This window comes from Arthrobacter glacialis, assembly GCF_002909415.1.
Lineage (GTDB): Bacteria > Actinomycetota > Actinomycetes > Actinomycetales > Micrococcaceae > Specibacter > Specibacter glacialis.
In genome coordinates this window covers 57672-114248 of sequence record NZ_PPXB01000014.1, presented here as the reverse complement: position 1 = coordinate 114248, position 56577 = coordinate 57672, and the positions used below count along the sequence as shown (strand labels likewise).

At 61.7% G+C, this 56577-nt stretch carries 56 protein-coding genes, 8 tRNA genes and 2 riboswitches (2 of these 66 running past the window's edge); of the genes, 23 read left to right on the top strand and 41 right to left on the bottom strand.

Going from position 1 to position 56577, the window contains the following annotated elements:
• The 3 genes in view from CVS28_RS15820 to CVS28_RS15810 are tightly spaced (at most 40 nt apart) and all read left to right on the top strand, a layout consistent with a single transcriptional unit that may run on beyond the window.
• Window positions 1-859, top strand: partial view of a sensor histidine kinase gene (locus CVS28_RS15820; protein WP_103482104.1) — the 3' portion only. 374 nt of this gene lie to the left of the window's left edge; 859 of the gene's 1233 nt are visible here — the last part of the coding sequence; its start codon lies off the left edge, out of view; the stop codon is at window positions 857-859.
• Entirely contained in the window at window positions 856-1506 is a 651-nt protein-coding gene (locus CVS28_RS15815) for a response regulator (protein ID WP_103482103.1), read from the top strand. Before CVS28_RS15820 ends, CVS28_RS15815 begins: the two co-directional genes overlap by 4 nt.
• A 40-nt stretch (window positions 1507-1546) precedes the next feature.
• Window positions 1547-2425: a hypothetical protein gene (locus tag CVS28_RS15810; RefSeq protein ID WP_103482102.1), complete on the top strand. Its 879-nt coding sequence runs from the start codon at window positions 1547-1549 to the stop codon at window positions 2423-2425.
• 476 nt (window positions 2426-2901) lie between these two features.
• Here CVS28_RS15810 and CVS28_RS20215 read toward each other — a convergent pair whose 3' ends face one another.
• The 5 genes from CVS28_RS20215 to CVS28_RS15785 form a co-directional block, all read right to left on the bottom strand.
• Complete coding sequence (locus tag CVS28_RS20215; RefSeq protein ID WP_243399927.1) at window positions 2902-4002, bottom strand: C40 family peptidase; 1101 nt, start codon at window positions 4000-4002, stop codon at window positions 2902-2904.
• A 236-nt stretch (window positions 4003-4238) separates the two neighbouring features.
• Entirely contained in the window at window positions 4239-4517 is a 279-nt protein-coding gene (locus tag CVS28_RS19810; RefSeq protein ID WP_103482101.1) for a hypothetical protein, read from the bottom strand.
• Window positions 4518-4755: 238 nt separating this feature from the next.
• Window positions 4756-5796, bottom strand: coding sequence for a hypothetical protein (locus CVS28_RS15795; RefSeq protein WP_103482100.1), 1041 nt, complete (start codon window positions 5794-5796; stop codon window positions 4756-4758).
• A gap of 409 nt (window positions 5797-6205) precedes the next feature.
• Window positions 6206-6706, bottom strand: a complete 501-nt coding sequence (locus CVS28_RS15790; RefSeq protein WP_103465934.1) for a hypothetical protein — start codon at window positions 6704-6706, stop codon at window positions 6206-6208.
• 64 nt (window positions 6707-6770) lie between these two features.
• Window positions 6771-7085, bottom strand: a complete 315-nt coding sequence (locus CVS28_RS15785; RefSeq protein ID WP_103465935.1) for a hypothetical protein — start codon at window positions 7083-7085, stop codon at window positions 6771-6773.
• Between the two features lie 165 nt (window positions 7086-7250).
• Here CVS28_RS15785 and CVS28_RS20480 point away from each other — a divergent pair, with 165 nt between their 5' ends.
• Window positions 7251-7520, top strand: coding sequence for a helix-turn-helix domain-containing protein (locus CVS28_RS20480; protein ID WP_103482099.1), 270 nt, complete (start codon window positions 7251-7253; stop codon window positions 7518-7520).
• 80 nt (window positions 7521-7600) lie between these two features.
• Window positions 7601-7855 carry a helix-turn-helix domain-containing protein gene (locus tag CVS28_RS20475; protein WP_423716416.1) on the top strand — a complete coding sequence of 85 codons (255 nt, stop codon included), beginning with the start codon at window positions 7601-7603 and terminating at the stop codon, window positions 7853-7855.
• Window positions 7856-8356: 501 nt separating this feature from the next.
• On the opposite strand, the gene CVS28_RS15770 is transcribed toward CVS28_RS20475, so the two are convergent.
• A complete protein-coding gene (locus CVS28_RS15770) occupies window positions 8357-9487 on the bottom strand; it encodes a tyrosine-type recombinase/integrase (protein ID WP_103482098.1) in 1131 nt (376 codons plus the stop codon).
• An 87-nt stretch (window positions 9488-9574) separates the two neighbouring features.
• Window positions 9575-9655 (bottom strand) — tRNA-Leu (locus tag CVS28_RS15765).
• A gap of 179 nt (window positions 9656-9834) precedes the next feature.
• Here CVS28_RS15765 and CVS28_RS15760 point away from each other — a divergent pair.
• Window positions 9835-10437: an ANTAR domain-containing response regulator gene (locus tag CVS28_RS15760; RefSeq protein ID WP_103465939.1), complete on the top strand. Its 603-nt coding sequence runs from the start codon at window positions 9835-9837 to the stop codon at window positions 10435-10437.
• 219 nt (window positions 10438-10656) lie between these two features.
• On the opposite strand, the gene pyk is transcribed toward CVS28_RS15760, so the two are convergent.
• The 11 genes from pyk to hisI all read right to left on the bottom strand — a co-directional run bounded on the left by pyk (window position 10657) and on the right by hisI (window position 26203).
• Complete coding sequence (pyk, locus tag CVS28_RS15755) at window positions 10657-12147, bottom strand: pyruvate kinase (protein WP_103465940.1); 1491 nt, start codon at window positions 12145-12147, stop codon at window positions 10657-10659.
• A gap of 68 nt (window positions 12148-12215) precedes the next feature.
• The gene (locus tag CVS28_RS15750) at window positions 12216-13670 is read right to left on the bottom strand and encodes a glutamate synthase subunit beta (protein WP_103482097.1); all 1455 of its coding nucleotides are present in this window, start codon (window positions 13668-13670) and stop codon (window positions 12216-12218) included.
• Entirely contained in the window at window positions 13663-18210 is a 4548-nt protein-coding gene (gene gltB, locus CVS28_RS15745) for a glutamate synthase large subunit (RefSeq protein WP_103482122.1), read from the bottom strand. Before gltB ends, CVS28_RS15750 begins: the two co-directional genes overlap by 8 nt.
• A gap of 679 nt (window positions 18211-18889) precedes the next feature.
• Window positions 18890-19954, bottom strand: coding sequence for a prolipoprotein diacylglyceryl transferase (gene lgt / locus CVS28_RS15740; RefSeq protein ID WP_103482121.1), 1065 nt, complete (start codon window positions 19952-19954; stop codon window positions 18890-18892).
• Complete coding sequence (gene trpA, locus CVS28_RS15735) at window positions 19954-20799, bottom strand: tryptophan synthase subunit alpha (RefSeq protein ID WP_103482096.1); 846 nt, start codon at window positions 20797-20799, stop codon at window positions 19954-19956. Before trpA ends, lgt begins: the two co-directional genes overlap by 1 nt.
• On the bottom strand, window positions 20792-22204 hold the full coding sequence (gene trpB / locus CVS28_RS15730) for a tryptophan synthase subunit beta (RefSeq protein WP_103466024.1): 1413 nt from the start codon (window positions 22202-22204) through the stop codon (window positions 20792-20794). The genes trpA and trpB overlap by 8 nt, the downstream gene beginning before the upstream one ends.
• 127 nt (window positions 22205-22331) lie before the next feature.
• Window positions 22332-23147, bottom strand: a complete 816-nt coding sequence (gene trpC / locus CVS28_RS15725) for an indole-3-glycerol phosphate synthase TrpC (RefSeq protein WP_207767516.1) — start codon at window positions 23145-23147, stop codon at window positions 22332-22334.
• A gap of 2 nt (window positions 23148-23149) precedes the next feature.
• Complete coding sequence (locus tag CVS28_RS15720) at window positions 23150-23425, bottom strand: HGxxPAAW family protein (protein WP_103465943.1); 276 nt, start codon at window positions 23423-23425, stop codon at window positions 23150-23152.
• A gap of 97 nt (window positions 23426-23522) precedes the next feature.
• Window positions 23523-24179 carry a Trp biosynthesis-associated membrane protein gene (locus CVS28_RS15715; RefSeq protein ID WP_341476418.1) on the bottom strand — a complete coding sequence of 219 codons (657 nt, stop codon included), beginning with the start codon at window positions 24177-24179 and terminating at the stop codon, window positions 23523-23525.
• Window positions 24176-25729 (bottom strand): anthranilate synthase component I, encoded by a 1554-nt coding sequence (locus CVS28_RS15710; protein WP_103482095.1) that lies wholly within the window; start codon window positions 25727-25729, stop codon window positions 24176-24178. Before CVS28_RS15710 ends, CVS28_RS15715 begins: the two co-directional genes overlap by 4 nt.
• Window positions 25730-25789: 60 nt before the next feature.
• Complete coding sequence (hisI, locus tag CVS28_RS15705; protein WP_103482119.1) at window positions 25790-26203, bottom strand: phosphoribosyl-AMP cyclohydrolase; 414 nt, start codon at window positions 26201-26203, stop codon at window positions 25790-25792.
• A 175-nt stretch (window positions 26204-26378) separates the two neighbouring features.
• Between hisI and CVS28_RS15700 the strand changes: the two genes are divergently transcribed.
• Together CVS28_RS15700 and CVS28_RS15695 are read left to right on the top strand one after the other, a co-directional pair.
• Window positions 26379-27023, top strand: coding sequence for a TIGR03085 family metal-binding protein (locus tag CVS28_RS15700; protein WP_103482118.1), 645 nt, complete (start codon window positions 26379-26381; stop codon window positions 27021-27023).
• Window positions 27024-27069: 46 nt separating this feature from the next.
• Entirely contained in the window at window positions 27070-27489 is a 420-nt protein-coding gene (locus tag CVS28_RS15695) for a DUF6855 family protein (RefSeq protein ID WP_103465946.1), read from the top strand.
• A gap of 99 nt (window positions 27490-27588) precedes the next feature.
• On the opposite strand, the gene hisF is transcribed toward CVS28_RS15695, so the two are convergent.
• From hisF to CVS28_RS15595, 20 genes are all read right to left on the bottom strand, one after another.
• Window positions 27589-28359 (bottom strand): imidazole glycerol phosphate synthase subunit HisF, encoded by a 771-nt coding sequence (gene hisF / locus CVS28_RS15690; protein ID WP_103465947.1) that lies wholly within the window; start codon window positions 28357-28359, stop codon window positions 27589-27591.
• Window positions 28360-28370: 11 nt separating this feature from the next.
• Window positions 28371-29216, bottom strand: a complete 846-nt coding sequence (gene hisG / locus CVS28_RS15685; RefSeq protein WP_103465948.1) for an ATP phosphoribosyltransferase — start codon at window positions 29214-29216, stop codon at window positions 28371-28373.
• 90 nt (window positions 29217-29306) lie between these two features.
• On the bottom strand, window positions 29307-29570 hold the full coding sequence (locus CVS28_RS15680) for a phosphoribosyl-ATP diphosphatase (RefSeq protein WP_103465949.1): 264 nt from the start codon (window positions 29568-29570) through the stop codon (window positions 29307-29309).
• 247 nt (window positions 29571-29817) lie between these two features.
• Entirely contained in the window at window positions 29818-30306 is a 489-nt protein-coding gene (gene ribH / locus CVS28_RS15675; protein ID WP_103482094.1) for a 6,7-dimethyl-8-ribityllumazine synthase, read from the bottom strand.
• A complete protein-coding gene (ribA, locus tag CVS28_RS15670; RefSeq protein ID WP_103482093.1) occupies window positions 30303-30959 on the bottom strand; it encodes a GTP cyclohydrolase II in 657 nt (218 codons plus the stop codon). Before ribA ends, ribH begins: the two co-directional genes overlap by 4 nt.
• The gene (ribB, locus tag CVS28_RS15665; protein ID WP_103465952.1) at window positions 30952-31596 is read right to left on the bottom strand and encodes a 3,4-dihydroxy-2-butanone-4-phosphate synthase; all 645 of its coding nucleotides are present in this window, start codon (window positions 31594-31596) and stop codon (window positions 30952-30954) included. The genes ribA and ribB overlap by 8 nt, the downstream gene beginning before the upstream one ends.
• Complete coding sequence (locus CVS28_RS15660; RefSeq protein ID WP_103482092.1) at window positions 31593-32225, bottom strand: riboflavin synthase; 633 nt, start codon at window positions 32223-32225, stop codon at window positions 31593-31595. The genes ribB and CVS28_RS15660 overlap by 4 nt, the downstream gene beginning before the upstream one ends.
• A 3-nt stretch (window positions 32226-32228) precedes the next feature.
• Window positions 32229-33344 (bottom strand): bifunctional diaminohydroxyphosphoribosylaminopyrimidine deaminase/5-amino-6-(5-phosphoribosylamino)uracil reductase RibD, encoded by a 1116-nt coding sequence (gene ribD / locus CVS28_RS15655; protein ID WP_243399926.1) that lies wholly within the window; start codon window positions 33342-33344, stop codon window positions 32229-32231.
• Entirely contained in the window at window positions 33341-34081 is a 741-nt protein-coding gene (pnuC, locus tag CVS28_RS15650) for a nicotinamide riboside transporter PnuC (RefSeq protein WP_103482091.1), read from the bottom strand. The genes ribD and pnuC overlap by 4 nt, the downstream gene beginning before the upstream one ends.
• Before the next feature lie 120 nt (window positions 34082-34201).
• Window positions 34202-34346: riboswitch (FMN riboswitch) on the bottom strand.
• A 146-nt stretch (window positions 34347-34492) separates the two neighbouring features.
• Window positions 34493-35170: a ribulose-phosphate 3-epimerase gene (gene rpe / locus CVS28_RS15645; protein ID WP_103465955.1), complete on the bottom strand. Its 678-nt coding sequence runs from the start codon at window positions 35168-35170 to the stop codon at window positions 34493-34495.
• A gap of 62 nt (window positions 35171-35232) precedes the next feature.
• Window positions 35233-36798, bottom strand: a complete 1566-nt coding sequence (locus CVS28_RS15640) for an RsmB/NOP family class I SAM-dependent RNA methyltransferase (RefSeq protein WP_103465956.1) — start codon at window positions 36796-36798, stop codon at window positions 35233-35235.
• Window positions 36795-37715, bottom strand: a complete 921-nt coding sequence (fmt, locus tag CVS28_RS15635) for a methionyl-tRNA formyltransferase (RefSeq protein ID WP_103465957.1) — start codon at window positions 37713-37715, stop codon at window positions 36795-36797. The genes CVS28_RS15640 and fmt overlap by 4 nt, the downstream gene beginning before the upstream one ends.
• On the bottom strand, window positions 37712-38278 hold the full coding sequence (def, locus tag CVS28_RS15630; protein WP_103482090.1) for a peptide deformylase: 567 nt from the start codon (window positions 38276-38278) through the stop codon (window positions 37712-37714). Before def ends, fmt begins: the two co-directional genes overlap by 4 nt.
• A gap of 74 nt (window positions 38279-38352) precedes the next feature.
• Complete coding sequence (locus CVS28_RS15625; protein ID WP_103482089.1) at window positions 38353-39195, bottom strand: cytochrome; 843 nt, start codon at window positions 39193-39195, stop codon at window positions 38353-38355.
• Between the two features lie 127 nt (window positions 39196-39322).
• A tRNA-Gly gene (locus CVS28_RS15620) sits at window positions 39323-39398 on the bottom strand.
• 50 nt (window positions 39399-39448) lie between these two features.
• A tRNA-Val gene (locus tag CVS28_RS15615) sits at window positions 39449-39520 on the bottom strand.
• A 79-nt stretch (window positions 39521-39599) separates the two neighbouring features.
• Window positions 39600-39672 (bottom strand) — tRNA-Gly (locus tag CVS28_RS15610).
• 50 nt (window positions 39673-39722) lie between these two features.
• Window positions 39723-39794: transfer RNA gene (locus CVS28_RS15605), tRNA-Val, on the bottom strand.
• A gap of 48 nt (window positions 39795-39842) precedes the next feature.
• Window positions 39843-39916 (bottom strand) — tRNA-Cys (locus CVS28_RS15600).
• A 24-nt stretch (window positions 39917-39940) separates the two neighbouring features.
• A tRNA-Gly gene (locus CVS28_RS15595) sits at window positions 39941-40013 on the bottom strand.
• A gap of 474 nt (window positions 40014-40487) precedes the next feature.
• On the opposite strand from CVS28_RS15595, the gene CVS28_RS15590 reads away from it, so the two are divergent.
• A tRNA-Val gene (locus CVS28_RS15590) sits at window positions 40488-40559 on the top strand.
• 123 nt (window positions 40560-40682) lie between these two features.
• The gene (locus CVS28_RS15585) at window positions 40683-41159 is read left to right on the top strand and encodes a DUF4234 domain-containing protein (protein WP_103482088.1); all 477 of its coding nucleotides are present in this window, start codon (window positions 40683-40685) and stop codon (window positions 41157-41159) included.
• A 312-nt stretch (window positions 41160-41471) separates the two neighbouring features.
• On the opposite strand, the gene CVS28_RS15580 is transcribed toward CVS28_RS15585, so the two are convergent.
• Window positions 41472-41786: a DMT family transporter gene (locus tag CVS28_RS15580; RefSeq protein ID WP_103482087.1), complete on the bottom strand. Its 315-nt coding sequence runs from the start codon at window positions 41784-41786 to the stop codon at window positions 41472-41474.
• 12 nt (window positions 41787-41798) lie between these two features.
• Window positions 41799-41860: riboswitch (guanidine-III (ykkC-III) riboswitch) on the bottom strand.
• 114 nt (window positions 41861-41974) lie between these two features.
• Here CVS28_RS15580 and CVS28_RS15575 point away from each other — a divergent pair.
• A complete protein-coding gene (locus CVS28_RS15575) occupies window positions 41975-42160 on the top strand; it encodes an antitoxin (RefSeq protein ID WP_103465961.1) in 186 nt (61 codons plus the stop codon).
• Window positions 42161-42243: 83 nt separating this feature from the next.
• On the opposite strand, the gene zapE is transcribed toward CVS28_RS15575, so the two are convergent.
• The gene (gene zapE / locus CVS28_RS15570) at window positions 42244-43299 is read right to left on the bottom strand and encodes a cell division protein ZapE (protein WP_103465962.1); all 1056 of its coding nucleotides are present in this window, start codon (window positions 43297-43299) and stop codon (window positions 42244-42246) included.
• A gap of 189 nt (window positions 43300-43488) precedes the next feature.
• Here zapE and CVS28_RS15565 point away from each other — a divergent pair, with 189 nt between their 5' ends.
• The 3 genes from CVS28_RS15565 to ybaK all read left to right on the top strand — a co-directional run bounded on the left by CVS28_RS15565 (window position 43489) and on the right by ybaK (window position 45550).
• Entirely contained in the window at window positions 43489-44409 is a 921-nt protein-coding gene (locus CVS28_RS15565; protein WP_103465963.1) for a sulfurtransferase, read from the top strand.
• A gap of 37 nt (window positions 44410-44446) precedes the next feature.
• Window positions 44447-44905 carry a SufE family protein gene (locus CVS28_RS15560; RefSeq protein WP_103482086.1) on the top strand — a complete coding sequence of 153 codons (459 nt, stop codon included), beginning with the start codon at window positions 44447-44449 and terminating at the stop codon, window positions 44903-44905.
• 144 nt (window positions 44906-45049) lie between these two features.
• Window positions 45050-45550 (top strand): Cys-tRNA(Pro) deacylase, encoded by a 501-nt coding sequence (ybaK, locus tag CVS28_RS15555; RefSeq protein ID WP_103482085.1) that lies wholly within the window; start codon window positions 45050-45052, stop codon window positions 45548-45550.
• Window positions 45551-46389: 839 nt separating this feature from the next.
• Here the strand turns inward: ybaK and CVS28_RS15550 are convergent.
• On the bottom strand, window positions 46390-47607 hold the full coding sequence (locus CVS28_RS15550) for an alpha/beta hydrolase family protein (RefSeq protein WP_103482084.1): 1218 nt from the start codon (window positions 47605-47607) through the stop codon (window positions 46390-46392).
• 122 nt (window positions 47608-47729) lie between these two features.
• Here CVS28_RS15550 and CVS28_RS15545 point away from each other — a divergent pair, with 122 nt between their 5' ends.
• The 9 genes from CVS28_RS15545 to CVS28_RS15505 form a co-directional block, all read left to right on the top strand.
• Window positions 47730-48221, top strand: coding sequence for a hypothetical protein (locus CVS28_RS15545; RefSeq protein WP_103465967.1), 492 nt, complete (start codon window positions 47730-47732; stop codon window positions 48219-48221).
• A gap of 14 nt (window positions 48222-48235) precedes the next feature.
• Window positions 48236-48667, top strand: coding sequence for a peptide-methionine (R)-S-oxide reductase MsrB (gene msrB, locus CVS28_RS15540; RefSeq protein WP_103482083.1), 432 nt, complete (start codon window positions 48236-48238; stop codon window positions 48665-48667).
• Between the two features lie 146 nt (window positions 48668-48813).
• The gene (locus CVS28_RS15535; RefSeq protein WP_243399925.1) at window positions 48814-50211 is read left to right on the top strand and encodes a DUF6421 family protein; all 1398 of its coding nucleotides are present in this window, start codon (window positions 48814-48816) and stop codon (window positions 50209-50211) included.
• Between the two features lie 18 nt (window positions 50212-50229).
• The gene (locus tag CVS28_RS15530) at window positions 50230-50940 is read left to right on the top strand and encodes an SDR family NAD(P)-dependent oxidoreductase (protein ID WP_243399924.1); all 711 of its coding nucleotides are present in this window, start codon (window positions 50230-50232) and stop codon (window positions 50938-50940) included.
• Window positions 50941-50951: 11 nt separating this feature from the next.
• Window positions 50952-52013 (top strand): threonine aldolase family protein, encoded by a 1062-nt coding sequence (locus CVS28_RS15525; RefSeq protein ID WP_103482081.1) that lies wholly within the window; start codon window positions 50952-50954, stop codon window positions 52011-52013.
• 63 nt (window positions 52014-52076) lie between these two features.
• Entirely contained in the window at window positions 52077-52655 is a 579-nt protein-coding gene (locus tag CVS28_RS15520) for a DUF3000 domain-containing protein (RefSeq protein ID WP_103465971.1), read from the top strand.
• Window positions 52656-52736: 81 nt separating this feature from the next.
• The gene (locus CVS28_RS15515) at window positions 52737-54179 is read left to right on the top strand and encodes an HRDC domain-containing protein (protein ID WP_103482080.1); all 1443 of its coding nucleotides are present in this window, start codon (window positions 52737-52739) and stop codon (window positions 54177-54179) included.
• Between the two features lie 251 nt (window positions 54180-54430).
• The gene (locus CVS28_RS15510; protein ID WP_103482079.1) at window positions 54431-55675 is read left to right on the top strand and encodes a thiolase family protein; all 1245 of its coding nucleotides are present in this window, start codon (window positions 54431-54433) and stop codon (window positions 55673-55675) included.
• Window positions 55672-56577 carry the 5' end (the start) of a 3-hydroxyacyl-CoA dehydrogenase NAD-binding domain-containing protein gene (locus CVS28_RS15505; RefSeq protein WP_103482078.1) on the top strand. The gene runs 1236 nt beyond the window's last position, so the window shows 906 of its 2142 coding nt (coding positions 1-906); the start codon lies at window positions 55672-55674; its stop codon lies off the right edge, out of view. The genes CVS28_RS15510 and CVS28_RS15505 overlap by 4 nt, the downstream gene beginning before the upstream one ends.

Sequence of the window (56577 nt, the reverse complement as noted above, 5' to 3'; positions counted from 1 at the left end):
GGACGGGCCGTGGATCAACTTCATTTTCGGCACTCACCTTTACGGCCGAGGCATGGTCCGCAGCCTCACGGTGTGCCTGTTGATCATGGGAGCCTTTGCCGCCGTCAACCTGGGGGCATGGGCCTTAGGCGTCGCTGTCAGTGCCACGTCGGCCAGCCGCAGAGCCCAATTGCGAGCTGAAGCCCGACTTCGCGAGACGGCCACGGCCCTTGCAGTGGAACAGGAACGGAACCGAATAGCTGCTGAACTCCATGATGTTTTGGCTCATTCCCTGGCTGTAGTGATCGCCCAAGCCGAAGGAATCCGCTACATCCACCGCACCGAACCAGAATCAGTCGAAGCCGCCGCTACCGTCATCGCCGAGGCCGCACGGAGCGCCTTGGTGGAAACCCGGAGAATGATTGAAGGTACCACCCCTGATCTGTCCGTCGCTGCAGTAACCGACGGCATCGAACTGATGGCACAACGGCTAACCAGCTCCGGCATGACCGTCCGCCTTTCAGAAGAGGGCAACCCCGACAAACTGGTCCAACCGCATGGGCCCGCTGTCCACCGGGTCGTGCAGGAAAGCCTGACCAATGCCTTCAAGCACGGAGACCACAGTGCAGGGGCCGACGTTGGTTTGAACTGGCATCCCGGCGGCGTCATCGTGCGTATCGAATCAACACTGCCAGCCGATACAGCGCAGCCTTCGGGCGAAGGAGCAAGCGCATCGGGCACAGGCTCCGGCCGGGGAATACCCGGAATGACTGCCCGAGCCAACGCCACCGGCGGCTGGCTCAACGCTTTCCCCACCGACACCCACTTTATTGTCAGCGCCGCCATTGGTGCACCACCCCTTGAACGGAATCACTCATGAGCGCACCAACCATTCGTGTCGCCCTGGTCGATGACCAACCGCTGTTCAGCGCCGGCCTGAAGATGATCCTGCGCAGCCAAGCAGACATTGATTTCATTGGAGAAGCCACAGATGGACAAGCCGCGGTCCAGCTCGCGGAGGACTCAGCACCGGATGTCATGTTGATGGATATCCGGATGCCAGTGATGGACGGAATCACAGCAACAGCTCGCATCTCCAAGTCATCTTCAAGAACCAAAGTCATAGTCCTCACCACCATCCAACATGACGAAGCAGTAGTACGTGCCATCCAGGCCGGAGCTGCAGGTTTCCTGACCAAGGACGCAACACCGGAGTTCCTGTTGGCGGCCATTCGAACAGTCCATTCGGGTCATTCAGTGATCGCACCATCAATCACCAACGAACTCCTGCGCGACTACACCAGCGCCGATCAGGGAAACCCTGCGGCAATTGATGTTCTCTCGGAACGCGAGAAAGACGTCTTCGCACTAGCCTCCACAGGCCTGTCCAATGCTGAAATCGCCGCGAACCTAGTCCTCAGCGAAGCCACTGTGAAGTCCCATGTGGGCGCCATCCTGTCAAAACTCCAACTCAAGAACCGCATTCAGATGGTGGCCTTCGCCCACCAAAACGGTCTACTGACCTAACAACCATTCCGCCGAGCATCACCGAGCACTAGGAGTCACCATGAATAAGCACATCATCTCCCTCGCGATCTTGGCCGTTGGAACCGCAGCCGTCATCGGCGCCTCCGCCATCCCCGGACCTGGCATCACCGCATCTCCCGCACCGATCGACGGCATCACCAACAGTACAGAGGCATTGCTAAATTCCGGCACCATCGCCCAGACAGGGTATAGCCAAGCCACGCATGAGTGCCTTGCATCTGCCGGATTCGACTACACACCCGCGCCCGAAGGAACCGCTGTTAATCTCAACAGGGCCATGGGCATCGGCCGGCTGGATCTGGCCACGGCCCAGAACAGCGGCTACTCATCAGTGCAGGCTCAAGGCCCTGGCGAACCGGTACCTGGCACAACCGAAGGTGACCTGTTCGCCAACCCGTCCTTCCTCCAAGCGCTCAACGGCACCGAAGCCATCCGCGAATCTATCAAAATCGGCACCATGGGAACATTCCTGGGCGGGTGCAAACTCCAAGCCGCCAAGACAATCTACGGAAACACGGAAAACTACGGACTGGCAACCGCAGCCGCCATGAACATTCTGCTCCCCGCCAGCCACGCAGCATCTGATGATCCTGGTGTGGCTGATGCCATCAAGGCGTGGAAGGACTGCATGGCGGAAACCCCATTTTCCGCTCTCGAAGGTCCCTGGCAGGCAGTCAATGCAGGAACTGCCGCGGGCGGCCAAAAGGAACGGGAAATCGCCGTGACCGATGCTATCTGCCGCGACCAGACAGGCCTGCACGCCACTTTGGATACGATCCTGGATAAGTACGTGACAACCCTAGTCCAACAGCAGGACTCCCATTTCCAACGCATCGCTGACCTCCTAAAAGCTGCTGCAGCGAACTCGGCAAAACTAACCGCCTCCAAAACAAGCTAAGTCCAAGGCAGCCAAAAGACACCGCCCCGGCGAGTATGGCTTCTGAACGGCACCGCGGACAATTGATCGGGCCCGGAACATGCGAGCATTCGTGCTCCGCCATTCCGGGACCGGTCAATTGTCGTTAAAACCCGCAGAGGATTAATTAACAATGAGATCCTGAAACCACCCCACACAGACCGTGAAGTTCAACTCTGCGCCAGAATCTCACCAGCAACTTGAAAGCCCGCCGACTGTACCGCAGAGCGTTCGCCCTACGGGCGCACCAAGGTCGTGCAGAAGGCGTCTGAAAATGACTTGCGGGGCGCGATACGTCTCAGAAAGTCATCCAGTCACAAAGCGTCTCATCTAATCACGACAACAACAGTATTATGCAGGCAGATTCCCCCGGCTGAATGACGATTTATGGTTTGGGCTGCCGCCGTAGTCCCTGGTGGTCACGGCAGCTTCGTCATTTCCATCGTTGCAAGTCATTTCTAGGGGACCATCCTAAAATATGCCGATCCGCTGTTCCACGCCACAGGGTGTAACAACGTGCCAACGGCCGGATTGAGAGCGCTGTACATCATGCCGTTGCCGGCGTAGATGCCTACGTGGCCCCAGTGGTTTGGTCCGTCGGGATTCTGAACCACGACGTCACCTGGCTGCGGATTCGAAGTAGGCGTTACCGCCGTCCACTGCTCTGTTCGAGGCAGCTGGATTCCCGCTTTGTCGTAAACCCACTGCACGTAGCCGGAACAGTCCCATGCTTTGAAGGCAGTTCCACCCCAGACATAGGCGCCGCCGACTCCCTCCTGCGCGTACGCGGTGATCGCACGTCGAAGTTGGCTCAAGTCGGCTGGAATTGTTGGTTGTGACGTCCCTGAACTGTTCGCAGTGCAGTCCGCCGGAACGGTTGACGATCCCAAGGCTTTCAGGATTGATTCTGCCTCGGTCTGCCATTGGGCGTACCTTTCTGGGAAAGCAGATCCTTGAACCGCTTGAGCTGCCGCGCCCCTGTCCATTTGATCCCAGCCCTGAATATCAAGAAGTCCTCGAGGCGACCCATGGTTGGGCCCCTGTGGCCCGCCATAGAATGCTTCAGCATCGTAGGCGGGTTGCATAAGTTCGGCAATGCTCCCCCATCCCGCCGAAGGGCGTTGTTGGGCACTGCCGACTGAATCATGGTCACTACCCACGCCATCATGCGGATATTGCAAGGACTCGGACACGGAGGAGTTGGCCAGCATTTGCATATTGGACTCTTGCAACGCCATCATCAACGCAATCACGATGCCTTTGTCTGGGACTGACCGTGCACGGCCCACTGCTATGTAAGCCTGGGCCACGGTCACCTGCGACTGGCTCAATGTGGTGGGCGCCCGGTCAGGCACTGTGATCGTCAGGGCCTGACCCGAGCCGCCAGCATCGACCGTTATGCAAGCCGCCGTCGAGCTTTGAGCTCCAAAAGCTACCAGAGCAATTGCCCCGCAAAGCGCCATAACGCAACACAGCACCATGGCTGAGAATGCCGCCCCAGCTAATTTGAGGGCCGCACGTCTCTTGATCATGCCCAGAACGAGCGCCGGGGCTGGCATCAGTAAACGATTCGTTCAGGAGCAGCGTAGAAAGCCACCATCTCACAGCGGTCAGCCGGGGCAGATACAGCAGGCGGACAGTTGACGACGATGCTGACGGGCGCGGTGTATTTGTTGTCCCCCGACGTTGTGTGCTCCTCGACACTCAAGGTCACGGTACACACGTGCATGCCCACCCACGGTGGAGGTTGTTGGACATATTGTGCCAGCTGCTCGTCGCACGATGAGTTCGCAGGCTATGCAGTTCGATATCCTTTCGCTCCAGTCAAGGACGCATAGGCCGCCGCATTGGTTCCTGTGGCTTCGAACTGCTGCGCGAAGATGGTCAGGGGGTTTGAATCATCCGGCAACACATGCCACCAGCTGCGAAGCCTCCCGTACGTCTCCGAATACGTGGCCGTTCGCGTATCCCATGTGTAGATGGTGCGGGCAGCTATGTTGGCAAGCTGCCGAAAGTCCAGGGTTGAAGGTTCGCCAGCTGGCGCAGCCGATTGATCCGCAGGTGAGCTTGTCATGGTCGGCGGTTCCACCGCCGTCGCTTTAGCCGTGGGGCTTGCGACCGCAGCCGTAACCGCAGACTCCGGGGTACTTGCAACAGGGCCGACCTCCGGGGGCCGGATTGAGAGCACCGCGGCAATCCCAGCGACGACTACGGCAGCGACCAGTAGCAGGATCCACGGCCGGCGTCGGCCTGTCCCGTCCCTATGCGCCAGCCATGTCGATTTCATGGTCACACCTCATTTGCTTGAGGAGCTAGGCCTTGGACACGGCGTGGACCGCCGAGCTGCCTGCCGTTTTGATGACAGCACCCTCAATCCCTGTCCCTGCCCGCAAAATTTCCTCGGCTGCCTGGACGAGGCTGCGCACTAGGCCCACCTGCACCTTGACGTAGCGCACACTGACTCCGACCTCCTGTGCGACCTCGGCGACCGCCGCAGCGCGTGCCTTGCCCAGTACTGCCGGCAGGACGATGCGCTCTGCGATGAGTCGAAGCATCGGATTTGAAAGCGATGCAACTGTAGCCCTACGCAGTGATGCCAGGTCAACAACCCGATGCGGATCGACATCCAGGACCCGGCTCGCCGTCAGAGCCATCTGGCGAACCACGAAAACGGACTGCCAGCGCATACCTGCGGACACATCAGCGTTGGTTGCCGTGAATTGCGCCTTCCCGTCAGAAAGACTGGCAACGGCCAGATCCCATGTGCGCTCGGGCACGTGTGCCTTGACGAACTGCAAAACCTCCGTGGCCCAGACATGATTGGTGACTTGGTCATCGAGGCGCGTCAGCTGGACATCAATCTGGCTCTGAAAGCCGGACTCGCCTTGGTCCAGCAATGGCAGAGTCGATCTGGCAAAGGTGCGCCGAATGTGATCAGCGCACAGATTACAAGCGATCCCCTGAACCCAGGCATCAAACTTCACTCCGGGAAATGCCTGATAGCTGCCGTTCACCGTTCCCTCCCACGCAGCAACACGGATGTCCTGCAGGACGTCATTCACGTCTTGGAAAAACCCAAACCGGGCCAGGTGAATCTTCACATAGGGACGAACTCCCTCAACAGCCCTCATCAGCTGATCGATAGGGATATCGGGTTCCGGCGGGCGGGCAAGGGACTGATCGACCGCCCCGTCGATAGGTACTTCACATGCTTCGCTGGTCCAAGGACCCATGATGATCACCGCTTCATGCGTTGACTGAATATCAAGCGCGACGTCGTCAGACGTTGTGCAGAAGATCTTGGGGACACCGTTGGTGGCGGCAGGATCGTTCCGGCATATGCCGGGCCCCATGGGTCGGTGCGAAATCAACGATTGCGGGTGACCCACTTCAAAAGGTAATAAGGCTAGTGTCCAAGCATCAAAGAGATATTGTCAAGGGGCGTCACTCTTACCCTGTGGACAACTTTGAGGCAGAATGAAGCTATGCCCCGAATTACGCATCCGATAGGCCCGGATTGGCCACACGAAGTCGAGCTGGCGGTCGCCACCTTTGGCAATCGAGCGCGCACCGAGATCATCCGCTATCTATTGGAAAACGGGCCGAACCCGCGCGGCGAAATCGTGGCCAACGTTGGAGCCAGCGAGGCAAGCGTCGCCAAGCACCTGATACTCCTTGAAGAAGCCGGGGCTGTCAGTGCAGACGTCGAACCAGGGCGCAGGCACGGTCGCGCGCCGAGGTATTCAGTTAACCCTGACCGCGTCAAGGCCCTTCTGGAGGCCCACCTTCGGTATTTGACTGAGCCGACTCGCTAGCACCATCAGCTGTTGCGGTCATGCCGTGCTTCAGAAAATCAGTAATGGCATCGAGCGTTTCCGGTGCAACGTCGGCAAGTGTGCGCGCGGCAAAGGCCTGCACTCGCGACACCCTCAGGGCCTTAACAAATTCAAGCCTTGCTTCAATGCTTCTGGGAAGCACGTCGGAGCCCAAGTCCAGCAAATACGACGAATCAACATCGAACAACTCACAGATTGCAGTCAAAACCTTCCTATCGGTGACCAGCGCCCTTGTCCCGTCCTTCATATAGAACCAACGGGCACGGGACATGCTCACGCCCCGTTCAGCCAATCGATCTTGGACCTCACGGAAAGTCACGTCATAGCCACGTTTTTCTGCAGCAGCATCTAGAAGTAGGTTCAGGCGCCTAGAAAGGGCTAGCTGAGGCGATGGCTGGTCTTGCAGATTGCCGCTTCCAGCGCTCATGCCAGGCTCCTCACGATAATGGCGTCGGCTCGCCGACTATCCCATGCCGAATCGTCGCGTCCACTCAAGTATTGTCCGCGCCTTCCAACCCCGCAAGACAACGCTGAATCGCATTATCCAACTCTGGCAGGAGGACGGTCTCTGCGCTGGGCTCTAGCCACGGCAACCCGTGAGGAGCACCCGAACTGGCAGCAAAAGCGCGAAGCCCCTCCTGGTTGAGCAATTGGTTCCGATCAAGATGGAAGCAAACTTCCGCGAGTACATTACGAAGCGCAGTGAGAAATTCGATTTGTTCCTGCGGATCCCTTGCCCAATAGCGGTTTCCTCGCATCGATTCCGCAGCGCTGACAAAAGCTTCGACCTGAGGATGCTGGGTCATGTGATCAACCTTCCACCTGAATTTGTCGGAAACGCCGCGCCACGGCGGCGACTTACACGAAGTCATAGGGATTTGGGGCATTTACACCATGACCGAGTGAGAGTAAGTTTTGCAGAGTAGACGGGTATATTCCGTCCTGCAGGTAGCCTTCTGGGAGTGTTTTCCATGGAACCCTCAATCTTGATGAACCTGACCCGAAGCCGCATCTTACATATGCTGGTTACTCATGGTCCTGCCCCGGCCCCTGACATATCTGACGCACTGTCCCTTTCAGCCGCCACGGTGAATCGGGAACTTGAACAGCTAACGAGAGCTGGGTTCGTCAGCGCCAGTGAGGCAATTCCTGGTAGTTTCGACTCAATATATGCCTCCGATGCACCCCAAATATTCCAGGAAATGACGCGGGTGTGCCAGTTTTTAGGATTGGAGCTCTGAACAGAACCGGCTCCATCACCCCTCGGTCATGGACTAAGTCGCTTTCCCGACTATGAGTAGTTACCTAGTCACACTTGCCGATGCTTGAATGTTGGCAATACCGAAGGGAAGGCACCGCGATGACCGACTACACGGAGCACGACAGTCAAACCGATTCGACTGTCACACAGTTGCTCTCCCCCAGTGAAATCTGCCACGAACTGCAGATTCCGCTGCAGACCTTCTACCAGTGGAGAGCCAAGGGCATTGGGCCACACGCCTACCGGATTGGAAGGCACCTGCGCGTAAGCCGGACAGATTTCCAGGCATGGCTCCTACTTCGATCGGATCCGTAAATTCCGTAACCGGTAAGAAACGATCATGGCTAGGTGCACCCGTTGCATCACCGTGCCCATTGGGTGAAGAGGACCGCCAGCCGGTCGGGTCATGGTGACTGAGGGTCCTTCGAGCATGAAGCCTCAGAGAATCGAATATGTCGCCACAAAGAGCTGGCCATTCCAGGGACTGCGTCAGCACACCAGCCAACTACACGCGAGAGGATAGCCAACGCCATGCAGCGCGAATTCTACGAACCAGAGCAGGCCGCAGAGCTACTCCACTGTTCCGAAGCATGGCTTCGGACTGGCGCCGCCAATTGCGAATTCCCCCATCTGACATGGGGCAAAGGGAAGATTGTCTTCACCGACGAACACCTAGAAGAAATCGCCAGTCTCCGCGAGGTAAGAGCTCATCCGGTGGGTAGCAACATTCGCAGAACACTTGGCACGCGAGCCAAGGGACAAACGACCTAAATCGGAAAATAGCTTCGATCCCTCTCGCCGCACGGCTGCTCGTTCCTATCCTCCCCAGATTCTCGCGGACCGTTGTACGGACTCTGCTCCGTCTTGGAGCGCCTGAGGCATGAGATGCCCGTAGACCTCCTCCGTGGTCCGTGTGGAGGCGTGTCCAAGCCTCCTGGAAATGGTGAATAGCGAAACTCCGTCCTGGATCAGCCACGAAGCGTGCGTGTGCCTCAGGTCGTGAATTCGGGGCGTCTTCTTGAGTCCAGCCGCTTGAGCACCTTTGACAGTGGGAACCCAGCACTTCTGCCAGTAGATGCTGTGCGCAATTCGCCCTCCCGTACCTGTCGTGAAAAGCAGGTCACTCCCCTGCCGGCTGGCTACCAGCGGAATCAATATCTCTACCAGAATTGGAGCCAAGGAAACTGTTCGCTTGCCTGCACCAGTTTTCGTCGGGCCAACATAGAATTCGTTGTTTCCGTCTCGCTTCCACGCCTTAGTGATCCTCACTGTGGCCGGCTTGGCCAGTAGATCCACATCGGCAACGGTCACGGCGGTGGCCTCACCAAACCTTGTGCCAGTCATAACGAGAAATTGGGTAAAGTCCTTGTACCGCTCGGGCATAAGCGCCAAGATCTGGGAAAACTCGGCATGGGTTAGGAACCTAGCATCATCTTCAACCCTATCCCCCGATGGCAGCTCCACTCCTCTGCATGGATTGTCCGGCCGGTATTTCAGCAGCACCGCACGTTCCATGGAGGCAAAGATCAGCGAGTGGTTGTTTCGGATTGTTTTGGCAGTCTTGCCCTTTTTCTGCATTCCACGGACCCACCCAGTAATCTGCCGCATGTCGAGTTCATCAATCAGGATTGCTCCTAGCACCGGCTTAATATGCAGATCCAACATGGTCTGATAGGTGCGCAAAGTGCCGGAGGCCGGACGGACCAACAAATCGATGTGTTCTTGGATAACTTCTGCAACAGTCAAGACTTTGCGTCTACTGGACTCCATTGCTTTCTGGGCAATACCAAACGATTGGCCATTCCTGTCCAGGAACTTCTTCAGCAACTTCGCGTCAACCTCGGAGACAAAAGTGACGCTTTGTTGTTGGGCCACATCGGGGTCCCGCCACCTCACCTGAAAGGAGGTGGTTCCAGACTTCGACCGGCGCTGAACAACACTTGCCATGCACTAAATTTTACGCCTGTGGGAACACTTTTGGGTTTTTTGGGAACACTTAAACACGAAAACCCCCTGTGACCAGGGGGTTTAGCGTGCCCAAGGTGGGATTCGAACCCACACACCTTTCGATACTGCATTTTGAGTGCAGCGCGTCTGCCGTTCCGCCACTTGGGCCTTAGCAAAAGCGTCCATACGAACACTGTTACGAAGATCACATACCGGTTCTTGAATCGCTTCCGAACCAGTGCGCGCAACTACTCTACATGGAGATAGGCTGTTTTGTAGAACCAAGGCCAGCTTTGGGGTAAATATTTGCTAAATGTGGTGTAACTCACCCCTTCTAAGGAGTTTTTGTGTCTGAACAGACGGAAACCAAACCCACCACCCCCGCACGCCGCGTCATTGTTGCCGAAGACGAGACCCTGATCCGCCTCGACATCATGGAAATCCTTCGCGGCGAAGGCTACGACGTGGTCGGCGAAGCTGACAACGGCGAGAAGGCAGTGGAGCTCGCCAAGGAACTCAAGCCCGACCTGGTCCTCATGGACGTCAAAATGCCTGTCATGGACGGCATCACGGCCGCTGAGATCATCGTCAAGGCCCGCATTGCCCCCGTGGTCCTGCTGACGGCCTTCAGCCAGAAGGAACTGGTGGAGCGTGCCCGCGACGCCGGCGCCATGGCCTACGTGGTCAAGCCCTTCACCCCCGCAGACCTCCTCCCCGCCCTGGAGATCGCCCTCTCCCGCCACGAGGAGATCAAGGCGCTTGAGGACGAGGTTTCCGACCTCCAGGAGCAGTTCGCCACCCGCAAGCTTGTGGAGCGCGCTAAGAGCCTCCTGACCACCAAGATGGGCCTCACCGAGCCTGAGGCCTTCCGATGGATCCAGAAGACCTCCATGGACCGCAGGTTGAGCATGCGTGAGGTCGCCGAGACCATCATCAACCAGGTCAACTAGTCCCCACGCCCTCCCACTGCTCGCAGGCTCGCAGCGGGGCCCTCGGGCGCGTGGGCCCAAGCTCGACCAACGTTCGACGGCGGCACCCACCACATGGTGAGTGCCGCCGTCGCGCTTTAACTTGGGTTAAACAAACAAAGCGCCCTGCCAGCTGAGAAACTCTACAGTTTCCAGCGAGCAGGGCGCCCCGCGTGAAGCAAAATCAGTCAAAGACGGGGTTTAGCCCTCAGTGGGCCAGGGACCAATCTTTTCCTTGTTGATGCGAACACCGGATTCGCTCTTGCCCAGGTCGGCGAGGTCGCCCACCTTGTGAACCTTGACCAGGTTGGTGGAGCCAGCCTGTCCGGGAGGGGAACCGGCTGCAATGACAACCAGGTCTCCCTCTTCAACCAAGCCCTTGGCCAACAGGGTGTGGTCAACCTGCTCGGTCATGGCGTCGGTGTGGGCAACAGTGGGAACCAACACGGGCTCAATGCCCCAGGTCAGTGCCAGCTCGTTGCGAACCTGCACTTCAGGAGTGAAGGCGAAGACCTGCTTCTTCGGGCGCAGGCGTGACAAACGGCGGGCCGAGTCACCTGACTGCGTGAAGGTGGCAATAAACTTGGCGTCGAGCTGATCGGCGATCTGCACGGCAGCAGCGGTGATGACGCCACCGCGGGTCTTGGGCTCGGATCCCAGCTTCGGGATCAGCTTCATGCCGGCTTCCTCTTCGGCGGCCTCAATGATGCGGGCCATGACCTTGACGGTCTCGATGGGGAACTTGCCAACGCTGGTCTCGCCGGAGAGCATGACTGCATCCGCGCCGTCGAGCACGGCATTGGCACAGTCGGAAGCCTCAGCGCGCGTGGGGCGCGGGTTGTCGATCATGGATTCGAGCACCTGGGTGGCCACGATGACGGGCTTGGCCCAGCGGCGAGCCATTTCAACGCACTTCTTCTGTACCAGCGGCACATCTTCCAGCGGCAATTCAACACCCAGGTCGCCACGGGCAACCATGATGGCGTCAAATGCGTCAACAATGGCTTCCAGGTTGGCAACAGCCTGCGGCTTCTCAATCTTGGCGATGACCGGCACGCGGCGGCCAGCTTCATCCATGATCTCGTGAACACGGGTGATGTCAGCAGCATCGCGCACAAAGGAAAGCGCAATCAAATCTGCACCGCAGGCCAGGGCCCAGCGCAGATCGTCCTCATCCTTTTCGCTCAAGGCGGGGACGTTCACAGCAACGCCGGGCAGGTTGATGCCCTTGTTGTTGGAGACCTTACCCGGAACGGTGACAATGGTGACAACCTTCACGGAGTCAACAGCTGTGGCCTGAACCGAAACCTTGCCGTCGTCGATCAGCATGATGTCGCCAACGTTGACGTCCTCGGTGAGGGACTTCAACGTGGTGGAGCAGATGTCCTTGGTGCCCGGAACATCTTCGGTGGTGATGGTGAAAACATCGCCCACGGCAAGGTCATAGCCCTCGCCGTTGGCAAAACGACCCAAGCGGATCTTGGGTCCCTGCAGGTCAGCCATGATGGCAACCGGCTTGTTCAAGGAAGCAGCGGCCTTACGAACGTTGTCGTACGTGTTCTGGTGCACGGTGTAATCGCCGTGGCTCATGTTCATGCGGGCTACGTTGACGCCCGCCTCCAGAACCGCAAGTGTGTTTTCATAGCTGGCAATAGCCGGCCCGAAAGTCGCAACAATTTTTGCGCGTCTCAATGTACCTACCTCGTGTGTGGTTAACAGTAGAAATCTGTGGTGCCCGGAACCAGCCTATCGCTTTGCCACTAGACACTGATAGCTGAGTCGCTGGGTGAGACAGGTGCCGGCAGGAAGGTCTCCCCCATGAGGAACTTGTCCACCGCCGCAGCACACGCCCGACCCTCCGCAATGGCCCACACAATCAGCGACTGGCCGCGCCCTGCATCGCCTGCGGCAAAAACCCCGTCACGGCTCGTCATGTAGTAACCGTCACGGTTAACATTTGAGCGTGAATCCAAAGTCACAGGCAACTGGTGAGTCAGTTCGGCCGTTTCCGGTCCGGTGAAACCCAGCGACAGGAACACCAAGTCAGCGGGAATGACCCGTTCGGTCCCCTCCTTGGGCACCCTGCGCCCGCCCACATACTCGGTTTCGGCAATCTTCAGCCCGGTCAGCACGCCGTTTTCGCCCAAGAATTCCACGGTCGAGGCCAGGTAGGTCCGCTCGCCGCCTTCTTCGTGGGCGCTGGCCACCTCAAACAAGTTCGGGAACGTGGGCCAAGGCTGTGACGCGGGACGATCCATGGACGGCTGCTGGCCAATGGCCAAGGTGGTCACCGATGCAGCCTTCTGGCGGTGCGCCGTGCCCAGGCAGTCAGCACCGGTATCACCGCCACCGAGGATCACCACATGCTTGCCGCGGGCGTCGATCTGGCCCGGAACTTCATCCCCGGCAACATACTTGTTGGCCTGCACCAGGTAGTCCATGGCGAAATGCACACCACTCAAGGTGCGGCCCGGGATGGGCAAATCGCGTGGCACGGTGGCGCCGGTGCACACCACGACGGCGTCATAGCGCCTGCGCAGCTCTTCCCAGCCAATATCCTTGCCAACCTCAACACCTGTGCGGAAGCGGGTGCCCTCGGCCACCATCTGCTCCACGCGGCGGTCAACGCTTTCCTTCTCCAGCTTGAAATCGGGGATGCCGTAGCGCAGCAGGCCACCGATCCGATCGTCACGCTCGTACACGGCAACAGTGTGGCCGGTACGGGTCAGCTGCTGCGCAACGGCCAGTCCTGCCGGACCTGAACCGACGACGGCGACAGTCTTGCCTGTGAGCCTGGCCGGGGGCAGCGGGTGCACCCAGTCCTGGTTGAAGGCCTCATCAATGATGGAGACTTCAACCTGCTTGATGGTCACGGCCGGCTGGTTGATGCCCAGGACACAAGACGTTTCACAGGGTGCCGGGCACAGACGGCCGGTGAACTCGGGGAAGTTGTTGGTGGAGTGCAGGCGCTCAATTGCGTCCTGCCCCTTGTCGCGCCACGTCAGGTCATTCCATTCGGGAATCAAGTTCCCCAACGGGCAACCCTGGTGGCAGAACGCCACGCCACAGTCCATGCAGCGGCCGGCCTGAGACTTCAGCACGCCCTTCTCCTGAGCCTGGTAAACCTCTTTCCAGTCCATGATGCGGACCGGGACCGGGCGGCGGGTCTGGGTGATGCGTTCGCGGGTGTTTAAGAAACCGTGCGGATCAGCCACCGGTGACCTCCAAGATCTTCTGCCAGACGGTTGCGCCGTCCGGGTCTTCGCCCAACTCGGCTGCTGCCAAGCGGGTCTCCAATACTGCTGCGTAGTCGCGGGGAAGGACTTTCACCATCCGCTGAACGGTGGCCGGGAAATCGGCCAGCAACTGCTCCGCCACATCCGATTCTGTTTCTTCAGCGTGACGCTGCAAAAGTGAGCGAACAATGTCCTCATCGACGGCGTCGAGCTTCAACAAGGAAAGCTCGCCGGAATCGAGTGCACTCTTGTTCACGCGGCTGGCTTCCAGATCCAGAACGTAGGCCGTTCCGCCTGACATGCCGGCACCAAAGTTGCGGCCTGTGGGCCCCAAAATCAAGGCACGGCCACCTGTCATGTACTCGCAACCGTGGTCACCAATGCCCTCAACCACAGCCGTGGCGCCGGAGTTTCGGACCAGGAACCGCTCCCCCACCAAACCACGCAGGAACATCTCTCCGCTCGTGGCACCATAGCCGATCACATTGCCGGCAATGACGTTTTCAGAGGCGGCGAAGGTGTTCGCCCGGTCGGGGCGGACAGTGATCCGGCCACCGGAGAGGCCCTTGCCCACGTAGTCATTGGAGTCACCCAGCAGGCGCAAGGTGATGCCCGCCGGCAGGAATGCGCCCAGTGACTGGCCGGCCTGACCGGTGAGGGTCACGTCGATGGTGTCCGGGCCCAGGATGTCAACGCCGAACGTCTTGGTCACGTGGTAGCCCAACATGGTGCCCACCGACCTGTCCGTGTTGATCACAGGAACGCTGATCTTCACGGGCTGCCGGTCACTGAGCGCCTCAGCACTCATGGTGATCAGCTGCTGGTCAAAATGCTTGTCCAGCTCGTGGTTCTGGTTGCTCAGGTGGCGAACGGGGGCACTGGCGGGCACTCCGGCATCGGAAAGGATGGGGCTCAAATCCAAGCCCTCCGTCTTCCAATGGTTCATGGCTGCCTTGATGTCCAACACGTTCGACTGCCCAATGGCCTCTTCCAAGCTGCGGAAACCAAGCTCGGCCAAAAGCTCGCGGACCTCCTCTGCAAGGAACTCGAAGAAGTTGACCACAAACTCAGGCTTGCCGGTGAAGCGCTGGCGCAGCTCTGGATTCTGCGTGGCAATGCCCACGGGGCAGGTGTCCAGGTGGCACACACGCATCATGACACAGCCGGAAACCACCAGAGGAGCGGTTGCGAAACCGTATTCCTCAGCACCGAGCAGCGCGGCGATGACCACGTCGCGGCCAGTCTTGAGCTGCCCGTCAACCTGCACCACAACCCGCTCGCGCAGCCCGTTCAGGCGCAGCGTCTGCTGGGTTTCAGCCAGGCCCAATTCCCAGGGCATTCCTGCGTGCTTGAGCGAGTTCAGCGGGCTGGCGCCGGTTCCGCCGTCGTGCCCGGAAACCAGTACGACGTCGGCCTTGGCCTTGGTCACACCGGCCGCCACGGTGCCAATCCCCATTTCGGAGACAAGCTTCACGTGGACACGAGCGCTGGGGTTGGCGCGCTTGCAGTCGTAAATGAGCTGCGCCAGGTCCTCGATCGAGTAAATGTCGTGGTGCGGCGGCGGGGAGATCAAGCCGACACCCGGGGTGGAGTGCCGTGTTTCGGCAATCCACGGGTACACCTTCTTGGCCATGAGCTGGCCGCCCTCGCCGGGCTTGGCACCCTGGGCCATCTTGATCTGGATATCCTGGGCGTTGGTCAAGTACAGGCTGGTCACGCCGAAGCGTCCGGAGGCCACCTGCTTGATGGCGCTGCGACGCTCCGGATCCAGCAGACGCTCAACGTCCTCGCCGCCTTCACCGGTGTTGGACTTGGCGCCCAAACGGTTCATGGCGATGGCCAGAGTCTGGTGCGCCTCCTGCGAAATGGAGCCGTAGCTCATGGCGCCGGTGGAGAAACGCTTGACGATGCTGCTAACCGACTCAACTTCATCCAAGGGAATTGGCTGGCGCTGTCCGTCCTTGAACGTGAGCAGGCCACGGAAGGTCATGAGCTTGTTGGCTTGATCGTCAATGCCCTGGGTGTACTTCTTGAAGATGTCGTAGCGGCGCTCACGCGTTGCGTGCTGCAGGCGGAAAACCGTATCCGGGTTGAAGAGGTGCGGCTCGCCGTCGCGGCGCCACTGGTACTCGCCGCCGCCCAGGAGCGGGCGGTGCGGCACGTCCACGCCGTCGACCGGGTAAGCCAGGATGTGGCGGGCGGAAACTTCCTTGGCAATGACGTCCAGGCCAACGCCGCCCAGCTGGGTGACGGTGCCAGTGAAGTACTCGTTGATGAGGTCCTGGGACAGGCCCAGCGCCTCGAAAGTCTGGGCTCCGCAGTAGGAGGCCACGGTGGATATACCCATTTTGGACATGATCTTCAGAACGCCCTTGCCCAGGCCCTTGATCAGGTGGTGTACGCCCTCTTCGGGGGTTACGCCGGTGACATCGCCGTTGCGGATGAGTTCCTCAACGGTTTCCATGGCCAGGTAGGGGTTCACGGCTGCTGCGCCGTAGCCCACCAGAACTGCCACGTGGTGAACCTCGCGGACATCACCAGCTTCCACCACCAGGGAAACTTTGGTGCGGTTGGCGCTGCGGAGCAGGTGGTGGTGGACCGCGCTGAGCAGGAGCAGAGACGGGATCGGGGCCCACACTGCTGAGGAGTCACGGTCGGAAAGCACAACGTACTGAACGCCGCGGTTGATGGCGCCGGAAACCTGCTCGCAGATCTCGGTGAGCCGGGCACGCAGGGCGGACTCGCCGCCGTCGACCTTGTAAAGCCCACGCACCTTCATGGCGATGTGCTCGTCCTGCGCGTTCTCCATGTTCGCGATCTTGGCCAGGTCGTCGTTGTCGATGACAGGGAAATTCAACGCCAGCTGCGGGGCCTGGACCTTGTTGCGGGAGAGGATGTTTCCCTGCGGGCCGATGGTGGTGTTCAGCGAGGTGACAAGTTCCTCGCGGATGGCATCCAGCGGCGGGTTGGTCACCTGGGCGAACTGCTGCACAAAGTAGTCAAAGAGCAGGCGCGGACGCTTGGACAGCACGGCAACGGGGGTGTCGGTACCCATGGCACCGAGCGGCTCGGCGCCAGTCTTGGCCATGGGACCCAGCAGGATCCGCAACTCTTCGGTGGTGTAGCCAAAGGTGCGCTGGCGGTGCAGCACGGAAGCGGCCGGGTGGACCACGTGCTCGCGCTCGGGCAGATCGGCCAGCTGGATGGTGTTTTCCTTGGCCCACTCCGCATAGGGTTGGGCGGCAGCTGCCTGGGCCTTGATGTCCTCATCGCTGATGAGCACACCCTTTTCGGTGTCCACCAGGAACATGGTGCCGGGGGCTACGCGGCCCTTCTTCACGATGGTGGCCGGGTCGATCTCCAGCACGCCAACCTCGGAGGCCAGAACCACCAGGCCGTCGTCGGTGATCCAAAAACGGGCAGGACGCAGACCATTGCGGTCCAAGGTGGCCCCCACCAGGGTGCCATCGGTGAACGAGACTGCTGCCGGGCCGTCCCACGGTTCCATGAGCAGCGAGTGGTATTCGTAAAAAGCCTTGCGGGCCGGATCCATGGTGGCGTGGTTTTCCCAGGCCTCGGGGATCATCATCATGACGGCTTCGGTGATGGAACGCCCGGAAAGCCAGAGCAGCTCGGCCACTTCGTCAAAAGATGCCGAGTCTGAGGCGCCCGGGGTGCAGATGGGGAACAGCTCTTCAGGGGTGTCCCCGAGCAGCCGGTGGGCCATGGTGGACTGGCGGGCGCGCATCCAGTTCCTGTTGCCCTTGACAGTGTTGATCTCACCGTTGTGGGCAATGGTGCGGAAGGGCTGGGCCAACGGCCACGACGGGAACGTATTGGTGGAGAAGCGCGAGTGCACCACGGCCAGGCGTGTGGTGAAGCGGGGGTCGGACAGGTCCGGGTAGAACGGTTCAACCTGGGCGGTGGTCAGCATGCCCTTGTACACAATGGTCTTGGAGGACATTGACGGGAAGTACACGCCAAACTTCTGCTGCGCACGCTTGCGCAACCTGAAGGCCTTGCCGTCCAAGGCGTTGGCCCTGCTGGGATCCAGGGGCTGCAGCGGTTCCTTGGCGAGTGCCACGAAGAGCTGGCTGAAGTACGGCATGCAGGCCAGGGCGCTTGCCCCGACCAACTCGGCAACAACGGGGACTTCACGCCAGCCCAGCACTACCAGGCCCTCGTTCTCAGCCAGGGCCTCCATGCCAGCCTTCGCCGATGCCTGCTCAGCAGCTTCGGTGGGCAGGAACGCGGTTCCCACGGCGTAGCTTCCCTGTGCGGGGAGTTCGAAGCCCGTGATGGCGCGGAAGAATTCGTCGGGGATTTGCGTCAGGATGCCGGCGCCGTCGCCCGTTCCCTCGTCAGCGCCAACGGCACCGCGGTGCTCCAGGTTGCGCAGGGCAATGAGTGCCTTTTGGACAATGTCGTGGCCGGGGGTGCCGCGCAACGTGGCAACAACAGCCAGGCCACAAGCGTCTTTTTCACTGTCCGGGCGGTACAGGCCCGCCCGCTCCGGCATGGCTGCGAAGCGGGTGAACGGCGAGATGGCTTCTGGCTGGTGGGAGTCACGTGTAGAAGTTCTAGTCACGACGTATAAGTCCTTCCCCTGGTAAGAGCGTTTAGTGGGGGACGACGCTGGCCCGATCGTTGGGAAAGCGGATCTTCCTCAACGGTACTTCTTCGGGGATTCCTTGATGCCGTTTTGTTTCGGATGTGTTTCCTTGGCACCGAATTCCCGCTGTACCGCACTGACTCCCCCATGAGGGCGTCATTCATTGTGCAAGTACACACGAACGGGTGGTTCATGGTGCATTTGCACAATAGTAGGAGATTTCGCTGTGAAATCTTCCCCTTCGGTCGTTTTTACTATATAGCGGGGCCGGTACTACCGAATATGCAAATCTTGCTCTACGGACTCATATGCACGATCAGTAATAGAATTCGGTGCACGTGCGCGGCCGCCGTGCCTAATCTCGGGTTGTCTGGCCGATTTCCGGCACAGATTCTCGCTTATGGGCGCTTTGGCGGCTTGTCGGCGGTTCCTCAACCGCAGGCAAGCCGCCAACGCGCCCATAAGCGCGGAAGGTACGTTTATGCGGGAGGGTCGCGGGCACGAAAAAGGTGGCCCTGGTTATCCAGAACCACCTTTTACGGCTTCAACAACACCTTGCAGTGCGGTTGGCGTCCATGCGGACTAGCTACTTACCGTCCTTGGCCGAATCCTTCGCAGCAGGCTCTGGCGCGGAGGCCTTGTCCGCAGCATCAGTGGGAGCCGCGTCAGTGGACTTCACAGCATCTGCAGAGTCACCCGAACCACCCACTGTCCTGGCCTCGGAATCGGCTGCACCCTCGAGCGTCTCGTCAGCTGCCGGCGCATGCCCGGGCAGGTACACGGACTCGGATTCCTTGCCTCGGCGGGCGTAGGTCAGGATCAGGAACACCACCAGCGCAGCCACAAACACAATGATGCTGGTCCAGACGTTGAGGCGGGTGGTGATGCCGAAGAACGTGATCTGCTCGGCGTCGTCGATCCGGAGCATTTCAATCCAGACGCGGCCGGCTGTATAGATCATGGCGTACATCAGGAACAAGCGTCCGCTGCGCAGGCGGAACTTTCGGTCCAGGAGCAGCAGCACCGCGACGCCAGCCAGGTTCCACAGGCACTCGTAGAGGAAGGTGGGGTGGAACAGGGTGTCGGGGCTAAAGCCCGGCGGCACAAATTCAGGGGAAACGCTCAGGCCCCATGGCAGGGTGGTGGGCGCACCGAAGAGCTCCTGATTGAAGTAGTTGCCCCAACGACCGATGGCCTGCGCCAGCAGGATACCGGGGGCTGCGGCGTCAATGAAGGCCGAGATTTTCACGCCCGCGCGGCGGCAGCCGATCCAGGCTCCCACCACACCGAGCACCACTGCGCCCCAGATGCCCAGGCCACCCAACCAGATTTGCGGGATCAGGGACAGATCGCCCGTGCCGTCATAGCCGGGGCCAAAGTAGGCATCCGGGGAGGAGAACACGTGGTAGAGCCGGCCACCGATGATGCCAAACGGGATGGCCCAAATGGCAATGTCCCAGATGGAGCCCTCGGGCCCGCCGCGCTTCTTCCAGCGACGATCCGTGAGCCAGAGCGCTGCCACAATGCCCAGGAGAATGCACAGCGCGTATGCGTGGATGCGCAGCGGGCCAAGGTCAAAGCCGGACCACACCGGCGCGGGGATGGCCGCGCCGAGAGCACCGCTGAGCTGCTGCGGAATAAGAGTGGAAATCACTGGGTCAAAGCCTCCGTGTTGGATGTGGACGGCACGTCAAAACCAGTGCTGAGTTCCTTGGCTAGGGCACCCACCGCGGCTACTCCGCCGTCGCGCAGTGCAGCCACCAGGGCTGTGCCCACGATGACACCGTCGGCGTAGGCGGCAATCTCGCGGACGTGCTCGGGCCGGGAAACTCCCAGCCCGACGCAGGCGCGCTCTGCTCCGGCGTTGTGGGCGGCGGCCACGACGGCCTCCGCTGCGCTGGAGACCGAGGTGCGGGCGCCCGTGACACCCATGATGGAGACGGCATAGACGAACCCGCGGGTTGCCTCGACCGTCATGGCCACACGCTCCGGTGTGGAGGACGGTGCCACCAGGAACACGCGGTCCAGACCGTACTTGTCGGAGGCGGCAAACCATTCGGCGGCCTCATCCGGGATGAGGTCGGGAGTGATGAGCCCTGCTCCCCCGGCCTCGGCCAAGCGGCGGGAGAACTCGTCCACGCCCATGCGGTCCACGGGATTCCAGTAAGTCATGACCAGAACGGCTGCATCAGTCTCGGCCGTGACGGCGGCGACGATGTCAAAGACGTCGGCTACGCGGAAACCGTTAGCCAGGGCTTCGGTGGTGGCAGCCTGAATGACGGAGCCATCCATGACGGGATCCGAGTACGGGATGCCGATCTCAATGATGTCGGCTCCGTTGCGGGCCACGGCAATGGCTGCGTCAATGGACGTCTGCTTGTCCGGGTAGCCGGCGGGCAGGTAGGCAATCAAGGCCTTGCGGCCGGCGGCCTTGGCCCTGTCAATGGCAGCCGCGGACTTGCTTGCGGCCTGGATCGGTGCGGTGCTCTCACTCATGGGTGGCATCCTCTGTATTTTCATCGGCAGCCGGGGCTGCACCCTTGGCGGTGCGGGTAGACAGGGTGGTGCCTTTCACGTGACCGTCGTCATCGAGCATGCCGAACCAGGCGGCTGCGGTTTCCACGTCCTTGTCGCCGCGGCCTGAGAGGTTAACGATGATCACCACGTCCTCAGCCTTGGCGGCGTCGGCCGTGAGGCGCTGGCCCACCTTGATGGCGCCGGCCAAAGCATGGGAGGACTCGATGGCGGGGATGATGCCCTCAGTCTGGCTTAGCAGCCTGAAGGCCTCCATGGCCTCACTGTCGGTGATCGGCTCATAGCCGACCCGGCCAATATCGGCCAGGTAAGAGTGTTCGGGGCCGACGCTGGGATAGTCCAGGCCTGCGGAGATGGAGTGCGACTCGACGGTCTGGCCGTCGTCGTCCTGCATGAGGTAGGAGCGGGCACCGTGCAGCACGCCGGTACGGCCCAGCGTGATGGCTGCGGCGTGGCGACCAGTTTCGACGCCGTCGCCCCCGGCCTCGAAACCGAAGATCTTCACGGACGGATCATCCAAGAATGCGTGGAACAGGCCAATGGCGTTGGATCCGCCACCGATGCAGGCGCACAGGGCGTCGGGCAGGCGGCCGATCTGCTCGAGGATCTGGCCGCGGGCCTCCTCACCAATGACTTCGTGGAAAAAACGCACCATGGCGGGGAAGGGGTGGGAGCCGGAAACCGTGCCCAGCACGTAGTGGGTGCTCTCCACATTTGCCACCCAGTCGCGCAGTGCGTCGTTGATGGCGTCCTTGAGCGTCTGGGATCCATTGGTCACGGGGACGACGGTGGCACCAAGGAGCTGCATGCGGGCCACGTTCAAGGCCTGGCGACGGCAGTCCTCGGCACCCATGTAGACCACGCATTCAAGACCGAGCAGGGCGGCGGCGGTGGCGCTGGCCACACCGTGCTGGCCCGCGCCAGTTTCGGCGATGATGCGGGTCTTACCCATGCGCTTGGCCAGCAGGGCCTGGCCCAGGACATTGTTAATCTTGTGGGAACCTGTGTGGTTCAAGTCCTCGCGCTTGAGGAACACGCGGGCGCCACCGGCGTGCTTGCTGAAGTTCTTGGCCTCGGTCAACAGTGACGGGCGACCCGAGTAGTTCTTGTTCAGCTCGGCGATCTCGGCGAGAAACTCGGGGTCAACCCTGGCCTTTTCAAAGGTGTCTTCAAGCTCATCCAGGGCTGCGATGAGTGATTCCGGCATCCATCGGCCACCGTAGCTGCCAAAGTAGGGGCCAGGTGCGTGCCGCAGGGAATGCTCGGGAGAGAATTCCGGTGCCGCGGCGCCGCCCTGTAAGAATGCTGTTGCCGGATCCACCATGTCAGCGGGATCCTGTGACGAAGCTGCTGGCACGTTAGCCATCAGTTCCACCGTCCTGTTCCTGGATAATTGTGCACTAATAGTCTTCGGCGGCCGCGGTGCCGCATATTGCCATAAAGCCCGGCCGTCATGCCCCGGAAAGGGACACGGCAACCAGGCAAGAGGTGCTCTAGCGGGCGCTGATGGCCAGTGCCCCGGCGGCCTTGAATTCGGCGATCCGCTCACGCGGAGTGGAATCCTTCACCAACGCTTCGCCCACCAAAATGGCGTGGGCGCCGTGGGCGCTGTAATGCTGAACATCGGCAACGTCGCGGACACCGGATTCGGCAACCACAATGGGGCCTGCGGGAATGCTGCCAGCGAGGGCTGCAAACACGCCCCGGTCAACGTCCAAGGTTTTCAGGTTGCGAACATTGATGCCAATGATCTTGGCATCAACTGCCACTGCCCGGGCAATCTCCTCCGCCGTGTGTGTTTCCACCACGGCGTTCATGCCCAGCTGATGGGTCAGATCCAGGTAGCTTCGCAGTTCCTCATCGCTCAGTGCCGCAACAATGAGCAGCACCAGGTCCGCTCCGTGGGCACGCGCTTCCCAAATCATGTACTCATCGCAGGTGAAGTCCTTGCGCAGCACCGGAATGTCCACAGCCGCGCGAACGGCATCCAAATCGGCCAAGGAACCGCCAAAGCGGCGCTCCTCGGTGAGGACGCTGATCACGCTGGCTCCGCCGTCGCGGTAGTGCACTGCCAGTGCAGCCGGATCGGCGATGCCTGCCAGATCACCCTTGGAGGGGCTGCGACGCTTCACCTCGGCGATGACCATCAGTTCAGGGCGCTGCGCCAAGTTTCCACCCAGAGCAGCCCAAGCGTCCAGGGCAGGGGCAACATGCTTGACCTGCTCCTGCAGCTCGGCCAGGCTGACCAGTTCTTGGCGCGCCCGAAGGTCCGCTCGGACTCCGTCAATGATGTCCAGCAAAACACTCACGATTAGTGGCCGGTGTTCTTCAGCTTGCTGCCACCAACACCGTAGCCCGCGGCCCGCAGGACGGGTCCTGCAATGAGGCCAACAACAATGACGCCCACGCCGATCCAGAACAAGGTGGTTGCGCTCTCGCCGATGACGAAGGCGATGCAACCGATGATGGTACCAACCAGCATGATGGTCACGCTTGTCCATGCTGCCGGGCTGTTGCCGTGCCCTAGTTCGATGCTGTGATCAACGGGCTCGTGTACGGTAACTGCCTGCGCCGACTTGTTGCTCATGGTAAATCTCCCTATTTAACGCGGATACTGAAATACATTCTGCCATTAGTTGCCCAAGGAAGCCGAAACTGCGGCACCCCTTGGATGTGTGCCGTGCCTAGACTGTGGGGTCTTCCCCGCGGCTGAGCTGATCCCACCGGTCAATCTCGTCCACCGGCTCACCGGCGTTGGCTCCCGAGGCCGTCGTGGCGGCGTCATATTTGGTGCGCACGGTCCAGGCCCGCCCAAACCACAGCACAGCCAACGCGGTCAGGGCCAGCACTGCCGCAGCCAGCGCGGCCAGCACAGGAAAGATGGTGGTGGTGGCGTCAGAATTCTGGCCAGTGATGCCCGTGGCGGCACCAACCTCGGACATGGCGGCAGCTGCCGGATTCGCCAAAACCCCAAGCGCTACGGCGATGATCCCCACCGCGCCCAGCAAGACGATGCAGGAGGCGACAATGCGGGCCACTTTCCCGGCAATGGTGGTTGCCAGGGCGCCTGCCAGGGCCACCAAGGCCAGGGCGGAGACGGCCACAGCGGCCTTGCTGCCCGGAATGTCCAAGTCCGTCTGGGCAACTTCACCGGGTGCGATGGCTACGTGAATCCAGGTTTGGGTGGTGGTACCGAACACGGCCAGCGCAGCCAAAATTGCCAACAGGATCAACGTTGACTTGCGCTGCCAGGGCGGAGTCTTGGTGGCGCTGGAGTGCGGTGCCACAGCTCCCAATACCTCTTCGTCTGACTCGTGTGATTCCGGAACTGACGTGCTCACAATTCTTCCCCGACATTCTCATCAAGGGCCCTTAGTGAGGCGGCCGCATACACAGCGCGCAGCGGGGCTGCCGCCTTGTTAACTGTTTCCAGGGCCTCGGTCTCGTTGACTGAATCGGCCACGATGCCGCCGCCGGCCTGGACATAGGCCTTGCCGTCACGCAGCAGGGCCGAACGGATGGCGATGGCCATGTCCATGTTGCCGGCAAAGTCCAGGTATCCAACAACGCCGCCGTAAATGCCGCGGCGATGCGGTTCCAGTTCGTCAATGAGACGCAGCGCCCTCGGCTTTGGAGCCCCGGACAGGGTTCCCGCGGGGAAGGTCGCGGCCAAGACGTCATAGGCGTTCTTGTCCGGGCTGAGGGTGCCCACCACGGTGGAGACCAGGTGCATGATGTGGCTGAAACGCTCCACCTCCATGAACTGGGTGACATCCACTGTGCCGGGGACACAAACCTTGGAAAGGTCGTTGCGGGACAAGTCAACCAGCATCAGGTGCTCGGAGCGTTCCTTGTCATCCTCCAGCAAGTCCTTGGACAGCCATTTGTCATCCTCCACCGTGCCGCCGCGCGGTCGCGAGCCTGCAATGGGGTGGGTGATGACCTCGTTGCCGCTGACGCTGACCAGGGCCTCCGGTGAGGATCCCACAATGGAGTAGGGCGCACCGTTGGAGTCCTCGAAGCTGTACAGGTACATGTACGGGCTGGGGTTGGTGTTGCGCAAGACGCGGTACACATCCAAGGCGGTGGCCTGGCATTCCATTTCAAAGCGGCGCGAGATGACCACCTGGAACACTTCACCATCCACAATGGCTTCCTTGCTGCGGTCAAGCGCGGCCAGGTACTGGTTCCGGTCCCAGCGCTCCTGCACGCTCTCGGCAAAGCTGGCTGCCGGAACGTCCACCACGGACATGGGCTGGACCACGGGCTGGCGCAGTTGCTCCACCATGGCACGGACCCGGGCCACCGCGTCATGCCAGGCGCCGTCCACGTTCTCGTCGGTGCCGTTGGCGTTGATGGCATTGGCTATCAACAGCACGGTGCCTTCATTGTTGTCATGCACGGCCATGTCGGCCACAAGGTTCAGGGCAACTTCAGGCAGGTGCAGGTCATCGACGGGCGGCTCCGGGAGTTTCTCCCAGTGCCGCACAGCCTCCCAGCCCACAAAGCCCACCAAACCCGAGGTGAACGGCGGCAAACCATCGAACCGTTCGGTGCCCAACAGCTTCAGCGTTGCTTCCATGGCATCCACCGGGCTACCACCCAAGGGCACGCCCACTGGGGGTTCACCCTGCCAGAACGTCTCGCCGTCGCGCGTTGTCAAAGTGGCACTGGAGCGCACACCAATGAAGGAATAGCGAGACCACACCCCGCCCACGGCAGCCGATTCCATCAAGAACGTGCCCGGCGCCTCGGCGGCGAGGGAGCGGTACAGGCCAATGGGCGTTTGCGCGTCGGCGAGGACCTTCAGATGGACGGGGACAACCCGGCGGCTGCGGGCCAATTCCCTAAATTCCGCCAGGGAGGGGCTGATGACACCTAGATCTTGCATGAAATGGTTGGCTTCCTTGAGTCAATCGGGTGAATGAAGCAAAACTACGAGGTGCGGGAGCTACTCGCCGCGGTGACCCACCACGGCTGTGAGTTCACGGTTGTCAAAACAGGTGTGTGTGCCGGTGTGGCAGGCTGCGCCCACCTGGTCAACTTCGATCAGCAGGGCGTCGCCGTCGCAGTCCAGGGCCACGCTCTTCACGTACTGGAAGTGCCCGGAGGTGTCGCCCTTGCGCCAGTATTCCTGGCGGGAGCGTGAGTAGAAGGTGACGCGTCCACTGCTCAGCGTCCGGCGCAGGGCCTCATCATCCATCCAGCCGAGCATCAACACCTCATGGGTGTCGAACTGCTGAATGATGGCTGCAACGAGTCCCGCATCATCATGCTTGAGCAGCGCCGCCACCTCGGCGGGCAGTTCCTCGATGGTGGTGGCTGCTGCCGCAGCGGTTGGCTGCGTGGCGGAGTCGGCGGGCATTGACTGGGGTTCTGGATTGTGCTGCATCAGTGCCAATTCTAGTGCCAGAAAGCGTATCAAACCGTCATCGGGCTGCGCCGGCGAATGTAACCGGGGGTGAAATTCGTAAGCCAAGGACAGCCAAGCGGCGGTTCTTGATGCCAATTGGAGTCAATACATGCTAATTTCACAAGTGATGCGATTTGTAGAGCCGTCCCGAGAAGTACTCGCCGAAACCTTGCTGGCAGCAGGTCCGGGAGCTAACACACTCTGTGAAGGATGGCGGACCCAGGAACTGGCCGCTCACCTTTACCTGCGCGAACACAATCCCCGCGCCGGCCTGGGCATGGTGCTCAAACCCTGGCGCAAAGCCACTGAAAAGGCCATTGCCAAGCTCGCGGCCGAGTCCAGCACGCCCGAGGCGTATGCAGCCTTGGTGGAAAAGTTCCGTGCCGGCCCGCCCAAAATTTCACCCTTTGCCTTGAAGGCTGTTGAGCACAGTGCGAACCTCGCGGAGTTCTTCATCCACACCGAAGATGTCCGCCGCGCCTCGGACCGGTGGGCGCCGCGCGCCTTGGATGCCGAGTACTCACAGGCGCTCTGGGCTGAACTGATCACCCGGGCAGCCATTCTCTACCGCAGCGTTGACCTGGGCGTCGTTTTGGTCAACGCCAGCGGACCCCGGCACGTTGCCAAACGAGCACCCGTCTCCGTGGCCATCATTGGCGAGCCGGGTGAGCTGCTCATGCACGCCAACGGCCGCACAGGCCAGGCTTTGGTCTCCTTTGAGGGCCAGCAAGACGCCGTGGCACTTTTGCAGACAGCGCCGGTGGGGCTCTAGCTTTTCTTAGGCCGCCAGCGTTCGCATCTAGTGGATGGAGAAGTTCATGAGTGCACTTGACTGGGGCAACGCCGGCACCAACGACTCCCCGTGGCTGTTGAAAACCCCGCCCGGCACCTCCGAGTACACCATGTACCGCAACGAATCAGCAGACCCGCCAGAACTTGTGTGCACGGTGGGCAAAACAGTTTTGAAGTACCAGCTTCGTCTCGTTGCCGACCTGGCGGCCATGCTTGCCGAGCACGGCGACTGGATGGAACTGGGCAGCGCTGATGAGCAGAAAACCGCCAAAGACGGCACCGTGGAGGCCTGGGCCCGGGCCGAGTCCAATCCTGTGGGCGGCTGGTACGGATTGAAGAAGGGCTACCGCGGACGTGTCGGCATGTACCTGCCGCCGCTGCTGGAGGAACTGGGCCTGGCTGAGGTGGAGCACAATCCACGCAACAACCGGATGCGCGCACTCTAACCCCGCCTCGCCTCGCCCCGCCTCGTGAACGGGCAGTAGTTGTTGATGTTTGCGTGAAACATCAACAACTACTGCCCGTTCGCGAGGCCGGCTAGGGAATCAGCGGACTTCGTAACCGGCGTCGCGAATAGCCTTTTTCACATCGGCAATGGCATGGTCCGGCCCAAAGTGGAACACGGATGCGGCCAGCACAGCGTTGGCACCGGCAGCTACGGCGGGCGGGAAATGCTCCGGCTTGCCGGCACCGCCTGAGGCAATGATGGGGATGTGCACGGCGGCGCGAACCAGCCGGATCAGCTCCAGGTCAAAGCCTTCCTTGGTGCCGTCGGCGTCGATCGAGTTCAGCAGGATCTCCCCCACACCGCGGTCTGCCGCTTCCTTGGCCCATTCGATGGCGTCCATCCGTGTGCCCTCGCGGCCACCGTGGGTTGTCACTTCATAGCCCGACGGCGTGATCCCGCCCTGCGTGCGGCGCGCGTCAACGCTGAGCACCAGAACCTGCGAACCAAAACGGTGGGTGATCTCATCGATGACGCCCGGGCGGGCAATCGCTGCTGTATTGATGGAGGCCTTGTCAGCCCCATGGCGCAGCAGCTTGTCCACATCGGACACCTCGCGCACTCCCCCGCCAACAGTCAGCGGGATGAAGATCTGCTCGGCAGCGCGGGAGACAACATCAAAGGTTGTCTCCCTGTTCCCGGAGGAGGCCGTGACGTCCAGGAACGTCAGCTCATCGGCCCCGGCAAGGTCGTAACGCTTTGCCAACTCAACCGGGTCACCGGCGTCGCGCAGGTTTTGAAACTTGACGCCCTTGACCACGCGGCCGGCGTCGACATCCAGGCACGGAATGACTCTGATGGCAACACTCATGGGTCTTCTCCCTAGATGCGGCAGGCGTGGATGTTGCTGACCAGGATGGCACGGGCGCCAAGATCGTACAGCTCGTCCATGATCCGGTTGGTGTCCTTGGACAAGACCATCGAGCGCACAGCCACCCAGTCCGAGTCGCGCAGCGGCGAAACCGTGGGCGATTCCAGACCCGGGGTCAGTGCCGTGGCCTTCTCCATGAGCGTCTTGGGCACGTCGTAGTCCAGGAGCACGTACTGGCGCGCCACCAAAACGCTGTGCAGGCGGCGGATCAACACTTCCACCCCGGCCGGCGGGGTAACGCCGCGGCGGCCAATCAACAAGGCCTCCGAGTTCAGGATGGGCTCGCCGAAAATTTCCATGCCGGCTGCCTTGAGCGTGCTGCCGGTTTCGACGACGTCGGCAATGGCGTCAGCCACGCCCAACCGCACGGACGACTCAACGGCACCGTCAAGGCGGACAACCTTGGCGTTAATGCCAAGCTCGGCCAGGTACTCACGCAACAGGCCGTCATAGCTGGTGGCCAGGCGCTTGCCTTCCAGCTCGGCCGCCTTGCTGAAGTGGCCCACGGGCCCGGCAAAGCGGAAGGTGGAGCGGGCAAAGCCCAGCGGCAACAGCTCTTCGGCGTCCACCTGGGCGTCCATGAGCAGGTCACGGCCGGTGATGCCAACATCCAGCGTTCCGGCGCCAACATAAACGGCAATGTCGCGGGGACGGAGGAAGAAGAATTCAACGTTGTTCTCGGGGTCAACCATGACCAGCTCGCGGCTATCGCGGCGTTGGCGGTAACCAGCCTCCGCCAGCATGGCTGAGGCGGCTTCGGACAGGGCACCCTTGTTCGGGACGGCAACACGCAGCATTTGAAAGTTTCTTTCAGATCGGTTCAAGCAAAAGGTTTTTGGCGTTTCCAACGCCTTTTCAGGGTCGACTCAAGCAGCCACAGCGCGTGGCTATAGATGCTTGTAAACGTCCTGAAGGGTCAGTCCTTTTGCGATCATCATGACCTGCAGGTGGTAGAACAGCTGGGAAATCTCTTCGGCACAGGCCTCTTCCGATTCATACTCGGCGGCCATCCATACCTCAGCAGCTTCCTCAACCACTTTCTTGCCGATACCGTGAATGCCGGATTCAAGTTCGGCGACGGTACGGGAGCCAGCGGGCCGGGCTGCGGCTTTCGCACTGAGCTCATCAAAAAGGGATTCGAAGGTCTTCACGGACTCCAGCTTACTTGCTTTGCGGGCCGTCCAAGGATTCACCCACCAGCCGCGTCCAACATGTGGACATTTTCCCGCGCCTGCCCGCCGGGCACGGCAGCTGGCTGAAGTTATGCGCCGGACCCATGACGAGTTCGGCGCATAATTTCATTCCTCTGAAGCTATGCGTAAAACTCGGCTCGAGTTCAGCGCCTAAGTACTTATGCGCAGAACTCATGGCGGGTTCCGCGCATAAGTTCAGGAACGGTTAGACGCCCAGCTGGGCCAGGGTCAGGGCTGCTGCGAGGGCGGCCGTGATGGCCTCGTGGCCCTTATCCTCCACTGAGCCGGGCAGTCCGGCGCGGTCCAGGCCCTGCTGTTCGGTGTCGCAGGTCAGCACGCCGAAGCCAACGGGCACGCCTGTGCGGACGCTGACGTCGGTGAGTCCCATGGTGGCTGCCTGGCACACGTAGTCAAAGTGCGGAGTGCCGCCGCGGATCACCACACCCAGGGCTACGACGGCGTCGAACTTCGGTGCCAGCCGCGCAGCAGCAACGGGCAGCTCGAAACTGCCCGGGACCCTGACCACTGTGGGCTCGGCGATGCCGGCGTCGGCGGCACCGCGCAGGGCACCGGCCAGCAGGCCGTCCATGATTTCGGTGTGCCAGCTGGCGGCAATGATGGCCACCTTCAACGATGATGTGTGGGACTTTTCTTCCGTGCTGAATCCGATGACTGGTGCTCCGTGGCCGCTCATGCTGAGGGTCCTTCCTGGGGGTTTGGCGTTGCGTGGCTTGTGGCTTTTTCGGGTGCTTCCACGTTCAGCACGTGGCGCATGCGATCGCGCTTGGTTTCCAAGTAGCGGACGTTTTCGCTGCGCGCAGGAACCTCGGTGGCAACGATCTCACTGATGGCGATTCCGAGACGGCTCAGTTCCTCCGACTTCAGCGGGTTGTTGCTGAGCAATTTGATGCGGTCCAAGCCAAGGGCTACCAGAATGCCGGCAGCCGAGGCGTAGTCGCGCGCATCCGCCGGGAATCCCAATTGCTCGTTGGCGTCAACGGTGTCCGCACCGGCCTCCTGCAAGGCGTAGGCGCGCATCTTGTTGGCCAGGCCAATGCCCCTGCCCTCATGGCCGCGCAGGTAAACCAGCGTTCCGCCGTGGGTGTAAATGAGCCCGAGGGCATAGTCCAGCTGTTCACCGCAATCGCACCTGTAGGAGCCAAGAACATCTCCGGTGAGGCATTCCGAATGCAGGCGAACCAGCGGATCCCCTTGCGCAGCATGGGGTGAGGTGACGCTGAGGTGCTCGGCCCCCGTGACTTTGTCCGTCCATGCCTGGGCCTGGAACACACCAAACTTGGTGGGCAGCGAAACCACGGGGCCGCCGCTGACACAACTCTCAGTCATGACCGGGCCCTCCCGCCATGTGGTCAACGAGGTCGGCGATGGAAATCAGCAACAGGCCCTGCTCATCGGCGAACTGTCGCAAACCGGGCAGCCTGACCATTTCGCCGGCGTCGTCCACCACCTCGGCAATGACACCGACGGGCTGCAACCCTGCCAACTTGCACAGGTCGACGGCTGCTTCTGTATGCCCGGGACGCTGGCGCACTCCCCCGGCCACGGCGCGAAGGGGGAACATGTGCCCGGGCCGGGTGACGGCGTCGGGCATGGATTGCGGGTCAGCGAGAACTGTTGCACTCAGCGACCTGTCGGTGGCGCTGATGCCCGTGGAGACACCGTGCGTGGCGTCGCAGCTGACAGTGTATGCCGTGCCCTTGGCGTCCTGGTTGACCTCCACCATGGGCGGCAGCGCCATGGCGTCAGCCCGGTCGTGGTCCATGGGTATGCAAATCACCCCGGAGCTGTGCCGGATGGTCCAGCCCATGAGTGCGGGGGTGCTGTGCTGGGCGGCAAAAATGATGTCGCCCTCGTTTTCCCTGTCCTCGTCATCGACCACCAGGACCGCCTCGCCCCGAGCCATCGCGGCGATGGCCAGGGACACCGGGTCCAGCAGCGTGACGGGATCTGTTGCGGCACTCATTGGGCATCCGCCTCAAGTGTGCTGAATTCCAGCAGGCGCTGGGCGTATTTGGCCAGCACATCCACTTCCAGATTGACGGTCCCGCCAACACCCTTGGCGCCCAAGCCTGTTTTTTCCAGCGTGACGGGGATGAGCCCCACCTCAAACCACTGCTCCGGCAACGCGGCCGGGCTGACGGCAGTCACTGTCAGGGACACGCCGTCGATGGCGATGGAGCCCTTTTCTGCAATGTAGCGCGACAACTCCCGGGGCACGGCAAAGCGCAGGCGGTCCCATTTGCCCTGGTTCTCGCGTTCGAGCAGGGAACCAACACCGTCCACATGGCCTTGCACCACATGTCCGTCCAGCCGCCCGCCGGCCACCACGCAGCGTTCCAGATTGACGGTGTCGCCCACGTGCAGCTCACCTGTTGTGGTGCGCAGCAGGGTTTCGCCCATGACATCTACTTCAACCGTGCCCCCGTCCAGGCGCACCGCGCTCAGGCACACACCGTTGACGGCCAAGGAGCCGCCAAGGGCCAGCCCGGCCAGGACGTCACCGGCCTTCACAACCAGCACGGCACTGTCCGAGTCCGGCTGCTGCTCAAGGCTGACCACTGTGCCGCGGCCTTCAATAATTCCTGTAAACATGCTCTATTTTCCTTCCACGCTGGCGGCCTTGGCCGGCATCAACGTCAATTTCAGGTCCGGGCCCAGAATTTCCACAGGCCCCCGGGTGGTGCTGTCCCATTCCCAGCGTTGGGCGTTTTCAAGGGTTCCAATGCCGAGGTCGGTCAGGGCCGGAATGCCAGCGCCCAACAGGGTCGGTGCAAGGTAGACAACCAGCTCATCCACCAGCCCCTGTGCAAGGAACGCCGCGTTGATCTTGGCACCGCCCTCAATCATCAGGTGCCCCACTCCGCGCGCTTGCAGTTCCCGGACGACGGCGGCCGGATCGTGAGTTTGCAGGGCCAGGAAGTCGTCCGTGCCCGCCTTGCCACGGACGGCTGCATCCGCTGGAATTTCTCGCAGGCCCATCACCACGCGCAGGGGCTGCTTGGCGGAGTCTGCGCCGTCGGCGGCACGTGCGGTAAGCCGCGGGTTGTCCGCGATGACAGTTCCCGTGCCCACCACAATGGCATCCACGCGGGCACGCAGTTCGTGCGAGTCCTGCCGGGACTCCTTCGAGGTGATCCACTGGCTGGTGCCGTCCACCGCGGCGATGCGCCCGTCAACGGTTTGCGCCAGCCTGGCCGTGATGAACGGCCGGTTCTCCCGGACGGCAATAAACCACTGCCGGTTGAGATCTTCGGCTTCGGTGGCCATCAATCCCATCCGGACGTTGATGCCTTCGTTGTGGAGAATCTCCGCTCCGCCGGCCGAAGTCTTGTTCGGATCCGGCAACGCGAACACCACGTTCCCAATTCCAGCGTCCAGGATGGCCTGGGTACACGGCCCGGTCCGGCCCACGTGGCTGCACGGTTCGAGGGTGACAATGAGGGTTGCTGCCGAGAGGTCGCGTTTCACCCCGGTGCCCAGCAGGCGGTTGATCACATCGGCTTCGGCGTGGGCGGTCCCGGCACCCTTGTGATAACCAATGGCCAGGAACGTCCCATCGGCGTCAATAATCACTGCCCCTACCAGGGGGTTGGAGCTGCGGACGCCCTGCCGTGCCGCCGAGAGAGCAGTCTCCATGCCGAGCACCTCGGCATGGGTGAAGTGCTCCGGCTCGGGGCTCATGCCGCCTTGGTTCATGGTGTTCAAGTTCATGATTTGACCTCTCGATTGCTCACAGTGATGTCGGGGAAAGTGGCATCGACTGATACCTGGCGGGCCAAGGCGTCGCTGGTGCGCCGCACCCGCCACCAAACAAAGAATCCGGCCAAGGTGAAGGCGCCGTAGAAGATGTACATGAAGGCGGAGGCGTAGTAGCCGGCACTAAAGAGCAACGGCACGCCCACCAAGTCCACGGCAACCCAGATGAGCCAGAACTCCACCCACCCCTTGGCCATCCCGTAGGTGGCCAAAAGTGAGCCCATGAAAATCCAGGCGTCCGCCCACACGGGTTCGTAGGAACCCAGGGCGCGGAAAATTGGTGTGAGAATTGCTGTTCCGGCGATCATGGTCCCCACCAGGGCCCAGCGTACGCGGACTCCGGCCCAGCGCGGCTCAACGGCTTCGCCAACGTGCGTGCCGTCGTCGTTCTTGGTATGGCGGGTTTGGTTCCACCTGTGCCAGCCGTACACGGAGACGGCGATGAACATGATTTGGCGGCCGGCTTGGCCCAGCAGGTTGACGTGGTCGGCCGAGCCGAAGACCGAGCCCATGAAGACGGTGAACAGCAGGAGATTGCCGATGATGCCCACGGGCCATGCCCAGATTTTACGGCGCATTCCGCCGAGGGCGCTGGCGAGCCCAAAAAGATTGCCTATGACTTCACGCCAGAGCAGGAATCCGCCATCGGCAAATTCAAGTTTGGCGTCAAAGAGCCATCGCAGAAAGTCCATCGTTACCTATACCCTTTCAAGACCGCGATGGCTCCGGGGGTAACGACAGAACGGGCTCACCCGTGCGACGGCGCCAACAGCGTATGCGGCTGCGACACCTTTGGCGGGTGGCCAAAACTGTTCGTGCTTCTCCCATCCAGACTTTAACTGTCGGTTCCGGAATTTCACCAGATCAACCGTGCGCTGCCTGCTGTTTCCAACTGGCTGCGCGCGGGTCGCGGACTATAACCGCCGGTTCGGAATTACACCGACCCCGGAGCACGTGATACTTCATTTTTGCTGCCCGCCATTGCGAACAGCACTTATAGTATGGCACCTTATTATGGCGCCATTTGCATTGCCTACTTCTTATGTAATGCGCGGTGGGTCCAATTCATTCCCGCCCTATTAAAGTCTATGAAGCGGGGAAGTCTAGCCGAAGGCCAGCTGGCCCTTGGCGCGTAAGGATTCGATGGCCTCTTCCGGCGACGGCATGCCGTAGACGGCTGATCCGGCCACAAAAATATTGGCCCCGGCTTCGGCTGCTCGGGTGATGGTTTCCTCCGTGATGCCGCCGTCCACCTGGATGGCCACGTTGACGCCGCTGCCTTCGATGGCGGCCCTGGCCCGGCGAATCTTGGGCAAGGTGACGTCCAGGAACGACTGCCCGCCAAAGCCCGGCTCAACCGTCATGATGAGCAGCATGTCCAGTTCAGGGAGCATGTCCAAGTAGGGCTCGACAGCGGTGGCTGGCCGCAGCGCCATGCCAGCCTTGGCCCCCCGGGCCCGGAGCTCACGGGCCAGCTTGATGGGGGCGTTGGATGCCTCGACATGGAACGTCACCGAGGCCAGGCCGGCGTCCGCGTACTGCGGTGCCCACCTGTCCACATCGGCGATCATCAGATGCGCGTCCAACGGGATGGGGCTGACCTGCTGGATCCGTTCCACCACAGGAAGTCCCAGGGTCAGATTCGGCACAAAATGGTTGTCCATGACGTCAACGTGGACGGCGTCGGCGTTGCTGATGCGCGCCAATTCGGCTTGCAGGTTCACAAAGTCGGCGGACAAAATGCTGGGGTTGATGCAGCATTTGAGCGAATTACTGGTCACGAATTAGCCTCATCTTTTCTGCTGGGATTTTCTGCTGGGACACTCGTGGTGGTGCGGGCGGGTCAGTTCTTGCGGATCAGGGCAAGGAACATGGCATCGCTTTGGTGGATGTGCGGCCACAGCTGCGCCATTTTCTGGTGGGCGGGCACAGCCGAGGCGGCGTTGCCGGCACCCACATTGTGGCTGAGGCTGACAGCGTCAAGGGCGGCACCGGCGTCGAGCAGTTCAAGATCGTCACGCTTGCGCATCACGTCCTCCACCACGGCGATGGTCTCGGCAACGTGCGGGGAGCAGGTCACGTAGGCAACCACGCCGCCGGGCTTGACTGCCTGCAAGGCAGAGGTCAGCAGTTCGCGCTGCAGAGGGCCGAGCTCGGCCACGTCCGAGAGCTTGCGGCGCCACCGTGATTCCGGACGACGGCGCAAGGCCCCCAGGCCCGTGCAGGGCGCATCAACCAGGATCCGGTCAAAGGCGTCCGGGTGCTCCTTGCCAATGTCGCGACCGTCGCCAGTGCGCACGGTCCAGGTGTCGGCCGGCACTGCGGCGAGTGCCTGGGAGACCAGCTTGGCGCGGTGCACGGAGGGCTCATTGGCCAAGATCCAGGCGCCCTTCTCTGCTGCGAGGGCTGCCAGCAGGGCTGCTTTTCCACCGGGGCCGGCGCACAGGTCGAGCCAGCGCTCCTCGCCGTCGTTCGGTTCGGAGGTGATCTCCACGGCCGCCAAGGCCCTGGCCACCAGCTGCGAACCGGCGTCCTGAACACGCACGGAGCCGTCGCGGACACTTTCCAGTCGGCTCAAGTCTCCGCCGGAGGACAGTGCGGAATCCGCCACTAGTTCACCGGGCGTGAAGCCGGCCTCGAAGGCCTCGGAAAGATCGCCCAGGCCGGGCAGGGCCACCAGGTTCACCACGGGGGCCTCGTTGTCGGCCTCCAGCAAGGCGGTGATCTCGGAGACGTCGCGACCGTGCGCCACCAGGGCCTGGCGCATGGAGCGAACAATCCATTCCGGGTGGGAATGCTCAATGGAGGCAATCTTGACGTCGTCGCTGAGACCCTCGGTGAGCTCGCTGAGCCACTGCGGCAATTCCTTGGCGGCAACCTTGCGCAGCACTGCGTTGACGAGACCCGACGGGCCGGCACCAATCACGGCGCGGGCCAGGCCAACGGTCTGGTCCAGGGCGGCGTGCGTGGGCACGCGCATGGCCATCAACTGGTGGACGCCAATGCGCAGGGCATCCAAAATGGCAGGATCCAGCTCGCTGAGCGGGCGGTCCACGCACTGGGTCAGGATGGCGTCATAGGTGCCCTGGGCGCGAAGTGCACCGTAGGTCAGTTCCGTGGCGAAGCCGGCGTCGCGGCGGTCCAGGCCATGGCGGCGGATGCGTGTGGGCAGCACCAGGTTGGCGTAGGCGTCATCGGCCGAGACGGCCCGCAACACCTCAAAAGCCACCAACCGTGCCGGATCTGCTACACGGGTGCGCTGCCCGGGTGCGGTATCCGTCCGGTTGCGCGTGGTGCTGCGGTTCCGCTCGCGCCCTGCATCATCACGACGCCGGACACCCCCGGAGTTGCCGCCCTGCCCTGATCGGTTGCTTTGGTGGCTCGAACGTCCGCCTTGCTCGCTGGTCATTCAAACACCACATCTTCCTTGTTGGCTAGGCCGCGGGCCCAGTCTGTTGCTTTCATAAGTTTTTTGCCTGCTGGCTGCACGTTCACAAGCTCAATGGCGTGCGATCCCGTGCCCACCAGCACCGATTTCGTCTCCACGCGAAGCTGCCCGGGGGCAAGATCGGTAACATCTGGACGCAGCAATACCGGTTCCAGTTTGAAGCGCTGGCCGCCGAGCAGAGTCCAGGCGCCCGGCTCGGACGTCACGCCGCGAACCCGCCGGTCGATGGCCAGGGCCGGATCGCTCCAGCGCACGTGGCCGTCCTCCAACGTTAATTTGGGGGCCAGCGAAATCTCGCCCTGCTGGGTCACGCCACTGAGCGCACCTGCCTCCAGGCCACCCATGGTTTGGGCCAGCAGCACTGCCCCGCTGTGAGAAAGCCGTTCCAGCAACTCCGCACTGGTGTCAGTGGGGCGGATGCCCTCGGTCATGGTGCCGTAGATGGGTCCGGTGTCGAGCCCCTTTTCCAGCAGGAAGGTGGCGGCACCGGTCACCTGGTCCCCGTTGATAACGGAGTGCTGCACGGGGGCCGCGCCGCGCCAGGCGGGAAGCAAGGAGAAGTGCAGGTTGATCCAGCCATGCGTGGGGATGGTCAGAGCACTTTCGGGGATCAACGCCCCGTACGCCACAATGGCGGCCACCTCCGGCGCCGCGGCCGCGATGGCCGCGGCAGCTTCGTCGTCGATCTTGTTGGCCTTGATGACAGGCAGGCCAAGCTCTTGGGCGCGGGCTGCAACGGGCGACGGCGTGAGCACCCGTTTGCGGCCCAACGGCGCATCCGGGCGGGTCAGGACAGCAACAATCTCATGCCCTGCTGCGCGCAAGGCTTCCAGCGACGGCAAGGCTACAGCGGGTGTTCCGGCAAAAAGTATCCTCATTGGGCGGCGCCTGCGCCAAAAGCTGAGCCCACAGTGCGGGCCCGCTTGGCAACAGTCTGTGCCGTGACATCGTGGTAATTGGCGGTGCGAATAGCGCGCAAGGCTTCCTTGCGGTCCTCACCCTCAAGGCGGTCCACATAGAGCTTGCCCATCAGGTGGTCAGTTTCGTGCTGGAAGCACTTGGCGAGGACGCCTGTTGCTTCCATGTCGATGGGGTGGCCGTTCTTGTCCACACCGGTGATGCGCACCCACCTGTGACGCTCAACCTTGAAGCCCAGGCCCGGCACCGACAAGCAGCCTTCAGCTTCCTGTGCGGTGGCGAGGTCGTCGCTGGCCACCAGGATGGGATTGATGATGTGGCCTTCCTGGCCATTCACCGAATACGTGAAGATCTGCTTGTTGACACCAACTTGGGGTGCCGCCAACCCGGCCCCCCGGACATCCACCATTGTCTGGTGCATGTCCTCAATGAGCTTGGCCAGTTCGGGGCCAAAGGTTGTCACTTCCTCGGCCACTGTTCTCAGGACAGGGTCGCCGATGATGCGAATGCTCAGGATGGCCATGGGTGGGGACCTCACTTTGGAATTGATGCGTTCCGGTTCAGGGGAATGCTGGGGCTTCTAAGTCTAGTTGGCGCTCAACGTCCGGGCGGCGAAATTTCCAGCAAAGGTGTCCCGGCGGCGGCAGCATCCAATGAGGTTTGCCACACACGTCGCAGTGAGGCGAACTTAAACCAGTGGGCTTTAAGTACTTCGGGGTTTGCCCGCAGTGTCCGGACTTCTGTTTCGCCGATGGCAACGCCGAGCAAGATGGGGTCGGCTCCGTATTTCCAGGGTTCCCAAGTGCCGGCGGATTCATCAACAATGGACTCCTCTGCCTTCATCCCCGCAACCAACTGCATGACCACCTTGGCGTCCAGGCTCTTGACCTGGCCATTCCTGTCGGTGCCTTTGGTTTTGTAGTCGATGATGCACAGCTTGCCACCAATGGTGGCCACCAAATCCAAGGTTCCTGCGTAGCCCAGCGTTTCATTCCAGACGGTGACCTCCGGAGCCAGAGGCTTGACCTGGTAGTCCTCCCACCAGGTATCAAAGCGCAGCGCAAAGTTCTCCTCGCCGTGTTCGGCCAGAGCTCCGCGGGCCTCAGCCAACTGGTGCGGCCTGTCCAGGGCGCGTAAGGACACCTGTTCGCAATAATTGTGCACCCGGTCGCCACGGGCTGCTGCGGCGTCCCGGAACTGTTCGGCGGCGTTGGAGCTGTCCCGCACCACTGTGCGCAACTGACCAGGATTGCCCACGGCTGCACCCAAATCGGGGTGTTTCGCCACGGCAGTTGCCGCCATATAGCCAATCCAGCCGTCCAGGGTGTTGGATTGCTGGCCGATGACCGTGGTGATGGAAGGGACCTTGGGCGGGTCCTGCAGGGAACGGGCGTACATGCGCCCCAATTCGGTGCTGTGTGCCAAAGCTGGTGCTGTCATACCTCTACTATTCCACTACCGTCGGACACCGTGGCCCAGCCAGGGGCTTAGCTGTGGATAAGTCACCCAGCGAAAGCTCACGGTTTAAACAGAAATGCCGGAACCACATGGATTCCGGCATTTCTTTTGGAGCGGTTGACGAGATTCGAACTCGCGACATCCACCTTGGCAAGGTGGTGCTCTACCAGCTGAGCTACAACCGCAATTTACTACTTCACTGACTTGCATCAGTTGAATGAGCCAGGCTCATTCGTGGGCGATACTGGGATCGAACCAGTGACCTCTTCCGTGTCAGGGAAGCGCGCTACCGCTGCGCCAATCGCCCAAAGTGCCCCAAAAAACAGAGCACCGCATAAAACTGCCGGAACCCACAAGGATTCCGGCAGTTTTTACGCATACATCTGAGCGGTCGACGAGATTCGAACTCGCGACATCCACCTTGGCAAGGTGGTGCTCTACCAGCTGAGCTACGACCGCAATTTACTGCTTTACTGATTTGCATCAGCTGAACGAGACAAACTCATTCGTGGGCGATACTGGGATCGAACCAGTGACCTCTTCCGTGTCAGGGAAGCGCGCTACCGCTGCGCCAATCGCCCAATGCATCCCGCTGAACTATACAGCAAAATACGTTGTTTCAGTCAAACTGGAGGTGGGAACGGGATTCGAACCCGTGTGCACGGATTTGCAGTCCGTTGCCTCGCCTCTCGGCCACCCCACCGTGAATACTGAACCGTGTCATGCGAGCGGTTGACGAGATTCGAACTCGCGACATCCACCTTGGCAAGGTGGTGCTCTACCAGCTGAGCTACAACCGCATGAGTAACATTTTCTCCCGTTTGCGTCTCCGCTTCGGTAGTCCGTGTTGCTGCGGTAAAAACAATACCCGAGGCCTTTCCTAATCACCAAATCGACCACGCACGCCAATGCCCCTTGAGGGAGCCTGGTGCTCAAGATCGTTGAGATGGCGCGGATGCCGGGCCCTTCATTCGAATTACAGCCGTGTCATTCCTGAGCGTTTTCGGGGTGTTTTTGCCGCGTTCACCCAAAATTTCCCGTGAGGTGCTCGTCACATTCCATCCTTTTATGGTCGACGCCGGCCACTCCCCTGCTGCTTTTCAGCCACCTTGGCTGCCGCAACGGTGGGGTGGACGGTGATGCGCCATGGGCGGCACTCCATACGGCGGGGAGTTCGAAGATGACGATTATGAGCACGGGAAAGTTTGAGCTATTATTTTGAACGCACCACAGGAACGCGCATGTATCGCCTGGCGATTATGCAGTTCACTTTTGGGCGATTGGCGCAGTGGTAGCGCGTTCCGTTCACACCGGAGAGGTCGCTGGTTCGAACCCAGTATCGCCCACCCAAAGAAAAGCCCCTCTGACCAGCACAAACGCTGATCAGAGGGGCTTTTTCGTGCCTCAAACCTGGGGGCGAATCGCGCAACGCGCATCAAACGTGCATCGACGCCCGCCACGATGACGCAATGGAATCGCCCACCCGGCGGAGGGTGCGGGATTTTCTCGCGGGAGCCCTACATTGTTGTTACGTCCCCCGCCGAGCCTGGCTAACGGGGGCATGGCCCGCCCCTTTACAATTGCCATTCATCATCACTCACGATCGCCTCAGGGGAACCACTATGAAACGTCGCAGTCCTGCAGCTCCATTGCTGCTGCCGTTAGTCACGTTCGGAATATATACGCTTGTGTGGCATGTGAAAACTAAGAATGAAATGAATGCTTTGGGTCAGAAGATCCCCACGGCTTGGCTGTTTATTCTGCCGATCGTGAGCTTCTGGTGGCTGTGGAAGTTCGCAGTCGGTGTTGAGGCTGTTTCTGGGTTTAGCCGAAACGGCGCGTTCTGGCTCCTGCTTCTGCTCGGGCCGATCGGCGCTGCTGTTGTGCAGAGTCAGATCAATGGGGCAACCGTCAACGAGGCCCTCCTCGCTCCGGTCGCCGCCTAGCCACAAAAAAATAGCCCCACCCTTTTCATAAGGGCGGGGCTTTTTTATCGCGCCAGGGGCGGGGAGCTCTAGCCTCATACAGCTCGAGCGTGGCGGGCTGTCAGTCGTCAGTCACAGTGTAGTCAGGCGGGGTGAGCTTAGGCTCAGCAGCCAAACCAATGCGCTGAAGTAACTCGTTCACACCGGAGAGGTCGCTGGTTCGAACCCAGTATCGCCCACCAAAAGGACAGTCGCGAGAGCCCAGCGCTGTCGATGTGGTGATTCGCTGCTGATATATCAACAGCGAATCACCACATCGACAGCGCGATGGGACTAGTGAGCCAGCTTGAGGCCCACGATGCAGCCAACCAGTCCCAGCAACAGCAAAATCTTCAACAGTGAGACGGCTTCCGTGCCGGTGATCATGGCGTAGGCAACCGTTAGCGTTGCCCCAATGCCCACCCACACGGCGTACGAGGTCCCGATGGGGAGGGTGCGCATGGCCCAGGCAAGCCCAGCCATGCTGGCAATCAATGCCACAACAAACAAAATACTGGGGCCCAATTTACTAAAGCCTTCGCTCTTGCCCAGGGCCGTTGCCCATACAGCTTCGAGCATTCCCGAGACGATCAAAATAATCCAGGCCATGACAATTTCTCCTTGACGCCGTCTTTTCGCTGGCCGGGTACGGCGCACCTCGTCCGGGTGCCATCTGGCATTATCCAGTCTGGCACACCCATTAAGCGCAAAGAAAATATGGTTGACAACGTGAACCAAGCCACTAGGCTGGAGAAAGTTGGGGCGCAAAAGACCCCAGGAGCGAAGGGAGGTGCCTATTGTCTATTTTTGACGATATCAAGGGCAAGGCAGAGGGACTGATCGCCGGCAAGGAAGACGCCATCAAGGGTGGCATTGAAAAAGTCGGTGACTTTGTCGATGAGAAGACTGGTGACAAGTTCAAGGACCAGATTGACTCAGCGCAGCAGGCCGCGTCAGGTTTTGTAGACGGCGCAGCAAAGTAACTCACCTTTCGCTCTTGATCAGAGCGTCAAGGGGGCGTCGGTCCCGTCGAGAGACGGTACCGACGCCTTCCGCTTTTAACCGCTTATCCCACGGGTGCGGGCACGCTCAGTTCCTGGGCTTCACGGGCCAGCGCCGTCAGTCGTGACACAGCACGGAAGTACTTCTTTTGGTACCCGCCGGCCATCATTTCGGGGGTGAACAACTGATCCAGCGGCGCACCACTGGCCAGGATGGGCACATCCTTGTCGTAGAGCCTGTCCGCCAGCACCACAAAGCGCAGCGCAACAGACTGCTCGGTGATGGTGTGCACATTGCGCCACACCACAGCGTCAATCCCGGAAAGCATCTGGCGGTACCGGGACGGGTGGACGCCGGCCAGGTGGTCCACCAGGGTACCAAAGTCATCCACAGCCACGGTGCGCCCGGCAAAATCTTGGCGCATGCGCGCATCCAAGTCGCTGTTGGCAACAGGCTCCGGAGGAGTGGGCAGGCCGCGGTGGCGGAAGTCTTCGCCGTCAATGTGCAGGATCTCAAACTGGTCTGCCAGCACCTGAATCTCACGCTGGAAGTCAACGGCCGCAAAGCGCCCATCGCCCAGGGAACCCGGCAGGGTGTTGGAGGTGGCAGCCAACTTCACACCGGCGTCGGCCAGTTCACGCATGAGACGCGACATCAGGACGGTGTCTCCGGGATCATCCAGCTCAAACTCGTCAATGCAGACCAGCTTGTAAGCGCTGAGCGCCTCAACGGTTTTACGGAAGGACAAGGCGCCCACCAGGTTGGTGTACTCCACGAAGGTGCCAATAGCTTTGGGGCCCTCCATCTGGTGCCACAGCGAGGACAGCAGGTGGGTCTTGCCCACGCCAAAGCCACCGTCAAGGTAAATTCCGGCGCGACCGGCGGGGACCTTGGCCTTGCCGCCGAAGAGTTTCCGCAGGCCGGTGGCGGGCTTGTGCGCGGCATCGGCAGCAAAGTTCTGCAGCATTGTCACGGCCTCGGCCTGGGAGGGCTGGGAAGGATCGGGGCGGTAGGTGGCAAAGGCAACCTCACCAAAACGCGGCGACGGGACGAATCCCGCCAGCAGTTCCTCCACCGATACTGCCGGGCGGCGGGTGGAAAGTTGCTCAACGTGTACCAAGGATGTTTCCCATCATCAAAAAATTTCAGGCGTTCGTGATAGGCGCATCACGGATACAAGAATACCCACCCCATATTGCCTTGCGTTAACACTCGGGAAGTAATGCGAACCCCAACTGGTTACGCTGAGAGTTAGGAACAGCTGTCGCGTCATGTATCCGCGGCAGCACGGTTTACAAGAAGGGACATCATGCCTGTTGCAGTTGAATCAAACGAGAAGTTCGCAGCGTACGCCCACCCGGAGCGCCTGGTTTCCACGCAGTGGCTCGCGGATGCGCTGGCCAACGGCGCGACGGCCGACGGCGGCCTGGTGGTTGTGGAGTCCGACGAGGACGTGCTGCTGTACGAGACGGGCCACATTCCCGGCTCGGTCAAGATCGACTGGCACACTGACCTGAACGACGACGTCACCCGGGACTACATTGACGGCGCGGCTTTTGCACTGCTCGCCACCGCCAAGGGCATCTCGCGCGACACCACGGTGGTTGTCTACGGCGACAAGTCCAACTGGTGGGCTGCCTACGCGCTGTGGGTTTTCACCTTGTTCGGCCATGAAGATGTTCGCCTGCTCGACGGCGGCCGCGACAAGTGGATTGCCGAGGGTCGCGAACTGACCACCGAGGCCACACCCTCTTCCCCCTCCGCAGGTTACCCGGTGGTGGAGCGCAACGACGCCCCCATCCGGGCCTACAAGGATGACGTCCTGGCACACCTGGGCAAGCCGCTGATCGATGTCCGCTCCACCGAGGAGTACACCGGCGAGCGCACGCACATGCCCGCCTACCCCCAGGAAGGTACTTTGCGTGGGGGCCACATCCCTACCGCTGCGTCCATCCCGTGGGCCCGCGCCGCGGCAGAAGACGGCACGTACCGCTCTCGCGTTGAACTCGAAGCCCTCTACCTGGATGAGGCCGGTCTGGTTCCCGGCGACGACGTTGTGGCTTACTGCCGCATCGGCGAACGCTCCAGCCACACCTGGTTTGCCTTGAAGTACCTGTTGGGCTTCGACACGGTGCGCAACTACGACGGTTCCTGGACTGAATGGGGCAACGCTGTGCGTGTTCCCATCGCCATTGGTTCCGAACGTGGCGAACTGCCCAAGACCAACTAGCTACCGGGCCAGCAGAAAGAATCGTACTGTTAAAGCAATGACTACTTCACAAGCACTGCCACCGGCCCTGGCCGAGATCGTCACTGATTTCCAGGAACTTGAGGAGCGCGACCGCCTGACGCTGCTGCTGGAATTCTCGCGGTCCCTGCCCGACTTGCCGGAACGTCTCACAAATCACCCCGAGTTGCTGGAACAGGTGATGGAATGCCAGTCGCCCTTGTTCCTGACTGTCGAGTCTGAACAGACTGACAAGGGCGAAGTCATCCGACTCTTCTTCAAGGCACCCCCCGAGGCACCCACGACGCGCGGCTTTGCCTCCGTGCTCTTTGAGGGCCTGGATGGTTTGACCGCAGCGGAGATCCTGGCCGTGCCCGATGACATGCCCGAGCAACTGGGGCTGACCCGCGCCATCTCGCCCCTGCGCATGCGCGGCATGTCCGCCATGCTGGGACGTGTCAAACGCAAGATCATTGCTGGGGCTCGTCCCGCTGCCTAAGCAGCCTGCCAGGGCAAGCAGCTTCATGACATGCCCCGCAAGGTCTCCCTGCTAATGACGGTGACCTTGCGGGGCATTTCTCATTGCCCGATTCTCCCGTACCCGATTCCTCAGGCACTGGCTGTGCGCTGACATAATTGGGCCATGGCCAAGAAGACAGCTGCCGCCAGTGCAGGAACCCCAGCAACAGTCGCCCTCACCGCTGCCGGCGTGCAGTTCACCGCCCACAGTTATGCCCACGATCCCGCCAACACCAGCTACGGCACGGAAGCGGCCGATGTTTTGGGTGTTTCACCCGAACGGGTCTTCAAGACGCTCATGGCGGATGTGGCCGGAACCCTGACCGTGGCCATTGTCCCCGTCAACGGCATGCTGGACCTGAAAGCCCTGGCCCAGGCCGTTGGCCACAAGAAGGCCACCATGGCTGATCCCGCCGCAGCCAAACGCCGCACAGGTTATGTGCTGGGCGGCATTTCACCCCTGGGTCAGCGCCAGCAGTCCCCCACCGTGTTGGACGAATCGGCATTGCTCTGCGAGACCATCTACGTCTCCGGCGGCCGGAGAGGGTTCGACGTGGAGCTTTCCCCCACCGACCTCATCAGCCTGACCAAGGCGACCACAGCAAAAATAGGCCACCCCGGCTAGGTATCACGCGTGCCCGGTGCTGATGCCAGCCAGGTTGCCGGGCCGCGGCGTCCAGAACGAAATGGGGCTTGCGGCGTGGTGGGCGTCGCCGCGGACACACCGACGAAGTCGTGTGTGGCGCGGTGCGGGCACACCGACGAAGTCGTGTGTGGCGCGGTGCGGGCACACCGACGAAGTCGTGTGTGGCGCGGTGCGGGCACACCGACGAAGTCGTGTGTGGCGCGGTGCGGGCACACCGACGAAGTCGTGTGTGGCGCGGTGCGGGCACACCGACGAAGTCGTGTGTGGCGCGGTGCGGGCACACCGACGAAGTCGTGTGTGGCGCGGTGCGGGCACACCGACGAAGTCGTGTGTGGCGCGGTGCGGGCACACCGACGAAGTCGTGTGTGGCGCGGTGCGGGCACACCGACGAAGTCGTGTGTGGCGCGGTGCGGGCACACCGACGAAGTCGTGTGTGGCGCGGTGCGGGCACACCGACGAAGTCGTGTGTGGCGCGGTGCGGGCACACCGACGAAGTCGTGTGTGGCGCGGTGCGGGCACACCGACGAAGTCGTGTGTGGCGCGGTGCGGGCACACCGACGAAGTCGTGTGTGGCGCGGTGCGGGCACACCGACGAAGTCGTGTGTGGCGCGGTGCGGGCACACCGACGAAGTCGTGTGTGGCGCGGTGCGGGCACACCGACGAAGTCGTGTGTGGCGCGGTGCGGGCACACCGACGAAGTCGTGTGTGGCGCGGTGCGGGCACACCGACGAAGTCGTGTGTGGCGCGGTGCGGGCACAAGCCCCATTTCGAGAAGGACGCGAGCGGCGGACATGGCCTGCCGGACGACTCGAACCGAGTTACTCCCGCGGCAGTCCGTGTTTGCCCAGTCGGGGGCGCAGCCAGGTTTCTACGGAACTTTCCCAGCGTTGCGGGTCCACATTCCATTCCTTGGTGTGCCGGGCTTTGCTGAACGGTTCAAAGGTGACCATTTCCGGGTTGCGCCTGGCCAGTTCGGCGGTGGGCTCGTAGGGGACAAAGTCGTCGTCGATGCTGTGCAGGATCAACGACGGCGTCCGCAGCTCAATGGCTCGGGCCACCCAGTCCATGCTCTTGAAGTCCACGGGTGCGGCCAGGCCTGTGATGCGCCTGCCCAGCCGATGGCTGAGCATGAGCTGCCCGTACCGGCCAACGTAGTCCGGGATTCTGTTCATCTGCGCCTGGTGGGCAAGAACGTTGACCCAGCTGATGACGGGGGCATCCAGGACCATGGCCAGAACATGTTTGCGGTTCCGGGCAAGGTCTGCGGTTTGGAGGCTGATGGCCCCTCCCATGGAGTAGCCAAATAAGACAACGTCCTTGGCGCCGCGTGAGACGGCAAAATCAATGGCCACTTCAACGTCCTGCCACTCGGTGATGCCCAGGCCGTACCTGCGGTCGGGCGTCGCGGGGGCGTCGCCGTCGTTCCTGTAGGACATGAGCAACGCGGTCATGCCCAGCTTGTGCGCCGTGGCAACTGCGCGCAGGCCTTCGTTGCGGGTGGCGCCGCGGCCATGGACCATGATGGCCCAGGTGGGTCCGGGGTTCAGTGCCGGAAGCAGCCAGGCCGGCGCCTCCCCAACGGGCAAGTTGAGTGTGACATCCTCGTACGGCAGGTCCATCTGCTCGGGATGGGAGTAGAGGTTGCCCGACCACCAGCCTGCGGTGGCTGAGCGCAGATCGCCTCCATAGACGGAAAGAACTTCGCGGGTGACACTGCCTTCGCGTGGCACATAGGAGATGACCCGGCCAATAATGGCGTGGGCGGCGCCGCCGTTGAAGTAGAGCCCGTAGTTGCCTTCGATGGTGGTGTCAGCGGTGGCTTCAAGCACTACCTGCTGCTCGGGCCCGTTGGCAATGACAGCCAAAATGGCCACGTCTGCAACTTTTTGTTTCTCCGGCGTCACCACCTTGAGGGCAAAGTACGCCGCCAGCCCTGAGGTGGCCGTGACCACTGCGGCGGCACCAATTCCTGCCGCGCCAGCGCTCAGGGCACCCCATTTAAGCCATTTGTTGGACTGCTGCTCCGAGGTAGCCATATGACCATTGTGCCCATCGTGCCGGGGCACGTCGAGCGGCACACCGGACGCGTCCGTAACTTTCTTCGCACAACTTGCCCACTTGGCATTGTTTATAGTCCACGGAAGCCTAAGCTGGTGCCATGAGCGATACGATCATCATCCTGACCGAAGAACCGTTAACAGCCGTGGACGTGGCCAACATAGCCGATTTGTACGGCCCGGAGGACGACGTCGAACTGGTGCTGCTGGTTCCCGCCGACACCAAACGGAACTTGTTTGTGGATGTCATTGACCAGTTGACCATGCTGGATCTTCCCGGCGCCTTGCGTGAAATCCGTGAGAAGCCCGACGCCGACGCCGTGCGTGCCGAGGCCAATGAAACCCTGGCAGAGTCCTTGGCCGTGCTGGAAGCCTCCGGCGCCAGGTTCAGCGGCAGTGTTGCCGTGGGCGACGCCGTTAGCTCCCTGGTTGCCAAGGTCACCGAGACCGGGGCCCGGCAGGCAGTGGTGGTCACCCGGCCCCATGCCGTGGCCGATACTTTCAGGCAGGACTGGGCGAACCAGGCGCAACGCAAGCTCGGCCTGCCGGTTTTGCATTTGTATTCGGGTTCGGGATTTATTGGCGACTCCTAAGCGTTGGAACAACTATGACTACCTCTGAAAATTCGGCAGTGCCGACAGTAGTAAAAACCGACCAACAATGGCGCAACGAACTGACGCCGGCGGAGTACCAGGTGCTGCGCCAGGCTGGAACCGAACGGCCGTACACCGGCGAGTACTGGGATTCCACCCAAGAGGGCGTTTACGAGTGCCGTGCATGTGGCGCCGAACTGTTCACCTCCAAGGAAAAGTTCTCCGCACATTGCGGCTGGCCGGCCTTCTTTGCACCGCTGGCAGATGGCACTGTGCGCTACTTGCATGACAAAACCTTGGGGATGGAACGTATTGAGGTCAGGTGCATGGCCTGCGATTCGCATCTTGGCCACCTCTTTGAGGGTGAAGGCTACGACACCCCCACGGATCAGCGGTTCTGCATCAACTCGGTGAGTCTGAAACTGCGTGAGCCTGAAACTGCGTGAGCGTCCGGTGACGCTGTCGCCAGAAGCGCCAGAAAACGCCTGAGCACGAGAGTTTCTTATGCTCGATGTATTTTCACATTAGATTTACTGTTCCGTTGCTACGCTCGGGAAAAGACCTGAACGCACAGTAGTAAAGGACAAATCCCATGACTCTTTCGATGGCACCAACATCCCTGGCAACAACGGATGTCAGCACATTTGACTACGGCACGCTGGTGGCGGATCCCGCCTGGCTGGCCCTGAAAAATGCCGCCACGCAGCTGGCATTGCTGCAGGTCAAGGACGGCTCCGTGCCCGAGCCAAAAGATCATGGTGCCGCCGCGTCCTTGATTGAAACCATTACGGTTTCCATCAAGGACCTGGCGCCGCATTTCCCCCACGACGGCGCGTATCTGCACCTTTTGGTCCAGGACTTCAGCAAATGGTTGGAGCAGGGCCTGGGCGTCCCCGACTTCCTGGACTCGCTGCTGGCCTTCAACCCGCAAGAACACCGGATCAACGGCCTGGGCCACCTGGTGGTCTTCCCCATGTACACCCAAAACGGCTCCACCAACCGTCATGTGGAGGCGGTGCTGGTGGAAGTCATCTGGCCCGAATTCATCGGCGAGCTGGAAGCCGGCAACTACTCCAACAAACTGTTCGTGCCGCTGCGTTTCATTGATTTCACTCCCGGTTATGACAGCAACTCAGCCGTGCTGTTTCCGGAGAGTGTGGCCGTGCGGGAGACGCCCACGTTCACCTGGGGCGCCATCTTCCAGGACCGTGAGGCTGCCCGCTTCCGCCGCGTGGTGCGTGAAGCCGCCAAGGTGACCCGGCTGGAGTTGCCGGCCGACGCGTTGGAATTGCTGGAGAACCAGGAGCTCACCCAGGAAACCTTCGTCATGTGGGACTTGATCCATGACAGGACCCACATGCGCGGCGACCTGCCCTTTGACCCGTTCATGATCAAGCAGCGCATGCCGTACTTCCTGTACTCACTGGAGGAGCTGCGCTGCGACTTGACGGCGTACCGCGAATCGGTCGCCATTGAGCATGACGAGGCGGCCTCCCCCGAGGCCCGCCAACACGCCAAGCTGGTGCAGTACGCAGTGATTTTTGACCGCATCTTCCGCTTCGCCATCACCGGTTCCCGGGTGCGCAACTATGACGGCTTGGGCGGGCAGCTGCTGTTCGCCTGGCTGCACCAGCACCACGTGCTGCATTGGACGGACACCCGCTTGACCATCGATTGGGACCAAGTCCCGGAGATGGTGATTGCGCTGGGCCGTGAGATCGAGGACCTCTACTGGCGCTCGATCGACCGCCCCAAGCTGGCGCACTGGCTGGCCGCCTACCAGCTGGTGGCAGCCACGCTGACACCCAATCCCGCTTCCACCTGGGCCAAGGGCCCAGACGCCCTCCCCCTGACCGCACCGCTGCGTGAAATCACGGACCAGGTCCTGGACGACGAATTCCCGCTGTCCATGTTTTACGAGGCCCTGAACAAGAAAATGGCCGCCGTCATCGAGTCCACCTCCGGCATGACAGGCACCAGTGCTGCCTGAATGGGTACTCTAAGAACTATGACGACTCCCCTAGTGCTCATTGCCGGCGGCAGCAGTGCCGCCGGCATTGCCGTGGCCAACGAACTGCTCGGCACTGGCATGCGCGTGCTCACAGTAGGGTCCGACGCCGGACGCATCAGTGCCGCCGCCCAGCTCACCGCCGGCGCCGTACCCCTGGTCTGCGACCTGGCGGATCCTGCGGCAGTGGCCGAACTGGCCGCCAGTGTCCACACGGACTTTGGACCAGTTGCCGGACTCGTCCATCTGGTGGGCGGATGGCGCGGCGGAGCTGATCTCGCCGCGCAAAGTGACGCAGATTGGGACGTCCTGCACGCTTCCGTACTCCGCACCTTGCGCAATACCAGCAAGGCGTTCTTCGCCGATTTGGCCACCTCCCCCGTGGGCCGGCTCGCCATCGTCTCCTCCAGCTCCGTCACAGCACCCACGGCCGGCAACGCAAACTACGCTGCCATCAAGGCTGCGGCCGAAACCTGGGTGCAGGCCGTGGCGCAGGGCTTCGAAGCCGAGGCCGCCACGGGCGGGACACCAATCGCCAGTGCCGCCGTCGTGCTTGTGGTGAAAGCCCTGGTGGATGACTCCATGCGGGCCCGCTCCCCCGAACGCAAATTTCCCGGCTTCACCGATGTGGGCCTACTGGGCCGCACCGTGGCGGAGCTGTTTTCCACCGACGCCAGCGAGCTTAACGGCGCGCGCATCATCCTTAACTAGAGAAGGTCTTTGTGAACCCCGAATCCACCCAGCTTCACGACCCCGCTGTGATCAGCTTCGCCTCCGACAACTACTCCGGCATTCACCCGGAAGTTTTGGCTGCCGTGGCCGCAGCAAATGGCGGGCACCAGGTGGCTTATGGCGAGGATGACTACACCACTTCGCTGCGCCAGGAGATGGGGCAGCTCTTTGGCCGCGACGTTGAGGTGTTCCCTGTTTTCAACGGCACCGGCGCCAATGTGCTGGCGCTGCAGTCGCTCCTGCCGCGCTGGGGTGCCGTGGTGTGCGCTTCAACAGCCCACATCAACATGGACGAGAACGGGGCTCCTGAGCGTGTGGGCGGCATGAAACTGCTGGCCGTCCCAACCGACAATGGCAAGCTGACGCCCGATCTGATTGACAAGGAAGCCTGGGGATTTGGCGATGAACACCGCGCCCAGCCGCTGGCAGTCTCCATCACCCAAACCACGGAGCTGGGCACCTGCTACACCCCGGCGGAAGTGCGTGCCATCTGCGACCACGCCCATTCCCTGGGCATGAAGGTCCACATGGATGGGGCACGGCTGGCCAACGCTGCCGCCCACCTGGGCGTTCCGGTGCGTGAGTTCACCTCCGACGCCGGCGTGGACGTTTTGTCCTTTGGTGGCACCAAGAACGGGATCATGTTTGGCGAAGCCGTGGTGGCGTTGAACCCGCAGGCCACCGACGGGCTGATCTACCTGCGCAAGATGAACATGCAGCTGTCCTCAAAAATGCGTTTCATCTCGGCCCAGCTGCTGGCGCTGCTGGCCGATGACCTGTGGCTGCGTTCGGCGTCGCACGCCAACGCCATGGCGGCGCGGCTACGGGCAGCAGTGGAGGTTCTCCCCGAGGTACAGTGCACCCAGCCCACCGAATCCAACGGCGTGTTTGCCATTTTGCCCGACGGCGTGGCTGAGCGTTTGCGGGAGAAGTTCCGTTTCTACGACTGGGACCAGGCCGCCCGGGAAGTGCGCTGGATGTGTTCCTTTGACACCCAGGAATCTGACGTTGATGCCTTCGTGGCCTCCTTGCGTGCGGAGCTGGCAGCCTAGGCGCTCACCTTTGTTGCGGCGCGCCTGCCGGGGTTTGGTCCGGCGTGGTCATAATCTGCCAAGGTGAGTCCTATCCCACAGCTTCCCATTGACTTCCAATCTGCCTTGGCGTCGCTGCGGGCGGCCCGAACCCGCCCTGAACTTTCGTTGGCAGAAGTCCCCGCCCCGGCACGGCTTGCCCCGTTTGGTGTGGCGCTCGGTGCTGAGGTCATGGTGGATGGTGAAGAGCTCGCCACGGGCCGCTTCATCCTGCTGCACGACCCCCACGGCTCCGATCTATGGGACGGCACCTTCCGCATCGTCACGTATGTGCGGGCACAGCTCGAGGCCGACATGGGCAACGACGCACTCCTGGCCAACGTGGCGTGGGCTTGGCTGGTGGAGGCACTGGAGGAGGAAGGTGCCCGGTACCGCAGTGCCGGCGGCACCGCCACCCGTGTCCTCTCCGAAGGCTTTGGCACTTTGGCCTCTCGCCCCGACGCCATTGACATCGAGTTGCGCGCCTCATGGACTCCCGAGGGCCCTGATGTCAGCGCCCACCTGCAGGCGTGGAGCAATCTTGTGTGCACCTTTGCCGGCCTGCCACCCGTGCCCCACGGGGTGACTTTGCTCTCACAGCGCCGCCCCAACCACGGCTGGTGAGCTCTGATGAAGGGGGTTGGCGCGGCCGACGACGGCTCCCACCCCAGCAGGTGCTGCACCATTCGGTAGACTAAGGGCATCATGACCAACCCAGAATCCAGCGCACACAGCCGCGCCCGGGCCAAAAAGTCCACCTCACACCAAGGCCCCGGCTCCCCCTCCAGCACCCCGACAGGCACAGGGACCACACAGGATGCCGCCACCACCGCCGTCGAACTGGCTGCCGCCCCGCTGACTTCAGTGGTCATTGACGGTGTCCGGGTGGAACTGGGCGACCTGCCAGAGCTGGTGGTGCTGGACATGCCCCAGGATGGCATTCCGGCCGTCGTGGAAACCCAGCCTGCCTTGGCACGGTGCGCCGCGGCATTGGCCAGCGGGCACGGCCCGGCAGCCGTTGACACGGAGCGCGCCTCAGGTTTCCGGTATGGCCAGCGCGCCATGTTGGTCCAGATTCGCCGCGAAGGCGCCGGCACATGGCTCATTGATCCCGAAGCCTTCGATGATTTGAAGATCATTGACGAGTCCCTGCACGGGGTGGAGTGGATTCTGCACGCCGCCAGCCAGGACCTGCCCTGCTTGGCGGGTGTTGGCATGTGGCCAAGCAAACTTTTTGACACGGAACTGGCCGCACGCCTGGCTGGACTGCCGCGTGTTGGCCTGGGCGCCGTGGTGGAATCCTTGCTGGGCTACCACCTCGCCAAGGAACACTCGGCGGCCGACTGGTCCCAGCGCCCCCTGCCCGAGCCGTGGCTGCGCTACGCCGCCCTCGATGTGGAGGTCCTGGTTGACCTGCAGGAGGAACTCGTGGCACTGCTGGAAAAGGACGGGAAGCTCGAGTATGCCGCCCAGGAGTTCCAGCACCTGATTGACGCAGGCGTGCCCGCCCCTCGTGTTGATCCGTGGCGGCGCACCTCCGGCTCCCACACCATCCGCAACCGGGTCCAGCTGGGAGTGGTCCGCGAGCTTTGGTACACCCGCGAGAAATTGGCTGAACACCGCGACATTGCCCCCAGCCGGCTCATCCCGGATTCGGCCATTGTGGCAGCTGCCAAGGGCATGCCCGCAACCGTTCCTGCCCTGCTGGGCTTGTCCGGGTTCCACGGGCGCGCAGCCAAGCGCGATGCGCCCAAGTGGCTCCACGCCATCCAGACAGCGAAGAACAGCACCGAGCCGCCGCCCCTGCAGGTCTCCACCAACACACCTCCCCCGCCGCGGGTGTGGGCTGAGCGGGATCCCGAGGCTGCTGCCCGGTACGCCACTGCGCGCCAGCGCCTGAGTGATCTTGCCGAAGAGATCAACATTCCCGGTGAAAATGTTCTCACGCCCGACTTCCTGCGCCGCTTGTGCTGGCGTCCGCCGTCGAGCATCAGCGTGGAGAGCGTGTCAGCCCAGTTGTCGGAACTGGGTGCCCGCCCCTGGCAGATCGAAAAGACTGCGGAGCTGCTCACCGACTCCCTGCTGAACCCGGAGCCGCTGCCACCCAAGGAGCCCAAGGCCCCCAGGTCCGAAGAAGCGGCCGCCTAGCCCCTCTGCCTCCGCCGACGGCGATCCCCGGCCACTCCCAAGACTCGCAAGCTCGCCTCGGGGCCCTCGTGGCCGGGGGCCCTGACTTGGGCGTGTGAAATTTCATGCGTCATCGCCCGTTTGACACGCCGTCGGGCTTTGCGCGGGGATTTTGACTCCAAGTTACCGGCGGGTAACATGATGTGTGACACAGTCGTCCCCAACATGATTGGCTTGGACGACATCCGTTGTACGCACTCAAGGAGCACCAGGTGAGCCAGAATCGGCAGATTAGGGACGTGGTCTTTGTTGACGGCGTCCGCACACCCTTTGGACGAGCAGGGGAAAAGGGCATTTACGCCAGCACCCGGGCAGATGACCTGGTGGTCAAGTGCATCCGCGAGCTCATGCGCCGCAATCCCTCGCTGCCGCCGGAGCGCATCGACGAGGTCGCCATTGCCGCCACAACCCAGACGGGTGACCAGGGCCTGACCATTGGCCGCACCGCAGCACTGCTGGCAGGGCTCCCGCAGTCGGTTCCCGGCTTTGCCATTGACAGGATGTGTGCCGGTGCCATGACGGCCGTCACCACCACCGCCTCCGGCATTGGTTTCGGTGCCTATGACGTGGTCATTGCCGGCGGCGTGGAGCACATGGGCCACCACCCCATGGGAGCCGGCTCCGACCCCAACCCGCGCTTCATGTCCGAACGGATCGTGGACCCGGCGGCCCTGAACATGGGCAACACGGCCGAGAACTTGCACGACAGGTTCCCTGCCATCACCAAGGACCGCACCGACGCATACGCCGTCGCGAGCCAGAACAAGCTGGCTGCAGCCTACGCCAAGGACCAGATCCAACCCGACCTGGTGCCCGTGGCCACCCTCAAGCCGGAACAGGGCTGGACCCTGAACACCGTGGATGAGCCCCCGCGCCCCGGCACCACGGTTGCAGACCTGGCCGCGTTGAAGACGCCGTTCCGCGCCCACGGCCGGGTGACGGCAGGCAACGCTGCCGGTTTGAATGACGGCGCCACGGTGGCACTTCTGGCCTCCGCGGAGACCGCCAAAGAACTTGGCCTGCCCGTCAAAATGCGCCTGGTCACTTATGCCTTCGCCGGAGTGGCGCCCGAGGTTATGGGCATCGGACCCGTCCCCGCCACCGAGAAGGCTCTCAAACTGGCCGGCCTGAGCATAGATGACATTGGCCTGTTTGAGATCAACGAAGCCTTCGCCGTCCAGGTCCTGTCCTTCCTTGACCACTACGGAATTGCCGACGACGACCCCCGGGTCAACAGGTACGGCGGCGCCATCGCTGTGGGCCACCCTTTGGCATCCTCCGGCGTTCGGCTGATGACCCAGCTGGCCCGTCAATTCCAGGAAGACCCCTCGGTTCGCTACGGCCTCACGACCATGTGCATCGGGCTGGGCATGGGTGCCACAGTCATCTGGGAAAACCCGCACTTCAACACCACAGCCACCTCAACCACCTCAACCACCGAAGGGAGCGCAGCATGAGCGCCCAGGACTTTCACCAGCTCGCCGCCCTGTTCCCGGACGAGGTCATCACCCACTCGCATGTGAAGGACATTGCGCTCCCGGGCGTTGACGGCGCTCCCAGCGCCGGCACTTTTGCGCTAATTACCCTGGACAACGGCCTGGACCACCGCCGCCCCAGCACCCTGGGCCCGAACACCTTGGTGGAGTTGGGCACGGTTCTCCAGGAACAGCGTGAGCGCGCAAAACGTGGGGAAATTATTGGTGTGGGCGTCACTGGAAAGCCGTACTTCCTGGTTGCCGGCGCTGATCTTTCCGCCGTCAAGAGCCTCAAGGACCGCCAGTCCGGTCTCTGGATGGCCCAGCTGGGCCACGACGTGTACTCAACACTCAACGACCTGGGCGTCCCCAGCTTTGTGTTCATCAACGGCTTGGCCCTCGGTGGCGGTCTTGAGATCGCGCTCAACGCCAACTACAGGACAGTCTCCACCGGAGCCGGAGCCCTGGGCCTGCCCGAGGCGTTCCTTGGCCTGGTCCCCGGTTGGGGCGGCGTGTACCTGCTCCCCCGTTTGATCGGTCCATCCAACGCCGTAACGGTCATGCTGGAGAACCCACTCAGCAACAATCGCACGCTCAGCGGCCCGGCAGCCTACAAACTCGGCATTGCCGATGCCTTGTTCGAACCGGCCGACTTCCTGGAACAGTCGCTCACCTGGGCGGCCCGGGTCCTTGCAGGTGAGGAGGTCAGCCGCCCCAACGCCGTCTCCGAGCCGTTGAGCGAGGAAAACAGCGCAGCCTGGGACGCCGCCGTCGAACGGGCCAAGAAATTTGTTGAAGCGAAAACTTCCAACGCCGCGCCCGCCCCGGCCCGCGTCATCGAACTGCTGGAGAAGGGTAAACACTTCACCAAGGCGCAGTCATTC

Coding starts and splice junctions, on each gene's coding strand:
- CVS28_RS20480 (WP_103482099.1), top strand. CDS start 7,251: ATGGAACCCTCAATCTTGATGAACCTGACCCGAAGCCGCATCTTACAT.
- CVS28_RS15640 (WP_103465956.1), bottom strand. CDS start 36,798: ATGACCAGCGAGCAAGGCGGACGTTCGAGCCACCAAAGCAACCGATCA.
- CVS28_RS15770 (WP_103482098.1), bottom strand. CDS start 9,487: ATGGCAAGTGTTGTTCAGCGCCGGTCGAAGTCTGGAACCACCTCCTTT.
- fmt (WP_103465957.1), bottom strand. CDS start 37,715: ATGAGGATACTTTTTGCCGGAACACCCGCTGTAGCCTTGCCGTCGCTG.
- ribA (WP_103482093.1), bottom strand. CDS start 30,959: ATGACTGAGAGTTGTGTCAGCGGCGGCCCCGTGGTTTCGCTGCCCACC.
- trpB (WP_103466024.1), bottom strand. CDS start 22,204: ATGGCTAACGTGCCAGCAGCTTCGTCACAGGATCCCGCTGACATGGTG.
- CVS28_RS15695 (WP_103465946.1), top strand. CDS start 27,070: ATGAGTGCACTTGACTGGGGCAACGCCGGCACCAACGACTCCCCGTGG.
- CVS28_RS15660 (WP_103482092.1), bottom strand. CDS start 32,225: ATGTTTACAGGAATTATTGAAGGCCGCGGCACAGTGGTCAGCCTTGAG.
- pnuC (WP_103482091.1), bottom strand. CDS start 34,081: ATGGACTTTCTGCGATGGCTCTTTGACGCCAAACTTGAATTTGCCGAT.
- CVS28_RS15700 (WP_103482118.1), top strand. CDS start 26,379: ATGCGATTTGTAGAGCCGTCCCGAGAAGTACTCGCCGAAACCTTGCTG.
- CVS28_RS15535 (WP_243399925.1), top strand. CDS start 48,814: ATGACTCTTTCGATGGCACCAACATCCCTGGCAACAACGGATGTCAGC.
- CVS28_RS15810 (WP_103482102.1), top strand. CDS start 1,547: ATGAATAAGCACATCATCTCCCTCGCGATCTTGGCCGTTGGAACCGCA.
- hisI (WP_103482119.1), bottom strand. CDS start 26,203: ATGCCCGCCGACTCCGCCACGCAGCCAACCGCTGCGGCAGCAGCCACC.
- msrB (WP_103482083.1), top strand. CDS start 48,236: ATGACTACCTCTGAAAATTCGGCAGTGCCGACAGTAGTAAAAACCGAC.
- CVS28_RS15790 (WP_103465934.1), bottom strand. CDS start 6,706: ATGAGCGCTGGAAGCGGCAATCTGCAAGACCAGCCATCGCCTCAGCTA.
- hisF (WP_103465947.1), bottom strand. CDS start 28,359: ATGAGTGTTGCCATCAGAGTCATTCCGTGCCTGGATGTCGACGCCGGC.
- CVS28_RS19810 (WP_103482101.1), bottom strand. CDS start 4,517: ATGACAAGCTCACCTGCGGATCAATCGGCTGCGCCAGCTGGCGAACCT.
- CVS28_RS15815 (WP_103482103.1), top strand. CDS start 856: ATGAGCGCACCAACCATTCGTGTCGCCCTGGTCGATGACCAACCGCTG.
- CVS28_RS15795 (WP_103482100.1), bottom strand. CDS start 5,796: ATGGGGCCCGGCATATGCCGGAACGATCCTGCCGCCACCAACGGTGTC.
- CVS28_RS15625 (WP_103482089.1), bottom strand. CDS start 39,195: ATGACAGCACCAGCTTTGGCACACAGCACCGAATTGGGGCGCATGTAC.
- CVS28_RS15545 (WP_103465967.1), top strand. CDS start 47,730: ATGAGCGATACGATCATCATCCTGACCGAAGAACCGTTAACAGCCGTG.
- def (WP_103482090.1), bottom strand. CDS start 38,278: ATGGCCATCCTGAGCATTCGCATCATCGGCGACCCTGTCCTGAGAACA.
- CVS28_RS15580 (WP_103482087.1), bottom strand. CDS start 41,786: ATGGCCTGGATTATTTTGATCGTCTCGGGAATGCTCGAAGCTGTATGG.
- CVS28_RS15785 (WP_103465935.1), bottom strand. CDS start 7,085: ATGACCCAGCATCCTCAGGTCGAAGCTTTTGTCAGCGCTGCGGAATCG.
- ybaK (WP_103482085.1), top strand. CDS start 45,050: ATGGCCAAGAAGACAGCTGCCGCCAGTGCAGGAACCCCAGCAACAGTC.
- CVS28_RS15515 (WP_103482080.1), top strand. CDS start 52,737: ATGACCAACCCAGAATCCAGCGCACACAGCCGCGCCCGGGCCAAAAAG.
- CVS28_RS20215 (WP_243399927.1), bottom strand. CDS start 4,002: ATGCCAGCCCCGGCGCTCGTTCTGGGCATGATCAAGAGACGTGCGGCC.
- gltB (WP_103482122.1), bottom strand. CDS start 18,210: ATGCCGGAGCGGGCGGGCCTGTACCGCCCGGACAGTGAAAAAGACGCT.
- CVS28_RS15530 (WP_243399924.1), top strand. CDS start 50,230: ATGACGACTCCCCTAGTGCTCATTGCCGGCGGCAGCAGTGCCGCCGGC.
- trpA (WP_103482096.1), bottom strand. CDS start 20,799: ATGAGTGAGAGCACCGCACCGATCCAGGCCGCAAGCAAGTCCGCGGCT.
- CVS28_RS15710 (WP_103482095.1), bottom strand. CDS start 25,729: ATGCAAGATCTAGGTGTCATCAGCCCCTCCCTGGCGGAATTTAGGGAA.
- CVS28_RS20475 (WP_423716416.1), top strand. CDS start 7,601: ATGCTTGAATGTTGGCAATACCGAAGGGAAGGCACCGCGATGACCGAC.
- CVS28_RS15550 (WP_103482084.1), bottom strand. CDS start 47,607: ATGGCTACCTCGGAGCAGCAGTCCAACAAATGGCTTAAATGGGGTGCC.
- CVS28_RS15585 (WP_103482088.1), top strand. CDS start 40,683: ATGGAATCGCCCACCCGGCGGAGGGTGCGGGATTTTCTCGCGGGAGCC.
- ribD (WP_243399926.1), bottom strand. CDS start 33,344: ATGAACTTGAACACCATGAACCAAGGCGGCATGAGCCCCGAGCCGGAG.
- ribB (WP_103465952.1), bottom strand. CDS start 31,596: ATGAGTGCCGCAACAGATCCCGTCACGCTGCTGGACCCGGTGTCCCTG.
- CVS28_RS15565 (WP_103465963.1), top strand. CDS start 43,489: ATGCCTGTTGCAGTTGAATCAAACGAGAAGTTCGCAGCGTACGCCCAC.
- CVS28_RS15560 (WP_103482086.1), top strand. CDS start 44,447: ATGACTACTTCACAAGCACTGCCACCGGCCCTGGCCGAGATCGTCACT.
- ribH (WP_103482094.1), bottom strand. CDS start 30,306: ATGAGCGGCCACGGAGCACCAGTCATCGGATTCAGCACGGAAGAAAAG.
- hisG (WP_103465948.1), bottom strand. CDS start 29,216: ATGCTGCGTGTTGCCGTCCCGAACAAGGGTGCCCTGTCCGAAGCCGCC.
- CVS28_RS15720 (WP_103465943.1), bottom strand. CDS start 23,425: ATGAGCAACAAGTCGGCGCAGGCAGTTACCGTACACGAGCCCGTTGAT.